Genomic DNA, 56,196 nt, shown 5'->3' with positions numbered 1-56,196 from the left:
ACGACCGCGACGAGCGGATAGCCGAGGCCCGGGAACGTGCCGAGGAGATTCGCACGGAAGCGGAACAGGAGGCCAGGGAGCTCAAAGAGCGCCGCCTGGAGGAGGCTCGCGAGGAGATCGATGCGGAGTGCGAGCAGGTCCTCGAAGCAGGCGAACAGGAGCGTGAGCAACTCGCCGAGCGCGCCCGGAAACGGGTCGGCGACGTGACCGACCACGTCGTCGACCTGTTCCAGGAGGACGTCCATGCTCAGACCTGAGCGTATGAGCAAGGTCTCGGTGACCGGTTCCAGGCGCGTCATGCCTACGGTCATCGAGGCGGTCCACGAGCTGAGTCTCGTCCACCTCTCGGACTACGACGGCTCTTGGGACGGATTCGACAACGGCAACCCGATGACGGGTGCCGACGACGCATCCGAGAAGCTGGTGACCGTCCGCGCCCTCGAGAGTACCCTCGAGCTATCGGCCGACGAGGCCGATCCGGGGACGCTCGAGGAGGGCTGGGAAGACCGGCTCGAGGAGATCCGAACGCGGATCAACGACCTCGACGACCGCCGCGTGGAGATCAACGACGAACTGCGGCAGGTCGACGAGAAGATCGACCGCGTGGCACCCTTTGCGGAACTCGGTATCGACCTCGACCTGCTGTCGGGGTACGAGACGGTCGATGTGCTCGTCGGTGAGGGCCCCCTCGAGGAAGTCGAGGCGGCCGTCGACGCGTCCGACGACGTTCGGGCGTTCGAGACGTTCACCGGTGGCGACGTCGTGGCTATCGTGGCCGCGCCCGCCCAGGGAGCCGACGAGGAGCCGATCGACGACGCCCTGGTCGGCGTCGAGTTCACCCGCTATGAAGTGCCCGACACCGAACAGAGTCCCGAGGACTACGTCGCGGACCTCGAGAGCCGAAAGCGGGACCTCGAGTCCCAACTCGAGGAGATCGACGCGGAGCTCGCGGAGATCAAACAGGAGGAAGCGGCCTTCCTCCTGCGAGTCGAGGAGGAGCTGACGATCGAGGTCCAGCAGGCGGAAGCGCCGCTGCAGTTCGCGACGACCGACCACGCGTTCGTCGCGGAGGGCTGGCTCCCGACCGAGGAGTACGACCGGCTCGTCGCGACGCTGAACGATGCAGTCGGCGACAGCGTCGAGGTCGAAGAACTCGTCCGCGCCGACTACAACGACGAAGGGTATCCGACGCGGACGGAAGACGTCGACCACGGCGGCTCCGGCGGTGCCGAGGAAACGACCGAGGCGGAAGAACGGGAGGCCGCGACGCAAGAGGCGATCGCCGACGGCGGTACGACCGCTGCCAGCGGCGACGTCGTGACGATGGTCGACGAACCGCCGGTCATCCAGGACAACACCGGCCCTGCGAAGCCGTTCGAGTTCCTGCTCCGGTTGATCGATCGACCCAAGTACAGCGAACTCGACCCGACGATCGTCCTGCTGTTGACGTTCCCGGCGTTCTACGGCTTCATGTTGGGCGACCTCGGCTACGGGATGATCTACACGGCCGTCGGCTTCCTCATGTACAGCCGATTTGACGAGGACATCATCCGAAGTCTGGGTGCGATCGGCATGTGGGCCGGTGGGTTCACGATGCTGTTCGGCGTCCTCTACGGCGAGTTCTTCGGGATGCACTTCCTGGGAGAAGTCGTCTTCGGTGGCAGCCCGCCGTTGCACAAGGGTCTCCAGCCCGTGTACGCGAACTACGGACAGACGTGGCTGATGGTGAGCGTCCTGATCGGACTGGCCCACCTTACCCTCGGGTACGCCTTCGGCTTCTTCAACGATCTCGATCACGGCGTCACCGACGCGTTCCTCGAGAACGGCTCGTGGGCGCTGCTCATGGTCGGCGTCTGGGTCTGGATCTTCAGTCGCCACGGTGAGGGCGTCAAGCCGGACTTCCTGTACACCTCGTTCGGGACCGGCTCCGAGGCGGCGTTCGAACTCGGCTTCACCGGCTTCGCGACGGAGGTCGGACTCTACGCCGGCCTCCCGATCGCCGCGATCGGATTCGTGACGATGGTCTACGGCGAAGTCAAACACTACGGCGTCCTTGGCATCATCATCGGCGGGCTCGAGAGCTTCAACGTCCTCGGAGACGTGCTCTCGTACCTGCGGATTGCGGCGGTCATCCTGGCGAAGGCGGGCATGGCGTTCGTCGTCAACATGCTCTTCTTCGGGGTGTACGTCGTCGAGACCGATCACGGCGCGGAGTGGCACTTCGGTACCAGCCACGCGCCCCAGTACATGCTCGAACAGGGGACCTACCACGGTCACGAAGTGTCCGAGGTCATGTTCGGCGGCCTGCTCCACGGCGGTCTCGTGATGGCCATCCTCGGCGTGGTCATCCTCGTCGTGGGTCACATCGTCGTCCTCCTGCTCGGCATTACGAGTGCCGGCCTGCAGGGGATCCGTCTCGAGTACGTCGAGTTCTTCAATCGGTTCTACGAGGGCGGTGGCCGGACGTTCGAACCCTTCGGTGGGATTCGATCCGACGACGACTGACGTCGTCGGCCACCATGCCCCGGACTCGTTGCGCGTGGTAATCAGGCACGCATTCCGGGACCTTCATCGAAAGGGTAATACCTCTGGATAGCGAGTATTAACGGCTACGCCGGTGAAATCGGCGGTTTAGTTTGGGAAGTTTTAAGAACACGCTGGGGAGTAGTACCACCTGTCCGGTTGCAAAACCACGAGGAAACTCAATCATGACAATCGAAACTCTACCCGAGGTCGCATTTGCACTGAACAGTTTCGCAGAGAACGTCGTACTGCAGCAGGGTGGCGGTGGCCCGATGCTCGAGCAGGGAGGGGCTGCGGCGATCGGTATCGGTCTCGCAGCTATCGGCGCGGGCTATGCGGAGCGAGCGATCGGTGCGTCGGTCGTCGGGGCACTCGCCGAGGACTCCATCTCGCCGGGTATCGGGATTCTCCTGACGGTCCTGCCCGAGACGCTCGTGATCTTCGCACTGGTCGCGCTCTTCGTCTAAAGCGTCCCCATCGAACTTTCTTACAATGAGTCTGGACACAGTCGTTGAGGACATTCGAGAAGAGGCTCACGCGCGTGCGGAGGATATCCGCAGTGAGGGCGAAACGCGCGCCGAAGAGATCGAGTCAGCCGCCCGAGAGGACGCCGACGAGATCATCGCCGACGCCGAAGCCGAGGTCGAGAGCGAGATCGAGCAGTTGCGCGAACAGCGACTCTCCAGCGCGAAGCTGGAGGCGAAACAGAAACGACTGGAGGCACGCCGCGACGCCCTCGCGGAGGTCCGTGACGCGGTCGAGGACGAACTCGCTGCCCTCGAGGGAGACACCCGCGAATCCCTCACTCGTGACCTGCTCGAGGCGGCGACGGTCGAGTTCGACGAGGGCGACGACGTCACCGTCTACGGCCGCAGCGACGACGCGGAGTTGCTCGAATCGATCCTCGAGGAGTACGACGGCTACGAGTACGCCGGCGAGTACGATTGTCTCGGCGGCGTCGTCGTCGAGAGCGACCAGTCCCGTGTCCGCGTCAACAACACGTTCGACTCGGTGCTCGAGGACGTATGGGAAGACAACCTCCAGGAAATCAGCAACAGACTCTTCGAGCAATGAGTACGGGTGCCTCGAATCCGGAGTACGTGAACGCTCGCGTTCGCTCGCGTCGAGCGGCGATGTTGTCCGACGAGGATTACCGAAAGCTGATCCGGATGGGGCCGAGCGAGATCGCGCGGTTCATGGAGGAGACGGAGTACGAGCGCGAGATCAACGAACTCGGGACGCGGTTCTCGGGCGTCGACCTGATCGAGTACGCGCTCAACCGCAACCTCGCGAAGCACTTCGACGACTTGCTCGAGTGGTCGGAGGGGAAACTCTACGACCGCATCGTTCGGTACCTCCGGAAGTTCGACGTCTGGAACCTGAAGACGATCATCCGTGGTATCTACACGGATACCGACCCCGAAGAGATCCGGACGGATCTCATTCGCGCCGGCGAACTCGACGACGGGACGATCGATCGGTTGGTCGAGGTCGACTCGATCGAGGACGTCATCGAACTGCTCGATGGGACGATCTTCGCCGAGCACCTCGAGGTCGCCTTCGAAGAGTACGAAGAGAGTGGCGCGCTCGTCCCCCTCGAGAACGCGCTCGATCGGGCGTTCTACGAGAACTTGCTCGCGGATCTCGGCCGGCCCCAGGAGGGGCCGGAAGCGAAGTACGTCGAGTTCCTCGAGGCCGAGATCGACTTCCGGAACGCCCGGAACGCGTTGCGTCTCGCGCGAAGCGGTTCGGATCTCGATCCCGCGGCCTACTACATCGAGGGCGGCGTGTTGTTCGACGAGTCGGATCTGAACCGGTTGGTCGGTGACTACGACGCCCTCGTCGATCACATCGCCGAGAACAAACGCTACGGCGACCGCCTCTCGGGGGCGCTCGACCGACTGCGGGATGCTGACAGCCTTATACAGTTCGAGCACGCACTTGACGCTGCGTTGCTCGAGTACGCGGATCTGCTTTCGAGCGTGTATCCGACCTCGATCTCACCCGTTCTGTCGTTCGTTCTCGGGAAGGAACGCGAGGTCGAGAACATCCGCGCCATCGCGCGGGGTCGCGAGGTCGGACTCGACGAAACCGAGATCGAAGAGGAGCTGGTGATCCTATGAGCCAGGAAATCGCGGTCGTTGGCAGTCCGGAGTTTACGACCGGCTTCCGCCTCGCTGGCGTCCGCCGGTTCGAGAACGTCCCGGACGACGAGAAGGACGAACGGCTGGACGACGCTGCAACGGCAGCCCTCGAAGACGAGGGCGTCGGGATCGTCGTCATGCACGACGACGACCTCGAGCACCTGTCGCGAAACGTTCGCCAGGAAGTCGAAACGAGCGTCGAGCCGGTCGTCGTCACGATCGGCAGCGGTACGGGAGGCGGCGGGCTGCGCGACCAGATCAAACGCGCGATCGGGATCGACCTGATGGACGAGGACGAAGACAGCTAAACTATGAGCCAGGCAGAAGACATCGAATCCGTCGACGAAGACGGTGTAATCGAAAGCGTGAGCGGTCCCGTCGTGACCGCCACGGACCTCGACGCCCGGATGAACGACGTCGTCTACGTCGGCGACGAAGGACTGATGGGCGAGGTCATCGAGATCGAAGGGAACCTGACCACGATTCAGGTCTACGAGGAAACCTCCGGCGTCGGCCCGGGCGAACCCGTCCAGAACACGGGCGAACCCTTGAGCGTCGACCTCGGACCGGGCATGATGGACTCCATCTACGACGGCGTCCAGCGGCCACTGGACGTCCTCGAGGACAAGATGGGGACGGCGTTCCTCGACCGCGGGGTCGACGCCCCCGGAATCGACCTCGAGAAGAAGTGGGAGTTCGAACCCACCGTCGAGGAAGGCGACGCGGTCGAACCCGGCGACGCCGTCGGTGTCGTCGAAGAGACCGTCACCATCGACCACAAGGTCATGGTGCCCCCGGACTACGAGGGCGGTGAAGTCACCGCGATCGAGAGCGGCGAGTTCACCGTCGAGGAGACGGTGGCCGAACTCTCGAGCGGCGAAGAGATCCAGATGCACCAGGAGTGGCCGGTCCGAGAGGCCCGCCCCGCCGGTGACAAGGAGACGCCGACCGAGCCGCTGGTAACGGGCCAGCGCGTCCAGGACGGCCTCTTCCCGCTCGCGAAAGGCGGAACGGCGGCGATTCCCGGTCCGTTCGGATCCGGGAAGACCGTCACCCAGCAGCAACTCGCCAAGTGGTCCGACGCGGACATCGTCGTCTACATCGGCTGTGGCGAGCGCGGCAACGAGATGACGGAAGTCATCGAGGACTTCCCGGAACTGCCGGACCCACAGACCGGGAACCCGCTGATGGCCCGGACCTGCCTCATCGCCAACACGTCGAACATGCCCGTCGCGGCCCGCGAATCCTGTATCTACACGGGCATCACGATCGCGGAGTACTACCGTGACATGGGCTACGACGTCGCGCTGATGGCCGACTCCACCTCGCGGTGGGCCGAGGCCATGCGGGAGATCTCGAGTCGACTCGAGGAGATGCCCGGCGAAGAGGGCTACCCCGCGTATCTGGCTGCCGCGCTCTCCGAGTTCTACGAGCGCGCCGGCAAGTTCCAGCTGATCAACGGCGGCGAAGGGTCGATTTCGGTCGTCGGAGCGGTCTCGCCGCCGGGCGGTGACTTCTCCGAGCCGGTTACCCAGAACACGCTGCGTATCGTCAAGACGTTCTGGGCGCTGGACGCCGACCTCGCGGAACGTCGGCACTTCCCCTCGATCAACTGGAACGAGTCCTACTCGCTGTACAAGGACCAGCTCGACCCGTGGTGGGAGAGCAACGTCGCCGGCGACTGGGCGGAGACCCGCCAGTGGGCGGTCGACGTACTCGACGAGGAGGACGAGCTCCAAGAGATCGTCCAACTCGTCGGCAAGGACGCGCTGCCGGAGGACCAGCAGCTGACCCTCGAGGTCGCACGCTACCTGCGTGAGGCGTGGCTCCAGCAAAACGCGCTCCACGACGTCGACACCTACTGCGAACCCGAGAAGACCTACCGGATGCTCGGCGCGATCCAGACGTTCAACGACGAGGCCTTCGAGGCACTCGACGCCGGTGTGCCACCCGAGGAGATCACGGACGTCGACGCTGCGCCACAGCTCAACCGGATGGGCACGGCCGAGGAGTGGGAGGAGTTCATCGACGAGATCGAGAACGACCTCAAAGAACAACTACGAGCACTGTACTAACGATGAAAGAGTACCAGACTATCACGGAAATCAGCGGTCCGCTGGTGTTCGCCGAGGTCGACGAGCCGGTCGGTTACGACGAAATCGTCGAGATCGAGACCGAGGACGGGCGAACGCTGCGCGGCCAGGTGCTGGAATCGAGCGAAGGAATCGTCTCGATCCAGGTGTTCGAAGGCACGGGCGGGATCGACCGCAACGCCTCCGTTCGCTTCCTGGGCGAGACGATGAAGATGCCCGTCACCGAGGATCTGCTCGGACGGGTGCTCGACGGCTCCGGCAACCCGATCGACGGCGGTCCGGAGATCGTCCCCGACAAACGACAGGATATCGTCGGCAAGGCGATCAACCCCTATTCGCGTGAGTACCCAGAGGAGTTCATCCAGACCGGCGTCTCCGCCATCGACGGCATGAACACGCTGGTTCGGGGGCAGAAGCTCCCGATCTTCTCCGGCTCGGGGCTTCCACACAACGAACTCGCACTCCAGATCGCCCGTCAGGCGACCGTCCCCGAAGAGGACGAGTCCGGCGAGGGCTCGGAGTTCGCAGTCATCTTCGGTGCGATGGGAATCACCGCCGAGGAGGCAAACGAGTTCATGGACGACTTCGAACGGACGGGCGCGCTCGAGCGCTCGGTCGTCTTCATGAACCTCGCGGACGACCCCGCAGTCGAGCGACAGGTCACGCCGCGACTCGCGCTCACCACGGCCGAGTATCTGGCCTTCGAGAAGGACTACCACGTGCTGGTCATCCTGACGGACATGACCAACTACTGTGAGGCACTGCGCGAGATCGGTGCCGCACGCGAGGAGGTCCCGGGCCGCCGTGGCTACCCCGGTTACATGTACACCGACCTGGCACAGCTCTACGAGCGCGCCGGTCGAATCGAGGGCAAGGAAGGCTCGGTCACGCAGATTCCGATCCTGACGATGCCCGGCGACGACGACACGCACCCGATTCCGGACCTGACCGGGTACATTACCGAGGGCCAGATCATGATGGATCGGGACCTCAACAGTCAGGGGATCGAGCCGCCGGTCAACGTCCTGCCCAGCCTCTCGCGGCTGATGGACGACGGGATCGGCGAGGGCCTGACCCGCGAGGACCACGGCGACGTCTCCGACCAGATGTACGCCGCCTACGCGGAGGGTGAGGACCTGCGTGACCTCGTGAACATCGTCGGTCGCGAAGCGCTGTCCGAGCGGGACAACAAGTTCCTCGACTTCGCCGACCGCTTCGAGGCGGAGTTCGTCCAGCAGGGGTACGACACCAACCGCTCGATCGACGACACGCTTGAGGTCGGCTGGGACCTGCTCTCGGACCTGCCCAAAGAGGCGCTCAACCGCATCGACGAGGACCTCATCGCGGAACACTACCGCGAAGACGAATCGGCCGAAGCCGTACAGGCCGACTGACGCTCACTCGCTTTTCACCGCCGCTCCGTTTCTTCGACTCGAGCCACTGGGAGTCGCCGGTACTCGAGTCTTGTTTTCGCGCACGCGAGCAATACGCTCGGCGTCGAACCGGCAGCGCCATCGTAGACGTGTCGATGAACGCTCCCCCGCAGCCGTGGCTGTCACAGGGGGCGGAAATAGCGCTGGTCGACCCCGACGGCGGGACCGACTCGAAGGTCGGCCTCAAGCGGTCGAGACCGTTTCGATACATCAGCTATCCTGACTATCACTGCGTGAAACAGGGGGAAAGGATCGTATGGATCGTCGATGAAGCGCGCTATGTATGCACAAACCACTGCTCGTGCCGGAGTTCCTCGACCGGGCGCGGACCCATTACGGCGACGAGGAGGCCGTCGTGGCGACGACGGGCGAACGGTTCACCTACGACGACCTCGGCGAGCGCGCCGATCGGTTCGCGGCGGCGTTGCAGGAACGGGGGATCGAGAAGGGCGACCGCGTGGCCGTCTTGGATCCGAACACCCACTACCACCTCGAGGCGGCCTACGGGATCATGCAACTCGGGGCGGTTCACACCCCGCTGAACTACCGGCTCACGCCCGACGACTTCGAGTACATCCTGTCGGACGCGGACGTCGACGCGATCTACGCCGATTACGAGTTCGCCGACAGGATCGAGGCGATCCGCGACGAGGTGCCGACGGAGACGTTCATCACGAACGACACCACCGAAGTGACGGGAGAGTGGGAGTCGTTCGACACCGTCCTCGAGGACGCCGGTCCCGACTACGACCGCCCCGAGATGGTCGAGGACGAGATCATCACGATCAACTACACCTCGGGAACGACGGGCGATCCGAAGGGAGTCTGCCGAACGCATCGCTGTGAGACGATCCACGCCTACTTGCTGGTCGGCCATCAGGAGATCACGGACGACGACGTCTACCTGTGGACGCTGCCGATGTTCCACGCGAACGGCTGGGGCCACATCTTCGCGGTAACGGGAATCGGCGCGAAACACGTCTGTACGCGCGGCATCGACGCGGGGGAAATCTTCGAGACCGTGCGATCCGAGGACGTCTCGTACATGTGCGGTGCGCCGACGGTGTTGAACATGCTGATCGACCACTACGAAGAGCACGAGCCGGAGACGACCGGCGAGCGGGACGTTCGACTCGCGACAGCGGGCAGTGCGCCGCCGGAGGCGACCATCCGGACCGTCGAGGACGAGTTCGGCTGGTATCTGAAACACGTCTACGGCGCGACCGAGACCGGGCCGCTGATCACGACCTCCGACGCGCGCCGACACTTCGCGGACGACAGCGGCGACCGATTCCGGATCAAGAAACGGCAGGGACTGGCCTATCTCGGAACCGAAATCCGCGTCGTCGACGAGGACGGGGAGGACGTTCCCCACGACGACGAAACCCTCGGCGAGGTCGTCGTCCGTGGCAACCAGATCATGGAGAAGTACTGGGAGAAACCCGAGGCGACCGAGGAAGCCTTTACCGACCGACTCGAGGGCTACTACCACACCGGCGACCTCGCGACGATCGACGAGAACGGCATGATCGCGATTCAGGATCGGAAGAAGGACATCATCATTTCGGGCGGGGAGAACATCTCGAGTATCGAACTCGAGGATACCCTGTTCGACCACCCCGAGGTATCGGACGTGGCGGTGATTCCAGCGCCCAGCGATGAGTGGGGCGAGACGCCGAAGGCGTTCGTCGTCCCGGACAGCGATGATCCGGCCGATCCGGATGTGACGGAACGCGACCTCGAGGCCTTCACGCGGGAGAACCTCGCGGGGTACAAGACCGTCCACCGGGTCGAGTTCGTCGAGGAACTGCCGACGACCGCGACGGGCAAAGTGCAGAAATACGAACTCCGTCAGGAGGAGTGGGAGGACGAAGAACGAATGGTCGGACAGGGGTGAGCCCCATCCGCGAAGCGAACCGTTCTCATACCGTTTGCCGGCCGCGGTTCGATCGAACCGTACGAACGCGTTCCCGAGCGATGTGTTTCGCTCTGGGACACTATATAGCGTCACATTTCTAACATAGCAACGGCTTAGTGTCTCTTGTCGGCTTGCGTATCTATGTCCGAGTCGACAGGGACGACACGGCGATCGGTGCTTGCGAGTGGCGTGACTGCGAGTACGCTCTCGGTTGCGGGATGTCTGGGCGATTTCGTCGGTGGGGGCGGCGGCCAGACCTACACGGTCGGCCACGGCGAGTACGAAACCGACGTCGACTCCGCGGCGTTTCCCGAGGAGCTACAGATCTACTGCGTCCAGACCGGGTGGTCGAACTGGGGGGCCGTCATGGAAGCCTTCGAAGAGGAGTATGGCATCCCACTCTACGACGCGCAGGGATCGTCGGGTGAGGCCCTCGAGGACATGCGGGCCAACGCGCAGAACCCGACCCACTCGGCGTACAACGGCGGCTACTCCTTTGGCCTCGAGGCGATGAACGACGAGTTGACGACCGAGTACAAGCCGGCGAACTGGGACGTGGTCCCCGACGATCTGAAGACCGACAACGGCCACGTGACCGCGACGCGGCAGATGACGACCGCGGTGACCTACCGGGCCGACGTCTACGAGGAGCGGGGGCTGGACGCCCCCGAAACGTGGGAGGACCTGAAACATCCCGACATCGCGAAGGACCTGGCCTTTACGCCGCCACACACCGCCAACGGGCAGGCCTCCGCACTGTCGGTCAACCGGGCCTACGGCGGCGATCTGGATAACCTCGATCCGGTCATCGAATACCACGAGACGATCGCCGAGCACGGCGCGGACTTCCGCCGCAACGTCGAGGGACCGATGACCGCCGGCGAGATCTCGACGGTCGTCGAGTACGACTACACCGGGCTGAACCTCAAGTACAACAACGAGGAGTTCGACGAGGGCCAGATCGAGGTCGCGATCCTCGAGGGGCCCGAGGGCGAACCGGGCGCGATGAACGTCCCCTACGGCTACGCCCTGTTGCGAAACGCGCCAAATCCCGAGGCGGCGAAGCTGTTCATGGACTACGTCCTGACCGAGGACTGCCAGAAGCTGTTCTTCGACGCCTACGTCCGTCCGATCCGGGCGAACGAGGTCGACCAGCCCGACGAGTTCCCCGAGCAGTCGTCCTACGAGGCGGCCGGGTTCACCGTCGACCAGCAGACCCTCGTCGAGAAGCAAGCCGACATTCAGGAGGAACTCGTCGACCGAACCCCGCTGCAGGGAGCCCAGTGATCGCGGATGTCGGTCCGGAAATCGGCGACGGCGTCGGTTCGTCGAGTCGCGACGCTCGCGTCGACGACCGCCCGTCCGACGACCGAACGCGAGCGGGAACGCCGGCGGATCGCGATCACGTGTCTGCCCTTCTTCGTCCTCGCGACGGTCGCAGGATTCGTCCCGCTCGCGATGCTGGCACGGATCAGCCTCGCCGAGGACACGGTCTGGATGACGGGCTGGTCGCTCGAGGCCTGGCGGACCCTCGCGACGACCGCCGAGTACCGGTGGGTCGCCTGGAACACGCTGTGGTTCGTCGGGCTGGCGACGCTGGTCAGCGTCGCGCTCGGCGTGGCCGTCACTCACGTCCTCGAGAAGTACGACCTCCCCGCCGAGCGGGTCGTCGTCGCGGCGGTCTCGTTCCCCATCGCGCTGCCGGGGATCATCGTCGCGTATCTGATCGTCGTCCTCCTGGGTCGACAGGGGCTGGTGACGAACGCGGTGGCGGTCGCGACGGGGCAGAGCGCGCTCGATCTGGCGAGTGCGACCGCGATCAGCGGCCTGCTCCTCGGCTACGTCTACTCGCTGCTGCCGCGAGCGACGATGGTGCTTCGTGGGACCTACGCCGAGGTCAACACGCAGGCCGAGGAAGCGGCCCGCGCACTCGGTGCGAGCCGCTGGGAGACGTTCTATCACGTGACGCTCCCCGAAATTCGACCGGGCATCGTCGCGGCGGCGATCCTCACGTTCCGTTCCGGACTCGCGATATTCGGGACCGTCCTGATCCTGCAGAGTCACCGCGTGGTCACGCTCCAGATACACGAGGAGACGAGCGTCGGCTCGTACCACCCCGACGTCGCGGCCGCGATCGGACTCGTCTACGTCGTCTTCATCGTCGCGTTCACGTTCGTCGGACTGCGGTTCGTCGAGAACGATACGGTGGGGATCTGAGATGACCGGTCCGTTCGAATCGACGACCGCGGCCGACGACTCGAGCGTGCGGTCCGGGGCTGACCGCACGGAGGCACGCTCCGATGGCGGTGCTGTCACCGCCGACGCGTCCGCGGAGTGGTCGCGGTCCGGACCCGCGCTGTCGACCGTGCTCGGTCGACCGATCCTCGTCGGCGTCGTCTCGATCGTCGTCGCGTTCCTGACCGTTCCCGTCGTCGTCACGTTCGTCTCCTCGTTCGCACAGTCGGCGACGGGCGTCGTCCCGCGGGGATTCGTCACCCTCGAGCACTGGCGACAGGTGCTTGGCTTCGGTGACTACGGCGTCCGGACGAACGCGATGCCGGGCCTCGCGTTCAGTCTCGCCATCGCGACCGGGGGGATGCTCTTGAACGTGGTGATCGGAGTCCCCATCGCGTACGCGCTCGCGCGATACGAGTTTTTCGCGCGTGACTGGGTGAACACGGTCGCGATCCTGCCGCTCGTTCCGGGGCTAATCCTCGGCATCGCCTTCGTCCAGACCTACCCCGAGTTCGGCCGTTCGGCGTTCGGGTTGATCGCGGGGTATTGCCTGCTCAAATCGCCGTACATGGTCCTGACAGTACAGAGCTCGTTCCAGTCGATGGATCTCGTCCGCCTCGAGGAGAGCGCCCGGTCGTTGGGCGCATCGTGGCCCCGAACCGTCCTGACGATCGTCGTTCCACACGCCAAGCGGGGGATCGTGGCGGGCTCGATCATTACCTGGACGCTCGCGGCCGCGGAGTTCAACTTCACGTACATGGTCGCGAGCGGGAGCCCGGACCCGTTCGCGATCTTCCTCTACCGGAACATCTCGAACGCGACCCATCTGCAGTCCGCGGCGGCCGTTTCGGTGTATTTCCTGATCGTCGTCACCGCGATTCTCGTCCTGCAGTGGCTTGGCAGTAGTGGATTCACGACCGCACGACAACGATGAAACTGAGACAGACACTCACAGACGGCTCGGAACCGGCGTCGATCGGTCGCGGACGGCACCGCGTTCGAACTGGCTCTACGGACCGAGGTGATCGTTCGTGAGCCGGATCTCCCTCGAGTCGCTGACCAAGGCCTACGGCGACGAGGTTGCCGTCGACGGGATCGATCTGACGATCCGGGACGGCGAGATCCTCGGGGTCGTCGGTCCGTCGGGCTGCGGGAAGACGACGACGTTGCGAACCATCGCCGGTTTCGAGACGCCGAGCGACGGGCGAGTGCTGTTCGACGGGGTCGACGTCACCCACGTCCCGCCGGAGGAACGCAACGTCGGCTTGGTCTTCCAGTCCTACGCCCTGTTCGACACCATGACCGTCCGCGAGAACGTCGCCTTCGGGCCGAAGATGCAAGGCGTTCCGAAAGCCGAGCGTCGCGACCGGGCCGACGACCTGCTCGCCATGCTCGACATCGCCGAACTGGCCGACCGGCGGCCGACGACGCTGTCGGGCGGCCAGCAACAGCGGGTCGGCCTCGCGCGGGCGCTCGCGATCGAACCCCACGTCCTCCTGCTCGACGAACCGATGACTGGGTTGGACGCCGAACTCAAGACCCGACTGCGCGAGGAGATCGGCGACCTGCTTGCCGACCTCGAGGTGACCGCCCTCTACGTCACGCACGATCAGGAGGAGGCGATGGCGATGTGCGACCGGATCGCCGTCCTCGCGGAGGGGACCGTCGAGCAGGTCGGGACGCCCGCGGAGATCTACCGCCGTCCCGCGAACACTTTCGTCGCGAACTTCGTCGGGCGATCGAACCTGCTCGAGGGGGTCGCCGAAAACGGCCACGTCGATCTCGGATTCGCCGAACTGCCCGTTGCAGTCCAAGCAGACGGCGAGGTCAGAGTCGCGGTCCGCCCCGAGGCGTTCGAGATCGGTTCGGGAGCGATTCGGGCCGACGTGGCGGACGTGACCTACCTCGGCGAGCGGACCCACCTCTCGGCGACGCTCCCGGACGAAACGACGGTAACGCTACACGCCGACGGTCTCGACGGCTACCGAATCGGCGACACCGTGTCGCTCTCGATCGACGAAGACCGGGTGCACGTCCTCGAGTCGGAATAGCGGCGTCGACGCGTAGCGACGGTCGCGGCGAGAACTCCCGGGCTACGTCCGTCGATCGCCCCACTCGTCGCGGTCATCGTCGTCAGGATGGTCCACACCGTCACTCGAGTGTGCCGTCTCGCGACCGCCGCGCTCTTTCGCGATCCGTTCCGCCTCCGCGCGGTCGACCACCGTCGGGTCCGACGTCTCCCGACTGATCGCCAGCCAGAGGACGAACGGAACCGCCAGGGACGCGAGGACGACGAGGAGACCGAGAGCGGCGGACATGGCGTGGCGTTCACTCGTGGAGCCGGGCACAAATATTTTGTGAACTGACACGAAACCGTCGACTATGAGAGACGACGATCGCGGCTGTCCGAAGTGCGACCACACGGAGACGGAGATCGACGAGATCGCGACGACCGGGGGCGGGCTCTCGAAGATGTTCGACATCCAGAACCGCCGTTTCCACGTCGTGAGCTGTACGAACTGCGGCTACTCGGAGCTCTACAAGGGACAGTCGTCGGGGGACATGATCGACCTGTTTCTCGGGTAGGTACCCGTCCTCGAGCGCGACCTGCGACGCCGATTTCCCCGCGTTGAGCGCGAGCAGTGCGCGGAAACTGTAAACAGTTATCCGACTGGGGCCGCTATCCCCCCACAAGATGGCCAACGACGTCAAGCCCACCCGCAAGAACTTGATGGCGATCGAGGATCGCATCGAGCTCTCCGAGCGGGGCCACGGCACGCTCGAGAAGAAACGCGACGGGCTGATCATGGAGTTCATGGACATCCTGGACAAGGCACAGGACGTCCGCGGCGACCTCGCACAGGACTACGAGGACGCCCAGAAGAAGATCAACATGGCCCGGGCGATGGAAGGCGATGTCGCGGTCCGCGGTGCCGCGGCGGCGCTGCAGGAACACCCCGAGATCACCACCGAATCGAAGAACATCATGGGCGTCGTCGTCCCACAGATCGAGTCCTCGCGGGTCTCCAAGAGCCTCGATCAACGCGGCTACGGGATCATGGGCACCTCCGCCCGCATCGACGAGGCCGCCGAAGCCTACGAGGACCTCTTAGAGAGCATCATCCTCGCCGCCGAGGTCGAGACGGCGATGAAGAAGATGCTCCGCGAGATCGAGACCACCAAGCGACGCGTCAACGCCCTCGAGTTCAAACTCCTGCCGGAACTCTACGACAACCAGGAGTACATCGAGCAAAAACTCGAGGAACAGGAACGCGAGGAGACGTTCCGCCTGAAGAAGATCAAGGAGAAGAAAGAAGCCGAAGAGAAGGCGGAACGAGAGGCCGAGGCGGCCGCCGCCGAAGAAGCGGAAGCGAACCAGGAAGAACTCGAAGACGTGCAGCCGGATACGGCCGCGCAGTCGCCCACGGCGAACCAGTAAGACGCGCCGACCGCCTCCCGCCTTCGATCCGATATTCACCCGCGTTCTCGAGCCCGATGACCTGTCCCGAATGCACCACCGCTGTCGTTTCGTTTTCCGTTCCGGAAGCGTACCGCACTGACGCGCCGTCGGGGGCCGCTGTCGTTTCGTTCTGTCCGCGCTGTCTGCGCCTCGAGCCGACGCCGGACGCGCCGCTCGACGCGGACGGGAACGGACCGGCGGGTGGCGAGCCCGACTTTTCACGCGTCAGCGATGCCTTCCCCACCACTCCCGAGCGTGCGATTCCGCTCGCGCTCGCGGTCGGCCTGTGTTCGTCGCTTGCGACGAACCGCGCCGCGATCGAAACCCTGCTCGAGGCGGTCGAACGAGCCGGGACGGATCCGTTGCTCGTCCTCGATCGGCTCAGTGCCGATCCGTCGGTCGAGCCGGCGATCGATCTCGAACGGCGGAGCCACCAGCTCGAACAGCTACTGTATTGATTACTTCCCGGTCGGCCGCACGTTGTTGCTGACGGCCTGTTTCACCTGCAAGGCGGCGCTCGCGGCCAGCCCGCGGGCGACTTCGTCGCGTTCGTCGGGGGTGATGACCTCCTCGGCGGCCGCCGCTTCCTCCAGGTCGGGCGTAAAGCCGGCACTGACGGCGTGGCCGACCGGCGGGCGGACCGCGACGGTGACCTGTGGCCCGGTCATCCCGCTCGAGACGTCTGCGTCGACGACGTACTCGCTGGGAAGGAACTCACGGGTACGGGCGGCGATCCGTGAGACGTCGCGATGGAGCAGTCGTTTTTGCGTACTCGAGAGGTCCGGAACGTCCGCCGCTGCACGCTGCCCAGCACCAGTCTCGCCCGGTAGCCCTGCGTACGGCGTATTTCCGTTCATGAGAAGTGTGTACCCGTAGCAATGCGCCGCCGGTTCAAAAGGGTTCGCCTTCAGTCAATCCGAGAGGATCGGCTCGCTCTCGCCGTAGACCGCGAGCACGACCGCCGTCGTGTGTGCTCCCGACTCGGCCTGTTGGCTCTCGACGGCGACCGCCGAATCGCCAAACTCCCACTCGCGCAGGTCCTGCCCCGCAGCCAGTCCCTCGCGGACCCGGCGTTCGACGGTCTCGTGATCCATCTCGCCCGCGGTCTCGTAGAACAGTCCCGGACCGTCGTCGACCGACTGGGTCCACGCCAGCGCGGCGCTCACGCGGCCGGGACCGGCAGTGGTGGCTCGAGCCTCGACGACGGTCAGGCGCTCGCCGGCGGGGCCGAGATCGGGCGCGGTGCCGACGGCTTCGACGGGGGTCTCAGCGGGGATCATCGAGGAAACCGAGACGAGGTTGTAGTTCTCGATGCCGGCCTCCGCGAGCGCGGCATCGTAGGAGGCCATCGCCGTGGGAGCCGATGCCGACCCCCAGACGACTCGAATCGTGCTCATATGCGTCCTCGGGGATGAACGGCGTAAGGCGTTGCGATCCGGAATCGATGAGACGCGTATCGTTCAGCGGCCGCGAGCGGAGTCCGAAGAACTGAGGGCTCCGCGAGTCGGGGGAGGGCAGGCGGGTACCCGATGCTGACCGCGAGCGAGGCCGAAGGCCGAGCGAGCGGGTCGACGACTGACTCGGAGAGCGGTTGCGCGGCGCGTAGCGCCGCGAATAGACGAGCGGTGAAACTGCGAGTCAGCGAACGGAGAGGAAGGAGGAGTGCGTTTGATCGAAACTTTACCGAGAGCGCGACTATGCCGTGCTCGCAGAGTGAAATTTCGGTGGTTACTGATAGAAGTAGCCGGCCGAGGAGATCACGTCGCTCGAGTCGTCTTTCTCGATCTTTTCTAAGGCCTCGGTGAAGTCCTGGTGGGTGACTTCGTTGCGGTCGTTGCGGATGGCGAACATGCCGGCTTCGGTGGCGAGGCTCTCGATTTCGGCCCCGGAGTAGCCGTCGGTGTCGTCGGCGAGGTCGGCGAAGTCGACGTCGTCGGTGACGTTCATCCCGCGGGTGTGGATCTGCAGGATCTGTTCGCGGCCGTCGCGGTCGGGTTCGGGGACTTCGATGAGGCGGTCGAACCGGCCGGGGCGGAGGATCGCGCGGTCGAGCATGTCGAAGCGGTTGGTTGCGGCGATGATGCGGACCTCGCCGCGGGCCTCGAAGCCGTCCATTTCGCTCAGGAGTTGCATCATGGTTCGCTGGACCTCGGCGTCGCCGGAGGTCTTGGATTCGGTGCGCCGCGAAGCGATCGCGTCGATCTCGTCGATGAAGATGATGGCGGGCTGGCGCTCGCGGGCCATCTCGAAGAGGTCGCGGACGAGCCGCGAGCCCTCGCCGATGAACTTGCGGACGAGTTCCGAGCCAGCCATCTTGATGAAGGTGGCGTCGGTCTCGTTGGCGACGGCTTTGGCGAGCATCGTCTTGCCCGTCCCCGGCGGCCCATAGAGGAGGACGCCGCTGGGTGGGTCGATACCGACTTCGTCGAACAGTTCGGGCTCGGCGAGGGGCTGCTCGACGGCTTCGCGGACTTCCCGGACCTGTTCGTCGATGCCGCCGATGTCGGCGTAGGTGACCGCCGGCTTCGCGGTGATCTCCATCGACTGGGCGCGTGCGTCGGTCTCGGTGTTGAGGATCGTCTGGATCGCAAAGGAGTCGTTGACCGCGACCCGATCGCCGGGTTCGATGCGGTCGCCGATACGCGAGGAGACGTCGGTGAGCACCTCCTGATTGTTCCCGTGTTGTTTGACGATGACCTGGTCGTCGAGGACGTCCTCGACCGTCGCGATGTACAGCGACGAACTCTTCAGCGTCTCGTTTTCGCGTTCGACGCGGTCGACCTTCTCCCGGAGGCGCTCGCGGCGGTCCTCGGCGTCGTCGAGCTGTTCGGACAGCTGGTCGTTGACGTCGACGAGATCCTCGTAGTGCCCGCGGAGCGCCTCGAGCCGCTCGTCGTCGGGGAGATCTGAGTCGATATCGCGGTGAGGTCGGTCTGGAATAGACGGGCTTCGAGACATCCTGATATACCCCGATAGGATTCCGACAGTAAATGTGCCTTTGGGTCCCGGAGGGATTTCGGCCGGGCCGGGACGCTCGAGCCGATCGCTCGAACGGACGGTCAGGCCAACAGCGACTCGAATTCCTCGAGTCGATCGCCGTAGGTCTCGAGTGCGCGATCGATCGGTCCCGAACTGCTCATGTCGACGCCGGCGATCCGGAGCAGTTCGAGGGGATACTCACGGGAGCCCCGGCGGAGGAACTCGAGGTAGTCGTCGGCGGCGGACTGGCCGTCCTCGAGGATGGTGTCGACGATCGCGAGCGCCGCCGAAATGCCGGTCGCGTACTGGTAGACGTAGAATGCCCGGTAGAAATGCGGGATCCGCATCCACTCGCGGGCGATGCGGTCGTCGATCACGGCGGGTTCGTAGTAGTCCGCCTTGAGCCCGCGGTAGAGCTCGTCGAGGCGGTCTGCAGTGAGGGGCTCGCCGTCTTCCTCGAGCCGGTGGGCTTCGTGTTCGAACTCCGCGAAGAGGGTCTGGCGGTAGAGCGTCGAGCGAACGCGCTCGAGGAACTCGTTCAGGACGTGCTTGCGGAACTCGGGGTCGTCGACGGTCTCCAGCAGGTGGGTGGTCAACAGCGCCTCGTTGACCGTGCTGGCGACCTCGGCGACGAAGATCTCGTAGCTCGAGTAGACGAACGGCTGTTCGTCCTTCGTGAGTTCGGAGTGCATCGAGTGGCCGAGTTCGTGGGCCAGCGTGTACATCGAGGAGATGTCCTGCTGGTAGTTCAGGAGGATGAACGGCTGGGTATCGTAGGTGCCGCCGGAGTACGCACCCGACTGTTTGCCCTCGTTCTCGTAGACGTCGACCCACTGGGAGTCCAGTCCCTCGGCGACGCGGGACTGGTAGTCCTCGCCCAGCGGTGCCAGCGCGTCGACGACGTACTCGGTCGCCTGATCGTACTCCAGGTCGGGTCCCTCGTCGCCGGTCAGGGGCATGTAGAGGTCCCACATCCGTAGCTCCTCGACCTCCAGGGCCCGCCGTTTGAGGTCGGCGTGGTGGTGGAGCTTGTCGAGGTTGTCGTGGACGGTTTCGACGAGCGTATCGTAGACGTCGACGGGGACGTTGGGGCCGTCGAGGGCGGCCTCGCGTGCGGTGTCGTAATTGCGCGCTCGAGCGGTCTTGACGTCGGCTTTGACGCTGTTCTTGTAGCTGGCCGCGACGGTGTTGCGCACCGACTCCCACTCGTCGAAGTAGCCCTCGTAGACGCGCCGTCGGAAGTCCCGATCGGGACGCTTGAGCAGGTTGGTGAAGTTGCTCTGGGTGATCTCGACGGCCTCGCCCTCGGGATCCTCGACGGTGGGAAACGCCATGTCCGCGTTCGAGAGCATGTTGTACACTTCACCCGTCGCACCGGTCACCTCGCTCAGGTCCGCCAGCAGCGCTTCGACCTCGGCCGAGCGCGTGTGGGGTTTCATCCGGAGCACGTCGTCGACGTAGTGGTCGTAGGTCTCGAGGCTCGACTCCTCGGCGATCATCGCGTCGAACTCCTCGCGGGTCAGCTCCTGGAGTTCGGGCTCGATAAAGGAGGCCGCGGATTGGGCGTCGGCCGCCAGCGACTGGGCGCGGGCGGTCAGCGCCTGGTACTCCTGGTTGGTCGTATCCTCGTCGCGACGCATCCGGGCGTAGGCGGCGACCGTCGACACCTCCCGCATGATCTCGTCGCGCAACTCGAGGGTCTCGAGGAGGGCCTCGGCGTCGTCGGTGACGGTCCCTTCGTAGGCCTCGAGTTCGTCGATGCGCTCGGCGACGGCCTCGTAGGCGGCTTCCCAGTCGTCGTCGGTCGCATAGATGCTCTCGAGGTCCCACGTGTACTGCTCGTCGACCTCGGAGCGTTCGGGTACGGAACTCATAGACACGCGTTCGAAGCGGTGGCGGTAAAGCGTGTCGGACCCCTTCAGAGTTCGGAACGACGAGACGTACCGAGCCGGTCGTACGAGGGTTCCGACGGGGACCGGCGACAAGAACGAACGGCTTTTCACTCCGATTTCCCGAATCGCCAGTATGAACCGGCTCCTCGAGTCGTTAGGCGACGCACCGATCATCGACAAGGACGGGTACGAGTACCTCGTCCACCCGATCAGCAACGGGGTTCCGCAGCTCGATCCCGCCCTGTTGCGGGAGGTCGTCGTCGAGGTGATGCGGACCGCGGACCTCGACGTGGACAAGATCGTCGCGCCGGAGGCGATGGGCATCCACCTCGCGACCGCGCTTTCCCTGCAGGCCGACGTTCCGCTGGTCGTCATTCGAAAACGGGCCTACGGGCTCGAGGGCGAGGTATCGCTCCACCAGGAGACGGGGTACTCGGAGTCGGAGATGTACATCAACGACGTCGAAGCGGGGGACCGGGTCGTGATCGTCGACGACATGCTCTCGACCGGCGGCACGTTGGCCGCGATCTGTGACGCGCTCGACGGCATCGGAGCCGAAATCGTCGACATCGTCGTCGTGTTGCGCAAGGTCGGCGAGTCGGCGCTCGACGACACGGAATACGAGGCGACGAGCCTCGTCGATATCACGGTCGAGGACGGCGAGGTGACCGTCCACTCGGCGAATCGATAGACGTGCCGAGGACCGACGGCAGCCAACGGCTCGTCTCGAGCCGATAGCTCGACGGGGGCGAGACGCTCCCGTGTATTCGGCACAGGGTGTGCATCTATGTGCATATATCGGACACCTAATTCGCCCATTTGAGCGTGTTTGCGAATCTTTTTGTACACCCATCTGCAACCTGGCGGCCATACAATGTCGACGGAACCGGACGGCGGCATCGAACTCGAGTACGGTCTGGACGACAAACCGCCGTTGCCGAAATCGATTCTGCTCGGCCTGCAACACGTCGCGGTGATGATCGTCCCGGCGACGGCGGTGGCCTACGCCGTCGGGACCAGCGTCGGTCTCGACGGCGACGCGGCCTACCTCGTCCAAATGGTCCTGCTGTTCTCGGGACTGGCGACGATGGTACAGGCGTACACCGTCGGGCCCGTCGGCGCGCGCCTGCCGATCGTCATGGGCTCGAGTTTCACGTTCGTGGGCGCGTCGATCTCGATCGGCGCGGACTACGGGATGGCCGCCGTCTTCGGCGCGATCCTCGTGACGGGGTTCGTCGTCGAGGGACTGATCGGCTGGCAGTTCAAACGCATCAAACCCTTCTTCCCGCCGCTGGTGACCGGACTCGTCGTCGTCATCATCGGCCTCTACCTCGTGCCCGTCGCGATGGACTACGCCGCCGGCGGGGTCGGCGCGTCGGACTTCGGTGCCTTGCACCACATCGGACTCGCCGCGGTCGTGCTGGCGATCGCCGTCGGCCTCAACATGTTCACGCGCGGCGTCACGCGACTGCTGTCCGTGCTCGTCGCGATCGGCGTCGGGTACGCGGCCGCCATCGCCCTCACGTTCACCACCGGCCTCGAACTCGTCGATTTCTCGACCGTCGGCGACGCCGCCTGGATCGCGCTGCCGTCGCCCACCCGCTTTGGATTCGAGTTCGAGCCGATCGCGATCGCCACCTTCGCCGTCCTCTTTCTCGTCTCTTCGATGGAAACCGTCGGCGACATGTCCGGCGTCACGGCCGCCGAGGGACGCAATCCGACGAACGAGGAGTTCCGCGGCGGGCTGTTCAACGACGGACTGTTGAGTTCGATCGGTGCCGTCTTCGGTGCGTTCCCGATCACCTCGTTCTCCCAGAACGTCGGCATCGTCAACTTCACCGGCGTGATGAGCCGTCACGTCGTCGGTATCGGCGGCGTCTTCCTCGCCGTCCTCGGACTGAGTCCCAAAGTCGGTGCCGTCGTCACGACGATCCCCAGCGCGGTCTTCGGCGGCGCGGTCCTGCTGATGGCCGGGATGGTCGCCGCCAGCGGGTTCCGACTGATCGTCACGCACGTGGACCTCGATCGTCGGAACACGGTCATCGTCGCCGTCTCGCTCGGCCTCGGGCTCGGCGTCGCGACGACGCCCGAAGCCCTCGCGGGACTCCCGAGCGGAGCGGAACTGTTCTTCGGACAGTCGGTCATCGTGACCGCGCTGTCGGCACTGGTCCTCAACACGTTCGTCCCCGGCGCGGAGAGCCCGCTGTTCGACGCCCGGTCGCCCGACTCGGGAGCGGCCGCGGAGTCCGCGGACGCCGAACCCGTCGGCACCGTCGACGACTGACTCATCGGTGGCCCGACCGCGTGCTTGCGGAGATCGGTGACGGATCGAACGCGGGCGGGCGACGAAGCCGACCGACGTCCGGACCGGTTCGATCTCGAGACAGTTCGGCCTGCGAACTGCTCTCGATGGATCGGCTCCGAAACGGTGCGGCCGATTTCACGGCGCGGGGTACTCGAGGCCGATAGTAGTTACTGAACGTCATTGCAGACCTGATCGCACGACGGCGTTGCGATCAGTGTGTAACTCGTTTCAGTGACTACTTAGCTCTCGGCGTCGACCGCCGTCCGAACGACGCGGGCGAGGCCGAGCGTGGCGAGGAACGTCCCGACGAGGACCAACAACACGAACAGGACGACGCCGAGTGCGGACGCGCCGACTTCGGGATGGGTCCGTAGCGGCGCTGTGAGGCGCGTCCCGAAGAAGATCACGAGCACGCCCGCAGCGACACGGATCGACGCGCGCCAGTAGGCACCGTACTCCTCGGGGGACAGTTCCATGCGCCGACGTGTGTCCGTGGCCGTAAAAAACGCTCCTACACGGACGCGGACTGTGGCCACGGTGGCGGCCTTGAGCCGAGTCGTCCCGTCGTCAGCGCATCCCGTCGGCCACCTCTCGGGCGACCCGCGCTCCCGTCCGGCGATCGATCCGACAGCGATCGAACACCGCTCGAGCGCTCGCGGCCGCGGCGTCGTCGATCTCGAACGCGAGTTCGGGGTAGCCCACGTCGGTCAGGACGAGCGGCTCCGGCGGGGCGGGTGCGATCCCCTCGTGGCCGGGCAGGGGATCGGGCTCGAGAACGCGGTCGACCTTCGCCAGCGTCGACTCGCCGGTTCCGATCTCGCGAGCCAGCGAGACGAGCCGCCGGACGAGTTCTCGAGCGAAGCCGCCCGCGCTGACGGTGACGACGAGGTAGTCGCCGTCCCGGTTCGCCGCGAGGGTCAGCGACCGCTCGGTGTTGTGGTCGTCGGGCGTCAGGTTGTGAACGTCGTGGCTCCCGGAAAGCGCCTCACAGGCCGCGTGGAAGCGGTCGTCGTCGACGGCGGGCGCGACCGGCTCGCGGTCCGCATCGGACACGCCCGCTCCAGCGGGCGGCGCGTACAGGTGGTACGTGTACTCTCTGTGGCTCGCGTGGTGGGTCGCGTGGAAGTCCGCCGGCACGTCGGCGGCCGCCCACGCCCGGATGTCGGCCGGGAGGTCGGCGTTCAACGCCCGCGGCGCGAGCCAGTCGGGTGCCTCGAGTGCGATCGTCTGTGCGAGCGCGGAGACGCCGGCGTCGGTGCGGCCGGCGGCGGCGTAGCCGGTGGGTTTGTCGGCGGGGGGTTCGAGCACGTCGAGTGCGCGGAGCGCGTCGAAGATCGCATCCTCGACGGTGGCGACGTCGGGCTGGCGCTGGTAGCCGTGGTACTCCGTCCCGTCGTAGGCGATCCTGAACGCGCGGGGAGTCATCGGTTCTCGAGTCGATCCAGCGGGGCCAGGCTGTTATACCGTTCGCTGTTCAGTGGACGATTTCGCTATCGCGGAGGAGCGCTCGTTCCGTTCGGTCCGCTTCCGGGCCCGCATCGACGAGGGTCGGCTCGTCGACCGATTCCGAAAACCGATCGGGGTCGGGTTCGACGCGCTCGAGCATCGCAGAGAACACCGACCCGCGCCGGCCGCTGGCCGAGACGATGCCGCCGTATTTGCGGTCTTCGAACGCTGTTTCCTCGGGATCGGGGAACTCCTCGCGGATGATCTCCGCCGTCTCTCGGATGTAGTCTGCCGCCTGTTGCTGTGAGTACAGACTCTCCTCGTAGTAGGTCTCGACGTACTCCTCGTCCAGGTCGTCCGAGCAGTGTGCCGGCGACTCGTATTGGACGGACTTCCTCGTCGTGTAGCCGCTGGCAAATCGGATGTTCATGGTGAAACTGTCGGGATACCGCAGGATGAGCGGGGCGAACAGCATGTCCGTAATAGTGGCCCGCTGTTGGGCCCGCCAGGCCCCCTCGAAGTAGTACGCGGCGAGCGCACCGATCCGATCGTCACGCTCTCCCCGGTTGTACGCCATCGCGACCTCCTCGTAGTCGTCACCCGCGATCCGTCGAAGACGCCGCTCGAAGGTCTCGGCGATCCGATCGAGTTCGGCTTCGTAAGCGTCCAGAACCGACACTGTGGGGTCGGCGAGGAGCTCCGCCTTCCGCTCTCGAGCGGCCGCCACGGTCATCATGTTCTCGTGGAACACCCGCTCGGCGTCCATATCGGGAAGCGGAATTCGGACCGCTCGCTGGTGCAGAACCCTCGTGTCGCCGTTGAATCGGGTCTGCGTCCCGTCCATGGGATGGGTTTCGTGAAACAGTGGTATAATCGATTAGGCCGCTCGGGCTGAATGTTCGGATTTGTTATGGTAATCTCGGCGTCGTGGGCCGGTCCGTCCGATTCGGGGCGATCGGCGGCGGACCGAGGAATTTAGGGTCCCGTGGCTCGCTCCTACTCGGTATGATCCTCTCCGATGCGGACATCCTCGAGCGTCTCGAGGCCGGCGACCTCGTCGTCGACCCCCTCGACGACCCGGAACTACAGATCCAGCCCGCGAGCGTCGACCTCCGACTGGGTCGGGAGTTCCTCGAGTTTCAGCGGACGAATATCTCCTGTATTCATCCCGACTCGGAGCAGGAGATCGACGAGTACATCACCGAAACCGTCGTCGACGAGGGGGACGACTTCATCCTCCATCCCGGCGACTTCGTGCTCGGAACGACCTACGAGCGCGTCGAAATCCCGGCGGACCTGATCGCCCACGTCGAGGGCCGTTCGTCGCTGGGCCGGCTCGCCGTGGTCGTGCATGCGACCGCGGGGCTGTGCGATCCCGGCTACCGGGGACAGATCACCCTCGAGCTATCGAACCTCGGCTCCGCCCCGGTCGCGCTCACGCCCGGTATGCGCATCTCCCAGCTCACCTTTACCGAGCTCAAGACGCCGTCTGAGCGGCCCTACGGTAGCGATCGGGGCTCGAAGTACCAGGACCAAGACGGCCCGCAGGCCTCCCGCATCGGCAGCGACGACGAGTTCGGTGGCGACCAACTCGAGCGCGACGGCTGAACCCCTGGCAGGCGGTTCGATTCGTGCAGATCGTCTCGGCTTCCGTCCGAAGCCGTTCGAGGTCCGCTCGTGAGGCGATCATCGTCAATACTGCTATCCGCTGAGCCCCATCGGGACCTCCGTGTGCTGTGCGTCGTCGTGTGTCGGCGGGTGGTATAAGGCCGCCCTCGTGGTACTGCCAGTGACTATGACTGCCACAGGTGAGAGCGGCGTCGACGTCGCCGGTCCGTCCGACGCACAGTCGATCGTGTTCGTCCACGGCGCGATATTCACGCGGAAGATGTGGCTCCCCCAACAGCGCGAGTTCTCCGACGAGTATCACACCGTCGCCCCCGATTTACCGGGACACGGCACCCGCGCCGGCAAGCCGTTTCGGATGGAGCCCGCGATCGACGTCCTCGAGGAGACGGTCTCGAGACGGACCGACGGATCGGCGGTGTTCGTCGGGCTCTCGCTGGGTGGCTACGTGGCGACGGAGTACGCCTACCGCCACCCCGATCAGGTCGACGCGCTGGTGTTGTCGGGGAGTAGTGTGAATCCGACGGGGAAGATGGAACTCGGGACGCGGCTCACCGGTGGCGTCGCGCGGTTGCTGACGAAACCCGATCTCGGGAAACGCGCGGTCGAGAAACTGGCAACGCGCTGGGTTCGGAAGCGCGAGCTGCCGCCGGACGTCGAACGGGAGATCATCGAGGCCGGCTTCTACCCGAAACAGTTCGGCGACGCGGGACCCGACATCGCCGGCGAGGATTTTCGGGCGAAGCTCTCGACCTATCCCGGCTCGACGCTGCTCCTCAACGGCGAGAACGACAAATTCATGCGCCGCGGGGAAGCGGCTCACGCCGCTGTCGCACAGGACGGTCGCGTCGAGGTCCTCGCCGGCGTCGGTCACATTTGTAATCTCCATCGACCGGCGACGTACACGGACCGAGTACGACGGTTCGTCCACCAAACCGTTCCCACACGACAGTAAGGCGACGAACACGTAAGACGACAGCAGGGCGACGCACACGCGAGACGACGGGAGGACGACTCGAGTACGGCGAGGATCGTCGGTCCGGGAGCAACGAGTAGGGGTCACCGGGGAGTGATTCCGAGCGGGAGCCGAGAACGGGAACGAGAGGTGGAGAACGGTCGGGTGCGGATGGGGGTCGGACGCTTCTTCAGGAGCGTCGGTCGCCGATCAGGTTCCGGAGGCGGCCGGGGATCCCGAGCAGGGAGATGCCGAATCCGAACAGGACCATCAGCACGTAGACGCCGAGCGTCGAGGTCCAGACGACCAGCATCGAGAGGACCGCCCAGGGACCCTCGAGGAAGTAGAACGCGGCGATCGACATCGCCGTTCCATACAGCAAGACGAGGTATGGGCCCCAGTCCTGTGCGTGGCCGCGCCGAACCCGTCGCCGGACGTAGCGTTTGAGTTCGCCCTCGAGGGATTCTTTTCGAACGGTCCTGTCCTCGACGTCGTCTTCGAAGGCGTCCACGCGGTCGCGCAGCCGCTCGATCTCCTCGCGGAGGACTGCCGCGTCGCCGGCGCGATCCCGGGTCCGGGCGCTGGCCCGCCGCCTCCCTCCAGCGTCGCTCGTGCGGTCCTCCGTGGCTCCCTCGTCGGCACCCGTAGCGTCGTCGGTCATCGCTTCTGTGGAAATCTGTCGGTGTCCGGGACTTTGTAGCTGCCGATCCACTTCACGGTCGACGAGGACGGCGTTGAGGACTGCGCCGAAGACCAGGATTATCGAACCGACGTACAGCCAGACCAGGACGAGGAACACGGCACCGAGCGCACCGTAGATCGCGTAGCTGGTCGCCAGGCTGGTATACAGCGAGAACCCCTGGCTCAGCGCGTACCAGCCGACGGCGGCGACGATCGTTCCGGGAGCTGCCTCGCGAAGCCCGACGTTCGCGTCGGGAAAGACGACGTACAGCGGCAGGAACGTCGCAACCAGGCCGAGGACGACGAACAGCTGGCCGACGACCGACAGGCCGAACCCGGGAACGAACCGGAGTACGAGCTCGAGGACGCCGACGACGACGAGTCCCAGCGTGATGCCGATGGAGACGATCGTCGCGTCCCAGACGGTATCGAGCAGCGACTTCTCCCCCGCAGTGCCGTACACTTGCGAGAAGGCTCGATCGAGGCCCCGAAGGACGCGACTCGACCCCCACAACAGCCCGAGGATGCCGGCGATGGTCGCTCCCTGCCGACCGGTATCGTCGACGAGCGTCTCGGCGAGTAGCTCCTGGGCCGTCGGCGTCAGGATGTCGCTGGCTGCTGCCGTGAGCCGCGCCGCGAGCGCCTCCCCACCGATCGACGCGGCGATTCCCAGCGCGAGCAGCATGAGCGGTACGAGCGAGATGAACCCGTAGAACGCGACGCCGGCCGCCAGCAGCGTCAGCTGTTCGGTCCGTGCGAGGCCGATCGCTGCGCGGGTCAGCTCGAGTCCCCGTCTGTGATCGATCACGGACGGCCCTTCCACGCCGGTCGGTATATCTAATCTCGTCGGACGGTCCTACAATCGACGCTTACGCTGTAACGACCACCGCTCGCATCGATTCGGAACCCGTCCCAGCGCCGTATCCACCGGTTTCGATCGGCGAGCCGTTGATCCGGCTCGGCCCGGTCGACGGCCGCAGTTCGGTCCGCTCGTGGCCGTTCCTCTCCCGGACAGTATTCTTTTCCAACGTTCCGTCGATGGTCTCGTATGGACCAGCGACGTTGTCCGGACTGTGGCGTGACGATGGAATCGGTCCCCGTTCGCGACACTGAGGGGATGAGCCTGTCCATCCCGACCGGGAAACGCGACGGACTGCTGGGGAAGATCGGCCTGAAGAACACGACGAAACTGCAGGGCGTCTGCTGTCCCGAGTGCGGGCTCGTCCGCCTCTACGCCGATATCGAGTAACTCGATTAGCCGAGATTCGACGCAGTCGCCGCGCGGATCTCGCCGACGCTCGCGTCCGTCTTGAACGTCGTCCCGCCGTAGTGGGCTCGCGAGGCCGCGTGCCCCGCCTCGCGGAGATCGGCCAGGAACTCGTCCATCGCGTTCGCGGGCAGCCCCCAGTTGCGACAGAGCTTGTGCTGGTCGTAGTGGGTCGGTTCGTCGAGTTCCGCCGCGAGCGTGTCACAGAGTTCCCTCGCCTCCGGTGCAGTGTCGAACGTATAGGGGATTTCGTCCCGGACAGCGCCGACGAACGTCGGGTCCTGCACGGGGCCGAGCCAGACGGGACCGGCGGTGAGCATCCGATTGCCGTCGCAGTGGGGACACGTCTCGAGGGGAGCGGCGATCAGCCCGGAATCGGCCTCGCGGTAGAGACAGTCTTCGCAGTGGTAGAGATAGCCTAGCTCGTCGATCGCGGCGTCGGCCGACGTGGGCTTGTGGGTCAGTTCGAGGTAGGTCCGAACGTAGTGGCTGGTCGCGTGGGTCAGGATCGGTTCGACGCCGACGTCGAAGCGAGCGGCGCTTCGGGCGAGCGCAGAGACGAGGATCCGAACGCCCATCTCGGCGTGGTAGTCGGTATTCTGGGGGATCGCGGAATACGAGCGGACGCCGCTGTTGAAGTGTGCCCCACACATGGGTGCGGTGTCCGTCGCGGTCACACAGACGAGGTCGCGACAGTTCGCGAATGCGGCGTCGGCGAACGGCATCGGCGTCCCGTAGGGGTCGAGATCGATCACGTCGAAGGGCTCGTCGTGCATGAGGGCGCTGACATTGCGGTGCTCGACCGTCGCCTCGCAGTCGTTTCGCGCGAGGTTCGACCGTGCGAGTTCGACCGCCTCCTCGTCGACGTCACAGCAGGTGACGTCCCAGCCGTCGGCGGCGGCCCGAACGCCGCGGACGCCGCTTGCAGTCATCGCGTCCAGATACGATGTGGCCCGCTCCTCGCGCTCGCGATAGGCCCGCAGCGTCGCGATCGTCAGATCCCGATTCAGCTCCTGTCGCGGGTTGTAGAAGACCGACTCCTCGATCCCCTCCGTCTGTTCGCCGGGGACCTCGAGTTCGACCCCGCCCTCGGTGACGCGCATACGCCCTCTCGTCGGTAGCGGGCGAAAAACCGTGTGGTCTCGTGTGGCCGACCGTCGCGTCCGAACTCGATCGCCGGGATCGGACGCGGCGGACAACCAAACCGATTTTACAGTTCGGCGCACAGTCACGGACGTGTCGGAGGCCAACCCCGTCGAGCGATGGCAAGCAGCCCTCGAGGAAGCCGGCGAACTCACGCCCGAGATCGTCGGCGACATTTCCGAGATTCACGGCGATCGCGGCGTTCGGGCCATCGAAGCGGTTGGCGAAAACCGCGTGAAATCCTACCGGGATTTCACGATCGTCGTCGGCTACGACGACGAGTACATCGTCGAGGACGGCGGCTGTACCTGCAAGGACAGCGAGTACAACCTCGATGCCGACGATCCGACCGAGCGCTGCTGGCACTCGCTTGCCGTCGCGATCGCTCGTCGGGTTGGTCACGTCGACTACCACGACATGTGGTACTCCGAAGTCCGCGAACTGCTGTGATCCGATTCCGCTCGTCGCCCGCGGACTCGATGACTGGCGTTACGCTATTCGGATCGAGCGACCGCTATTCGGACTCGTTACAGGCAGCGATGATGACCTCCGGCTCGTCGATCAGCCGGTTTTCCATGTAGTTGCCCTTCCCCTTGCCGGCCCACTTGCGCTCCTGTTCGATGATCGAGAGGAACTCGAGTTCCGAGAGGATGTCCCGAACCCGGCGCAGTTTCAGGTGTTCGGAGCCATCACGGTCACAGAGCCGCTTGTAGAGGTCGTAAGCCTCGTTGGTCGTTACCGGCGCGTCGTCGCCTTTCTTCTGTTGGGTCGACAGCGCCATCGCCTCGAGGACGAGTTTCGCGTGACTGGGACTCTTGGAGATCAGTTCGGCCAATCGGCTGGTCTCCTCGCGCTCGTGGGCCTGGTCGACACAGGACTCGGTGACCGTCTCGAGGTCGTTCTCCTCGGCGATCTCGCCGGCGAATCGGAGGATGTCGATCGCCTTCCGCGCGTCGCCGTGCTCGCGGGCCGCGAGTGCGGCCACGCGTGGGACGACGCCGTCCTCGAGGACGCCCTCGTGGAACGCGTCCGACCGCGAGCGCAGGATCTCCCGGATCTGGGTCGCGTCGTACGGCGAGAAGACGTACTCCCGCTCACAGAGGCTGGATTTGATTCGCTCGTCCAGCGAGTCCTTGTAGCGGACCTTATTCGAGATGCCGATTACGCCGACCGTGCTCTCGGTGAGTTTGCCGGATTCGACGGCCCGAGAGAGCTGCATCAGGATGTCGTCGTCCTCGATCTTGTCGACTTCGTCGAGGATGATCAACGCGACGTCGTGACGGGTGTCGACGATGTGCCACAGGCGGCGGTAGTATTCGGCCGTGCTCAGCCCCGAGTGGGGGATCGAGACGTCCGTCTCGGACTGCTCGTTGAGCTGGTGCCCGGCCGACTGGACGGCCTGCGTTTCGGTCGATTCCTGCAGGCAGTCGATGTAGGCGACGCCGATCGAGACGTCGTTGCCCTTCGCCCGTTCGATGGCCTGATTCGTGATGAACTTCGAACACAGCGATTTTCCAGTTCCCGTCTTCCCGTAGACGAGGACGTTGTTCGGCGTGTTCCCCCGCGTCGCGGGTTTGATCGCGTTCGCGAGATTCGTCAGTTCGGCCTCGCGGCCGATAATCCGATCGCCGTCCGGAAGGTGTGAAACCTGCAGCAGCTCCTTGTTCCGAAAGATCTCGTTCTCGCTGCCGAAGTAATCCATCGAATCCGACATTCGGATAGCGGGGACAAGTCGCGACGACTACTTAACCGTTCCGAACCGGAGTGCCGCTGTATACTCGGAACTCGTCGGGTTGCGTTCCTGAGATGGGCGAAAAACACCCCGGGGTGCCGCTGTATAGGTGAATATTCACCCCTCGATTCCGCTGTATAGGCGTCCCGGTTGCCCGCAATCACTCATCGGGGTGGTGCAAGCGCGCCGGGGATTCCCGGTGTTCCCCGGAAACCCCGGAGTGCCGCTGTATAGGCGGAACTGCACTCCGCAGTGCCGCTGTATAGTCGCCTCGATTCCCCGTTTCACTCGTCGACGGACCCCGGAGTGCCGCTGTATGGTGGGGGGTCACACGAAGGACGGACGCCACCCGGCCGGCGGGATCCGTGGGGTAGCTGCCGTCCCGGCCGGAGGGAGCCGAGTTCGGGTAGCGGGACGATGCCGTAGTTCCGCTGTATCGAATAAAAAGCGTTTCTATCGACCGTGAATCGGCCGGTTTCCACCCCTCGGTGCCGCTGTATGTGGGGACACACACCCCACAGTGCCGCTGTAACGACTTGGCCGTGTGTCGACTCGAAACGGTGCTCGAGAGGGAGGACTCGCGGCCCGATGATGGGATCTGCTGGCGCGGCCCGATGATGGGTTCTGCTGGCGCGACTCGAGCGATCGTCTCGGATGGGAGCAACACCGGAACGGACCGAATCAACACTACAACCGACCAGAGCACATTCGAGAGCCAAACGCGAGCACATTCAAGAGCTAACCGTGTCGTTCTTCTCGAGCGGGAAACGTCGTCCAATACCGCTTGAACGAGTCGTCCAATACTATCAATGGACGATAACACAGAACGAGTATATAGGAGTGGTGTTTCCGTTTGGCATCACCATCGTGACCGGCACCGTCTCAGCAGTCGCTATCGACGATTCCGCCGATTCACCGATGGACAAGCCATCTACCGGCTGCATACAGCGGCATCGAGGGGTGTGTCTCCACGGATTCGTCTCCCGAACCCGTGTCTTCAGGAGGTCGTGTCCAATCGTTGAGAGGAATCAACAGCAGGGCACTCCAGTCAAAACCTAGACGGTCGAAACCCGTGTTCTCGAGCCCCGACTACTCCTCGGCGCAGATCCCGACGAAGTTCCGCAGGATTTGCAATCCGGTCTCGCCGCTCTTCTCGGGGTGGAACTGCGTTCCGAAGACGGTCCCCTCGTCGTTGGCCACGATCGACGGGAACTCGCGCTCGTAGTCGGTCGTCGCGACCGTCGCGGCCTCGTCGTCCGGGGCCGCGTAGTAGGAGTGGACGAAGTAGGCGTAGTTTCCGTCGACACCCTCTACAAGCGGGTGCTCGCGCTGGACCTCGAGTTCGTTCCAGCCCATGTGTGGCACCTTCTGCCCCTCGGCGAACCGGACGTTGGTTCCGGGGATCAGATCCAGTCCCTGAACGGCCGACTCGCCGTCGGTTTCCCCTTCCTCGCTGGTCGTCAGCAGCATCTGCATGCCGAGACAGATGCCAAAGAGGGGCGTGCCGCTGTCGGCGACCGCGAGGAGGTCCTCGCGGAGCGGGTCGGCGTTCTCGACGCCCTCGCGGAACGCGCCGACGCCCGGCAGGACCACGCCGTCGGCCGCGGCGAACGCGTCAGGATCGTCGGTGATCTCGACGTCGGCACCCGCACGCTCGAGGCCACGGGTGACGCTGCGGAGGTTCCCGAGTCCGTAGTCGACGACGACGACGGAGGCGAGAGCTTCCTCCTGTGGAGACGAAACGGTGCTCATACGCGTACTCGGTGAGCCGCGTTGAAGTGAATTACCATTCGGGCAACCGCCTATTACTCTCACGTCGAGTACTCGCCACCCGACGAGTCGACCGATCCGTGTTCGTCGCCGTGACCGCCGTTGCCATCCCCGCCGACGGACTGCCGACGGCGATACACGTAGTAGCTGATTCCCGGCACCGAGAGGAGATACGGAACCGCCAGGAACGCGCCGCCGAAGTGAACGACGCCGAGTACGGCCGCGAGCCACGGATTCGGATTCCAGGCCGGATGATCGCGGAGCGCGAGCGCGTCCATGGCCAGCGCCACCGTTACCACCGCCGCGATCAGGTACGCGACCCAGCCGGTGAGGACCGTCGCGGCGAACGCTCCGATCGCTAGCAGCGGGGATTCGGCCTGTGCTGCCACGGTAAACAGGCTCACTGTCGCGTACGTGACGACCAACAACAGCGGCGGAATCGGGAACAGGTAGACGCCGTACCGCCACGACGGATTCGAGGCTGGAGGGGAGTCCGAAGCGGGGGACATACCCGAAATGACAGCCTGTGTGAAAATAACAGTTTTGCCGGTACACCCTCCATCGAGAGCCGGATCGGACTCGAGAGGTGCGCTCAGAAGCCGTCGAGCCGCGATTGGCCCCCCTCGCTGTCCGCGACACCCGCGAGCTCGGCCGCCCGCTGGAGCGCGTTCTCGAACGTCTCCTCCTGACTGCGGTCGTACAGCGTCGCCGCCGGGTGGACACAGATCAGGAGTCGCCGCGGCGTGCCGTCGATTCGTACCTCTTCGAGGCTGCCCGCCTCTTTGGTCACCGCGACCGAGCGCTCGAGGAGATGCTCGCTCGGAACCTTGCCCAGCGTCACGATCACCTCCGGCTCGAGGCGGGCGATCTCCCGCTCGAGGTAGCCCCGACAGTTCGCGAGTTCCTCTTTGTTCGGATCGCGGTTCTCCGGAGGGCGACAGCGCACGCAGTTGGTGATGCGGATGTCGCCGCGCTCGAGGCCGACGTCTCGGAGCCCGTCGTCCAGAACGGTGCCGCTGCGGCCGACGAACGGCTCGCCCTGCTCGTCTTCGTTGGCTCCGGGCCCTTCGCCGACGAACAACAGGTCGGCGTCGTCCGGTCCGGCACCGTTGACGATCCGGCTGCGAGAGTCGACGAGCGCCGGACAGCGCGTACACTCCGTAACACAGAGATCCTCCATTTCTCCCATACAGGTGGCTCAATCGGTCGCCTCCTACGTCTTTCGGGACGCAGCCGCCGGGGGTCGAGTTTCGCAGTCGGTTTCGCGATACGGATCGCTCTCGCGCCCGTTCACTCGAACGAACGAGCGTACGAATCGGCCGCTCGAGCCGCCATCTTCGCGACCCGGATCGGCTCCGGACGGCCGCCGACGGGCGTGAACGCCCGGACGACGTCGTCGGCCTCGGCGGGCTCGAGGCCGACCTGCCTGACGTAGACGGTCTCGCCGTCGACCGACAGTTCGCGCCGGTCGGGCAGCGCTCGGTAGGTCGCGAGCCGTGCCTCGAGTTCGGGGCCGGAAAACGCGTCTCGGAGGCCGGCCTCGAGGCCGTCGCTGGCTTCGAAGGTGACGGCGATGACCGGCCACTCGATCGCTGCCTGAATGCGCGAAAGCGCGAGGAGGTTGTACCACGCGGGGGCGACGGCGCCGAGCAGGACGTACCGGGCGTCCGGACGGTCGAGTCCGTCGATCAGATCGATGACGGCGTCGGTTCCGTCGGCCCCACCGACGCGACAGGAGCCGTACGCGAGGCCGTCGCAGACGCGGTCGGCGCGAACGACGGCCCCGGCCAGCGTGCTCTGCCGGCCGCGATCGGCATCGCCCCGATACGATTCGGCGACGCCCAGCGCCCGCACCCCGTCTTTCATCCGCTAGTCGCTCTCGTCTTTGATCTCCTTGAGCCGATCGAGCAGTTCGTCGCTGGACGCACCGTTTTCGAACTCGATGGTCCCGTTGTGGCTGTTCTCTCCCGACTGAACCGCGTCGTCGTCGTCAAAATCAGCGTCGACTTCCTGTTGCTCGGATTCGTCGTAGCTCCCGAATCCCATACGGTGTCCTATACGAGATTCCGATTGAAAAATTCCGCGGTTACCAGTTTATTGGGGTTCCCTAACCAGCCATCCCGTTCGGGAGCGCCTCTGGAACGGATCGTTCGCCGATCGAATATATCCGCCAATACCGTCGCTGCCAGACAGTGGCGGACGGTATCGCCGTTCCGTCGTCGAGGATACCGTCCCGTCGTCGAGGATACCCTTTTTCTCAGCGGTCCTCGAGGGGACCGTTTTTGCCGTCCGCCGTCCACTGTCAGCGTATGGAAGTCCACCACGTCACCGAGGACGCGGAGACGTTCACCTGCAACGCCTACCTCGCCGTCGGCGAGGACGGAACGGCGACGCTGGTCGACGCCGGCGCGGTCGAGGGCGTCGTCGACGAAATCCGCGAGCACACCGACGAGCTCGAGGCCGTCGTCATGACCCACCAACACGGCGACCACGTCGCCCGGCTCGAGGCGGTGGTCGAGGCGTTCGATCCCGCAGTCTACGCCTACGCCGAGCATCCGACGCGGACCCACGCGATCGACGACGGCGACACCGTCACGATCGGCGACGAGGGGTTCGAGGTCGTCTACACCCCGGGTCACGCCGACGATCACGTCTCGCTCGTCTCCGACTCGTCGCTGTTCTCCGGCGACGTCGTCGTCCACGACGACGGGGCCTTCGACTACGGCAGTTTCGGTCGCACGGACATGGCCGGTCAGTCCCGCGAGCGACTCATCGAGAGCGTTCGGGACCTCCTCGAGCGCATGCCCGAGGAGCGAAGCGAGGCTGCCGGCGTCGAGCACATGTACGCGGGTCACGGGGACGTCTTCCACGGCGACGTTCGCGACGTGGTGGAGACGGCACTCCAGCGCGCGGAGAAACGAGAGCCCAAGTATCCCGACGAGTAGTCGGGTGCCGAGTCCCATCGCACCGATCCCGACCATACTGACGTTTATCCGTCGTGGCGCGGCCAGCATCGTGTATGCTCACCCGCTGGCGTCTCGGCGACGCACGGCCACGACGAACCGTTTTTGTAGGATCGGGATCCCGACATACGGCGTGTAGAGGCGCTGTCGATCCCGAACGCGCCACAGCAGCGGGACACCGAATGGATAACGCTTATGCGCGGGCTACCCATGCACGAGCATAGAATGAGCGACATCGAGGGCGTATATGAGGACCTCGAGGCCGACGTTTCTCTCGAGGAGTTTCGCGAGGCCGTCGAGGCGAAAGTCGAGCAGATGGGTGGACTCGCCGACGAGGAGACGGCGGCGATGCTCGTCGCTCACGAAGTCGGCGAGAGCGAGGTCGGCGGGATCGCCGACATCGAGCCCGGAATGGAAGAGGCTAAGTTCGTCGCCAAGGTGATCTCGATCGGCGAGAAACGGACCTTCGAACGCGACGGCGAGGACGAGGACGGACAGGTCGTCAACGTCGAAGTGGCAGACGAGACCGGGTCGGTGCGGGCGGCGTTCTGGGACGATCACGCCGAGGCCGCCATCGAGGAACTCGAGGAGGGGCAGGTGCTGCGGATCAAGGGCCGACCCAAGGAGGGATTCAGTGGCGTCGAGATCAGCGTCGACAACGTCGAACCCGATCCGGACACCGAGATCGAGGTACAGGTTTCGGATACGTACACCGTCGAGGACCTCTCGCTTGGCCTCTCGAACGTCAATCTCGTGGGCTTGCTTCTCGACACCGACAGCGTCCGCACCTTCGACCGCGACGACGGCTCCGAAGGGAAGGTTTCGAACCTCGTGCTCGGCGATTCGACCGGCCGTATCCGGGTCACGCTCTGGGACGAGCAGGCCGATCTGGCCACGGACCTCGAGGCGGGCACGACCGTCGAGGTGATCGACGGCTACGTCAAGGATCGCGACGGCAGCCTCGAACTCCACGTCGGCAATCGCGGTGCGGTCGAGGAAGTCGACGAGGACGTCGAGTACGTCCCCGAGAGCACCCCCATCGAGGACCTCGAGATCGATCAGGTCGTCGACATCGCGGGCGTCGTCCGCTCGGCGGATCCCAAGCGCACCTTCGACCGCGACGACGGCTCGGAGGGACAGGTCCGCAACATCCGCGTCCAGGACGCGACCGACGACATCCGCGTCGCCCTCTGGGGCGAGAAAGCCGACATCGACGTGGGGCCGGGCGACGAGGTGGCGCTCGGCGACGTCGAAATTCAGGACGGCTGGCAGGACGACCTCGAGGCCTCCGCGGGGTGGCAGTCGACGATTACGGTACTGGAATCCGAGTCCGCCGGCTCCGGGAGCAGCCAGGCGGATGCGGACGGCTCGAGCGACCAAAACGCGGGGCTGTCGGCGTTTGCCGGCGACGACGAGTCCGACGGGGGATCGACGGCGGACGGTCCGGGTTCGACCGACTCGACGGCGTCGGCCAGCGACCCCACGGCCGAGACCGGCGACACCCCCAGCGGTGAGACCGGTGGGGACGAGCCAGCCGACGGCGACGAACTCGAGTTCACCGGCGTCGTCGTCCAGGCGGGAGATCCGGTCGTCCTCGACGACGGCGAAACGACGATGAGCGTCGTGACCGACGTCGACGTCGGCCTCGGCGAGGAGGTAACCGCCCGAGGGATCGTCCACGATGGCCGTCTCGAGGCAAACGACGTGTTTTGACGCCGCGAGCAACCTCATCGCAGTCTAGGAAAAGCGTTAAGGGAGTTAGCTTCGCCTATCATGATATGAACGTCGAACTCCCGTTCGCCCCGGTGGATACGATCATCCGGCGGAACGCGGGCGATCTTCGGGTGAGTGCCGACGCGTCGAAGGAACTCGCAACACGGATTCAGGAACACGGGAGCGAACTCGCGATCGACGCCGCCGAAACGGCGACGACGGACGGACGCAAGACGTTGATGGCTGGTGATTTCGGCGTCGATCGGGTCGTCGACAAGGACGAGCTCGAGCTCCCGGTTGCACCGGTCGACCGCATCGCCAGGTTGGAGATCGACGACCGATATCGCGTCTCGATGGACGCACGCATCGCGCTAGCCGATATCCTCGAGGACTACGCGGACAACGTCGCCCGAGCGGCCGCGATCCTCGCACACCACGCCGATCGGCGGACGATCACCGACGACGACATCGAGACGTACTTCTCGTTGTTCGAGTGAGCAAATGCAGTTCGGCTACAGCGAGCTCTGTCTCGCACACGATCCCGGTTCGCGCCATCCCGAGTCGCCGGACCGGCTACGGGCGATTCGGGAACGGCTGAAGAAAAAACACGGCGTCGAGTACGTCGAATCCGACTCCTGCGAACTCGACACGATGGCGGCCGTCCACGAGCGGGCGTACCTCGAGTCCGTCCGGGAGTTCTGTGACGATGGCGGTGGCAGCTGGGATCCCGACACCACCGCCGTCGAAGAAACGTGGGACGCGGCCCGTCAAAGCGCCGGGCTCGCCTGCTGGGCCGCCGAACAGGCCCTCGAGGGAGCAACGGGACGAGAGACGCCGTTCTCGATCGGCCGTCCGCCGGGCCATCACGCGGTGTACGACAACGCCATGGGGTTTTGTTTCGTCAACAACGTCGCCGTCGCCGCCCAGCACGCGCTCGATCACGACGAGTACGACGTCGACAGCGTTGCGATCATCGACTGGGACGTCCACCACGGCAACGGGACGCAGGACATCTTCTACGATCGGGGCGACGTCTTCTTCGTCTCGCTCCACGAAAAGGAGCTCTATCCCGGCACTGGAGCGATCGACGAAATCGGGGACGGCGACGGTGAGGGGACGACGATGAACGTCCCGATGCCGGCAGGAACCGACGACGCCGAATACCTGGCCGCCCTCGAGGGGCCGATCACCGCCGCACTGACCGACTTCGATCCCGACTTGCTGTTGATCAGCGCCGGCTTCGACGCCCACCGCCACGATCCGATCTCCCGGATTCGCCTCTCGACGGAGGCCTACGCCCTCATGAGCGACCGCGTCCGATCCCTCGCCGACGACACCGACGCCGCGCTCGCGTTCGTCCTCGAGGGCGGCTACGGGCTGGACGTGCTCGCCGACAGCGTGGCCATCGTCCACGAAACGTTCGACGGTCGCGAGCCGATCGAACCCGACGACGACGAACTCGGCGACAACGCGGAATCCGTCCTCGAAGACGTCCTCGAGGCCCACGACCTCGAGCCGGAGCTGGGCGACTGAGACGGTCTGCTGTAACGATCGGTGTAACCGCTGTCATGGGTTACACCGTCGCTGACGTACAGCAGACCGTATGGACGGGTAGAACTGGTCGACTGGACCGCGTGGCCGGCCGGACTCAGGGACGCGGATCGAAGTAGGCCGCGAGCTCCGTTCCGAACGCTTCTAAGAGGGCGGTGACCTCCTCGTCGAGCAGGACTTCGTAGCCGTCCTCGAGTGCGGTCTCGACGTGTGCGCCGAGCCCCACGTCGAACAGGCGATCGCTCTCGAGAAACGCGCGAGCGGTAGTGAACGCCCGCTCGCGCTCGGTCACGTATCGGCCGTCCTCGATGAAGGGACCGTAGGCGTCGGCATCGTCGGCGTAGGTGTCGTAGAACCCCTCGGCGTGGTCACGAACGTGAACGGGCGGCCCCGCGTGGCGTTCGACTGCGGGGCGCTCACTGACCGCGAGTTCGGCGAAGACGACGGCGGTCTCGTCCGCGATCGCCGTCGATCGGAAGACGTCGAACCCGCGATCGTTCAGCCCCTGTGTGATTCCCGTCACTGATTTCTGTAGCTGCGGGTAGAGCTGATCCTCGACGAGGTCGGGCGCGTCGAACCGGATCGCAACGGCGGTGGTGCCCCGGCGAGCGAGGTGTCCGAGCAGTTCGGATTCGGACAGGGGGGCGGGCTCGTCGGGTTCGAAGAGGTCGAACCGGGGCGTCTCGAGGAACTCGCGGGCGTAGTGTTGGAACCGGGCGACGTTCTCGGACGAGCAGACGGCCGCGACGTTGCGCTCGGGGTCCGTCGGATCGATGACCACGAGCGGATCGTCGAACGTCGTGTGGCCGTGGGCTTCGGGATCGAGTTCGACCGGCGGCTGCCAGTCGGCCGCGGCCTCGAGTAGCGCTCGAACGCCGCCGTACTCGCAGACGAGCAGTTCGGTCAGATAGCCGCTGAAGCCACGCGTTCGGAGATCGCTGCCGTAGACGCCGATTCCGGTGAGGAACTGCTTGGCAACGCGGACGTCGCCCGCGAGGTCGTCGTCGAGTCGCTGTTGCAGGTACCGGGTGTGAAACGGCGTCCGGTCGACGGCCGATCGGATCTCGGTGGCCGACTCGAGTCGGAAACAGGGGACGACGTCGATGTCGAACCCCTCGACCGCTCCCTTGACGTACGGATGTTCGGCGTACTCCTCGTGACCCTCCGGAAGGGTCGCGTGGCCGACCTCGAGGCCGTACTCCTCGAGCGTTTCGCGGTCGAGTTCCGGCGGGAATCGGACGAAGATGTCGATGTCGCGATCGCCGCTGATCCAGGTGTCGCGTGCGGTCGAGCCGACCTGCAACACGTCGGCGTCGGAACACAGCGCCGTCGCCGCGGTTTCGGCCCGATCCATGAGCCGGTCGGCGACCTCGCGGAGGCGTCGCCGTTCGTCCTCGTCGGGCGTGACCCGTGCTCGAACCTCGGCGACGACGTGTTCGACGTCTCGATGCCCGTCTCTCTCGGCGGGTTCGTCGCCGTCTGCGTCCTCCTCGCTCATCGGGTAGGGGTACTCGAGCAGTGCGTGAAAGGGTGTCGAACCCGATGCAGGCAAAACGAAAGCCCTATCAAATGCACCCGGCTATCACAGGATGAGCCGAAGTAGCTCAGATGGTAGAGCACCTCGCTGTTAACGAGGTTGTCCCAGGTTCGAGTCCTGGCTTCGGCGCTTCTTCGAAACTTACGGTCACGGGAGAGCCGTCTCCTTCCTGGAAACGCGATCCAACGCGATACCCGTCGCGATAACTGGGCTGTCGCTCGCTCGGACCGACCGGCAGCCGATCTGCTGCCGTTCGGGGGAGGGATTAATCGTCTTCCGGCAGTGACGTGCGTACATGTCCAGTGATAGCGACGACCGACGGAGTACCGACGCTCACGGCCACGACGTCATCGACCCGCTCTACGTCGGCATCGTCACCGTCTCGAGCTCGCGCGCGGGCGAGGACGATCCCGACGATCCCGGTGGCGATACCATTCAGGCGTGTTTCGAAGCCGAGGGCCACGAGATTCAGGAACGACTGCTGGTCCGGGACGACTACTCGGCGATCCGGACCGCGGTCCGGGGGCTGGTCGCGCGCCGGGATATCGACGTCGTCTGTACCACCGGCGGTACCGGCGTCACCGCCGACGACGTTTCACCGGAGGCGACGTCCGCACTGTTCGAGCGCGAGTTGCCCGGGTTCGGCGAGTTGTTCCGATCGCTCTCGTGGGAGGAAGTCGGTACGCGGGCGATGGCCTCGCGCGCGACGGCGGGAATCGCCGTCGATACGCCGGTCTTCTGTCTCCCCGGAAGCAAAAGCGCCTGTGAGACCGCCTGCACGGAACTGATCGTCCCCGAGACCCCACATCTCGCCGGACTGGCGACGCGTCACCGTTCGAACGGAACCGATCGGTCACTTGACGAGTACGGAACCGGGGACTGAGCGGTCCTACTGCCCGATATTTTGTTTCTGGATCGCTCCGGTCGCCCGTGAGTGTCGCCTTCGATCGATGCCAAGCGACAGCTCCGATCGATTCGAACCGTTAATAAAATAAAGTTTCACTTGTACAATTTCACTTGTGAAGAACACGAGTCACGTAGACGGATCCGTTCGTCGCGAGACGATCGGCAACGAGTCAGGAGACGGATCGGACGGGGAATCACCGGCAGCCGCGTGTCGAGAGCGGCGATAGTATGCGTGGGAGTCATTCGAGACGGCGCGTTCTCGGGAGCATCGGTGTCGGTATCGGTTCGATGGCGGGGTGTCTCACCGGTTCGTCCGACGGAGCCGAAGTAACGGTTGCTCGCCCTGAGACGTCACAGGACGGCAACTGGGGCGTCTACGGCGGCGTCATCCCATACTACACCGAGGTGTTCGAGCCGCTCGTCCGAGCGAACGCCGAGATGAAACCGGAACCGCTGCTCGCGACCGACTGGAAACGGATGGACGAGTACACGTGGCGGTTCGACCTCCGCGAGGACGTGAGGTTTCACAACGGTGCGGAGTTGACGGCCGAGACCGTCGTCTCGTCGTTCGAAACGCTGATCGACCACCACGAGGCGACTGGCTGGATCAACGTCGAACCCGACGGTGTGCGGGCACTCGCCGACCATGCCGTCGCGTTCGAGACGACCGAACCGTTTCCGACGTTTCCGGGATCGATCTCACACAGCTACTTCGGGATCGTCCATCCCGACACTGACGTGGACGAGAGCGCCGCGATCGGGACGGGACCGTTTCGACTCGCGGACCGCGACGGCGACGACGTGACGCTCGTCCCCTACGACGATCACTGGCGCACCACCCCAACCGTCGACCGACTCCGGTTCGAGGTCGTCAGCGACGCGACCACCCGCACCGAGGCGCTCGAGGGAGCGGCTGCCGATATCGCTCTCGGCCCGCCACGCAGCGCCGTTTCCCAACTCGAGGCGGCAGCAGGGACGACCGTGGCGACCCAGCGAGCGCCCCACGCCTGCTTCGGGGCAGTGAACATCTACGCGGAACCGACCGACGACAGGACGTTCCGGCGGGGGCTCGCCCACGCCATCGACCAGGAACGGCTCGTCGACACTGTCCTCGAGGGGATCGGCGATCCCGCCCGTGGTCCCATCTCGCCGGAGATCCCGTGGGCCGTCCACGACGACCTTCCGACACATGGGCCCGACCGCGACCGGGCCCGCGACCTCGTCGCGGACTCGGCGTATACCGGCGAGACGCTCGAACTCTTGATCGATGGCGACGAGCCGGACGATCGGACCGTCGCCGAGCGGCTCCAGCACGTGTTCGACGAGATCGGCGTCGACAGCGAGATTACCAGCGCCGAATCGGCGGCGTTCAGGGAGCGGTTCGTCGGCGGCGAGGCCCACGTCACGATCGTCTCGTTTGGATCGAACAGCGCCGCGTCGGACTACCTCATCCGGGCGATGTTCCACTCGCTGGGCAGTGACAACCGCGATCTGTACGAACAAGAGGGAACCGGCGTGATGAATCCCGGTCCGGAGGTCGATCGGCTCATCGAGGACGGCTACCAGGCGGACTCGTCCGAAGCGAAACGCGAGGCCTACGGTGCGGTCCAGCGACGCGTCGTCGACGACGCGGTCGTGCTCCCGCTGTACTATCGCGAGTACGTGCTTGCCCACGAGACCGACATCGTCGCACCGCAACTCCACCCGATCGACAAACTGATCGACTTCACCGAGAGCGAACGGAGGCAGTAACGATGGAACGACTGGTTTTCGACACCACAACCGCGACGGCGACCGAGCGCGAGTGCCGTTGCGCAATCACCGATCCAACCGTACCATGAGCTACCTGCTACGGCGAATCGCGAGTTCCGCCGTCGTCTTACTCGGCGTTACGGTCCTCACGTTCGGACTAACCCATCTGACCCCTGGCGACCCGGCACGGACGATACTCGCCGAACGACACGGCCGTCAGCCCTCCGAACAGTCGGTCGCGGAGTTTCGTGCCGAACAGGGACTGGACGAACCGATCCCGCTCCAGTACATCGACTGGCTCGGGAACGTCGTGCGCGGTGATCTCGGTCGATCGTACTACGGCGACGGTACTGTCCTCAAGTTGCTGGTCGAGCACCTCCCGAACACGGTCGAACTCGCCGGCGTGTCGATTCTCGTCGCCGTCGTCATCGCGGTCCCGGTCGGCACCCTCAGTGCCATCTATCGAGGGACCTGGATCGATTATCTCGGCCAGATCGCCGCCCTGATCGGTGTCTCGATGCCGAACTTCTGGCTCGGCTACCTCCTCATTATCGGCGTCGCGCTCCGACTCGAGTTCGTCCCCGTTTACGGGGCCGGGACGCTCGCCCATCTCGTGTTGCCGGCGCTGACGCTCGGGAGCGGGATGGCCGCGCTCCTCACACGACTCGTCCGCTCGTCACTGCTCGAGACACTCGCGGAACCGTACGTCGACGCGGCCCGCAGCCGGGGACTTGCCGAACGCGGTGTCGTGGTCGCCCATGCGCTTCGGACCGCCCTCTTGCCAGTCGTGACGATGGTCGGACTCCAGTTGGGCTCCGTCTTGGGCGGTGCCGTCGTCGTCGAAGTGGTGTTCCAGCGACCCGGTCTCGGCACGCTAGTGGTCGACGCCGTCTTCGCTCGCGACTATCCGATCGTTCAGGGGGCCACGCTCGTGGTCGGCGTCACCTTCGTCATTGTCAACCTGCTGACCGATCTCGCGTATCGCCGTCTCGATCCCCGCGTCTCGTTGCGAGGTGATCGCGCGTGAGCGCACTCGAGACCTACCGCTCGAGCGTCTCGGCGTGGCTCGAGCGTCCGACAGTTCGTGCGCTCCGGCGGAACCCGTCGGCGGTCGTCGGCGCGGTCGTCGTCGGCACGCTCGCCCTCCTCGCGACCGTCGGGCCGGTTCTCGTTCCGTCCGATCCGAACGCACAGCAACTCGCCGCTCGGCTGCAGGGGCCGTCGCTTGCCCATCCCCTCGGCACCGATCAGCTCGGCCGCGACGTCGCCACCAGGCTCCTCTATGGTGCCCGCGTCACGCTCGGTATCGCCCTCCTCGTTACGGCGGTCCGGCTCTCGATCGGCGTCACCGTCGGTCTCGTCGCGGGCTACTGTGGCGGCCGGCTCGACGAGGCGTTGATGCGGCTGGTCGATATCCTGCTCGCTTTCCCCGGCATCGTCCTCGCGCTCGTCGTCGCCGGCGTGCTCGGGCCGAGTCTCACGAACCTCACCCTCGCGCTCGCCACCGTCGGCTGGACGCGCTACGCTCGCATCGTCCGTTCGAGCGTCCTCGAGTTACGGGAGCGACCGTTCGTCGCGGCCTCGCGGCTGACCGGTGCGCCACGGCGTCGCGTGCTCCGCCGCCACGTCCTGCCGAACGTCGCCGGTCCGGTCGTGGTGCTGGCGACGCTCGATCTCGGCGGCGTCATCCTCTCGGCCGCCGGCCTGTCTTTCCTCGGGCTCGGAGCACAGCCGCCAACGCCCGAGTGGGGGACCATGCTCTCGACCGGTCGCCACCACTTGCAGGAGGCGTCGTGGCTGGTCAACGCGCCCGGACTGGCGATCGTCCTCGCAGTGCTTGGCACGAACCTGTTGGGTGATGGCCTGCGGGACGCGCTCGATCCAGCCGATCGGACCGACTCCCGGGACGTTCGAACGGAAGTGAACCGCCGTGAGTGAGCCGTTGCTCGATGTCTCGGACCTGCGCGTGCGGTTCGATACCGATACCGGGACGGTCCGCGCCGTCGACGGGCTCTCACTGTCGGTCGCGCCCGGCGAGATCGTCGGGCTCGTTGGCGAGAGCGGCTGTGGCAAATCAGCTGCCGTGCGCGCGATCGCCGGCCTCCACGGCGACGCGGCGCGCGTCGACGGTACCGTCACGTTCGACGGCACCGATCTGCGCGCGCTCCCGGCCGAGCGTCGCCGCCGCATCCGCGCGACCAGGCTCTCGACGGTCTTTCAGGATCCCTCGGCGACGTTGACGCCAACGCGGAGCGTCCGATTCCACCTCGAGGAAGCGTTGCGGCTCGCCGACCGTCCCGAGGACCGCTCGCTCCGCGGGGCGCTGGGGCTCGATCCACGCAACTGGGGTAGGGCGGGTCGTGCCCGTCGCGAACGCGCGCTCGAACTCCTCGAACAAGTGGACCTCGACGATCCCGCCTACCTCGAGCGCTATCCACACGAATTGAGCGGCGGTGAGGCCCAGCGCGTCTCCATTGCCGTCGCGCTCGCGTCCGATCCCGACCTATTGCTCGCCGACGAACCGACGACGGCACTGGACGCAACGACGCGGACGGCCGTTCTCGAGTTGCTCGCGGAACTCGTTGCCCAGCGAGACCTGGCGACGCTGCTCGTCAGTCACGACCTGCAACTCGTCGGCGAGTACTGTGACCGGGTCGTGGTTGCGTACGCCGGCACGGCGATGGAAGCCGGCTCCGCAGACCGCGTGCTCACGGCCCCACGCCACCCGTACACGCGGTTACTGCTCTCCTGTAAGATAGACGGAACGCCCCCAGGTGAGCGGCTTCCGACCATCGACGGGACGGTACCGGACCCGACTGCCGAGTCGGCCGGGTGTCCGTTCGCGCCCCGCTGTCCTCATGCGACCGAGACGTGCCAAACGACGGCCCTTCCGACGGTCGATATCGAGACCGACGGTCGGGTCCACTGTAGCGAACGCACGGCGATCGAGGCCGCAACTGGAGGCCCACTCACTGGGTCGCCCTCGACTGCTGACGCCGGCCGAGACCGCTCTCGGCCGACCGAACCGTCCGCTGGGACGGCAGCCGCTGCCGCTGGGGACCGCTCTCAGCTATCGAATCCGGGCTCCTCCGCGTCGAGTTCGTCGACCTTCGGCAACGAGACGACCGAGCACGAGGGGCCACTCCTCGAGCTTCGGGACGTCTCCAAGCGGTATCCGGCCGACGACTCGTGGCTCTCGCGCCTGCGCGGCCGCGAACGACACGTCCGGGCCGTCGACGACGTTTCACTCACCGTCCGTCGCGGCGAAACCCTCGGCCTCGTCGGCGAAAGCGGTGCAGGGAAGTCGACCGTCATCGATCTGATCACCGGCCTCGAGTCCCCGACGGCCGGGACGATCAGGTTCGATGGCGACCCCATCGGGACAGTCGACAATCGGTCACAGGAGCACCTCGCCGCCGTCGGCCGACTCTTCCAGCACCCACGCTCGAGTCTCGATCCCCGGCAGCGTGTCCGGACGGCGATCGAAGAACCGCTTCGCGAGGCTGACTGGAGTCGGGAGCGCCGACGCCAACGGATTGCCTCGTTGCTCTCCCTCGTCGGACTCGACGATCGCCATGCCGACCGCCGACCCCGCCAACTGTCCGGCGGCCAGTGCCAGCGCGTCGCCCTCGCGCGTGCGATCTCGCTCGAGCCGTCCGTGGTCGTCCTCGACGAGCCGACGGCCGCACTGGACGTCTCCGTTCGCGCGCAGGTATGCAATCTGCTACTCGACCTGCAGGCACGGCTCGACTGTGCGTTCGTACTCGTCAGCCACGATCTCGGCGTCGTCCGCCACCTCGCCGATCGAATCGCCGTGATGTGCGATGGCCGCATCGTCGAGTCGAACTCAGCAGAGCGACTCTGTACCGATCCCGAGCATGCCGCGACCAAGCGACTCCTCTCGGCAGCGAGCGGACTCACCTACTCCGAACCCGACTCGTCCGACGATTCCCGTGGGCTCCCCGAGGTCTGATGCAATCGACCCACTCGCTGCCCCGGTTTCGCTCGTGAGCCCGACCACGCCATCGCAGTCCTCCGACGCCATCGTCGCCGACTTCCAGGCCCACTGCGTCGGGAACGTCGACTCCAGTAGCCACTGCAACGAGTGGCGCACTGAGCACACCGCTGTCGTGCGATCAGATGGACACTACCGCTCGGGCACGACTGTACGACCCCCCCCCGAATGACCAGCCGAGCGCGGAGTGACTGCTCGAGTCGGTCGACTCGAGCGCAACGGAGAGTAAGGGTTAACTATATTCCATGGTTTCCCCCAAGTGCAGGGGCCCTTAGCTCAGTCTGGTAAGAGCGCTCGGCTCATAACACGATCTGACCGAGTGAGATCGTGTGAGACACCGAGTGGTCGATGGTTCGAATCCGTCAGGGCCCATCCGCAAAAAGCCCGAAGCGTGGCCGAATCCTATTCGGCTACAAAAGCTCGTCTAAACGGGTCGAAACGGTCATTCTATACTTCGGACGTACCGACCTCTGAACTGGAACCGAACCAGCGACTGGTTCCGGGTCGTCGCAGTCATGCGAAATTAGTAGCCGAAACGGGGTGGTCGGCGTGACGGTCGCTCCCTGGCCGTCGGTCGACAACTCGACGTGCGAACACTGTGGGGCTCATGTCACCGATCGGTTCCGCCGTGTCTTCGGTGACGACGACGATCGCGCTCATCGGTGCGGTGACTGCGATACGTACGCACGACTGACCCGCGGCTCTGCAGCTGGCGTCGACGTTTCGGTTCCGGACCCGGAGACATCGCCCGGCCGTCACGGAGGTGAGGCCGATGCGTAGCGGGTTCGTCCAAGCGAGCGAACTGTACGATGTCGAGAGTCGGTCGCCCATCGCCCATCCGGCCCACCAAGCGACCGACGCGGAGATTCGCCGTACTCTCGAGAAGCGAGGTGAGTCGGCGTGAATCGACTCGTCGAAGCCGACGAGTGTGAGCGGTGCGGTGATCGCGTCGACGCACTTCGTCGTCTCTGCCCGGAGTGTACGCGCGTGGTTCGTGACGCGCGGGAGGGTCCGTTATGAGTTCTCGAGCGTCGGAGTTGGAGAGTCCGAAGGCCAGCGGTGACGCTCTCGAGGGAGAAATCGTCCAGGCCGTCGACGAACTCGAGTACGTCAGCGATCACACCGCCACCTGGCACGACGCTCGGACGACCGCCGTCCTCGAGGCGAGTCACTCGCTGCCGTTCTACGGGATCGTCCTCGTTGAACCGGCCGTTCCCGTCGAGATCAAAGGCTGTCAGATAGAGACGAGCAACGGCAGTCGATCGACCCGCGGTCGGTTCTACGTCAAGCGAGCCGCTCACGAGCAACTACTCGAGGCAGCGGGGATGTACCTGTTCGCGGTCTACCTTCCTCGGCCAGGGCTCCCTCAGGTGGCCCGCGCGATCGTGCCGGCGACGCTCGTCGACGAGCTGTTATCCGGCCGGTGGTACGATGTCGGTGGCTCGCGCTCGGAATCCGAGGTCGCAAAACTGGCGTGGTCGCACGTGATCGATCCGGCTGGTGTCGATCCGTCGGTAACGGTAGGTGAGCCGCGGTGAGCGTCGACACCGAATCCGACGATCGCGACCTCGAGGCCGAGTTGGCGAGCGCGGCAGCCGGTCAGGTCGGTGTTCCCGTCGACGCTGTTTGCGTGGGCTGTGGGCGGACCCGCGTCAAGCGTGCCACTCTCGAGGCGATGGACCAGCAGCCCGACGCCGACCCCACGACACTCGAGGCGAGCGACTGTACGTCGTTCAAGCACGTCTGCTATCCCTGCCAGGGAGCGACGTGGTGGAACCCAGTCGCAGTGCTCACCGGCTTGCTCGAGAGCGAGCGAGAGCGGGAGCGCGATCGAGGTGAGTAGCGGTGTCCCAAGTCGAGACGACACCCCACGAGATCGAGGGCCGATGGAAGTGGCCCGACTGGGGCCGCGGTCCGTACGACGCGCTGTCGTCGGTCATGCTCGGCCCGCCCTTCGAGGGCTACCTCGAGATCACGACCGAGATTGACGGCGAGCCCTGGCACCTCGAAGTGAGCTATAGCAAGTCGGGGTTCGCGCCCCGGCTGTCCGACGGGATCAACGCCGAGCGACTGTACGAGTGGGACATCAAGGGACGCGGTCGTGGCGAGCGGAAAGCGTCGTACAATATCTCACCGCGGTTTCCGAACATGCGCCACTGGGAGAGTGGCGAGCGGTTGCAACTCCCCTGGGAGAATCAGGTCGGCGAAGTCGATGGGGTCGACGTCGAGTTCCACACGAGTAACATCGAACCCGACCGCGGTCTCGAGTTGCTGCCGGAGTTCTTCGCGGCGATCTTCGAGCACGCCGGCGAGCGCATTCACTCCGAATACTTCAGAACGACCCCGCATTCGGCGAGTCGAATGTGGGCGTACGAGCGGTACGTTCGGATTCGCCGTGAATGGGCTGAAAAGCTCTCGTCGGCCGGTGTCTTACAGAAAGTCGCGCACTATCTCTCCGACCTCGAGGGAGTGAAAGCCGAGCTCCACATCGACAACGAGGAAGTCGTCAACCACCAGAACCGGCTGTTCTTGAACCCCACGTCGGCCGGCGAACTGCTACCCGGGCACACCTACGGGCGGAAGTTCGAGATCTACCAGCTCGCCGATCCCGACGCGGTCTCGAAGGATCACCCGTCGTACCACCCGAAGGTGGAGGTACTGGTGAACAAGTCGATGAACGACGGCGAGGCATGGGCGTGGGCCGATCGACACGAAGTGACCGAGCAAATCGAGGAGACGCTGTTGAACGCGCTGCACTGGGAAGACATTCCGCTCGGACCCGACGGCAGCGGTGTCTACGTCGCCGACGATCACTTCGACGCCGTCGCTCGAGACGACCTGGTCGAACTGTACGAGGATCCTACACCGCGCCTCGAGGCGAAGTCGGATCACCTGTTGATGACGACGCTGCGAGATATGGGCGAGACTGCCCGCGACGTTTCGGAGACGATCGCGACCGATGGCGGCGCGACGGTCGACGACCTCGCCGACCAGTTGGGAAAACACCCCGCGACGATCTACCGAGCGATCAACGACCTTGGCGACATCCTCGAGTTGGACCAGGGCGACGTGTCGTTTCGAGCCCGGAAGTATCGTGAGGAACTCCGCGCGCTCGTCGAGTCCGCCGAGTACGCGATCGAGAGCTACGCCGATCGGATGCAACACATCATGGGCTTGGCCGATCACGTCGCCGAGTCCTCTCCCTTCCAGGAGTGGCTCGCGAAGAACGGTGCCGACCTCGAGTTCGACGACCAGGGCGAGCCTCGACAGATGCGGATCGATACGATCCTCTCCCGACTGAAGTACGATAGCTTCGAGAACGTCGCCACGATCACCAGTGAAGCCCTCGAGAAATGGTCGAAGTCGGGCAACGATCCGACCACGCTTCGCGGCGTTGAGCTGACCTGGAAGACTCCCGGAGGCGGGACTGAAACCGGATTCGTCGGTGCGGTCGCCGATCGCTGAATCAGCCCGGATAGTGGCAACACTCTCGGTATCGCTGTTTTCTGCAACTCAAGTTGACTACCACCGTTTCCTATGCAAATCTGATTGTAGTTCGTCCCTCGAGGGCCGGGGTCGGCACCGCGATCGCACCGCAGCGCCTGCGGGGTCGTTTCGCGCTTCGCGCGAAAGCCCCCTTGGCGGGTGTCGCCAAGGCGACAGCGCCAAAAAATTACAGCGCCCCACCCCCACCTTCGCACGAAAATCTCCAGTTGATCCACTCGAAATAGCCCCTCTGTGCAACACATCTAATTTGATGAATTACGTTGTCTGTTATATGTCTGATATTGCCAAGGTAGTTGCTCCGATCATAGGATTCGTATCGACGGTGATTATTGTGCTAACGGGTTTTGCTATCCTTTCTCCCTTTGCAGAAAGATGTCCTACAGAAACGTTTCCTGACGCATGCAATTCATTGATTTTCGGTAGTGGGACGGCTCTTTCCAGCTTCATTGGTCCTCTTTCGATTATTGCCTTTATTATCGCGGTATTAGCCTTTGTAGCCGCTAATTCACGGTAATGATGATAAGTTGCCCCTAAGGGAGCAGGGTAATTGCGCGGCGCGCAGAGCGTGAACCGCGCTAGCGCAAAGATTAGCCAACTGATTCGAGGCGATAGAGCGGCGTTGCCACTGGTAGGATGGGGCGGAACTTTGATAACATGGATTGTCGGACATGCCTACGAGGATTTATTAACCAAGACGGGGCCAGAGTCAGCGTCATGCGACACCCGCAAGATGACCTATTGATCATCTACGCGCTCGTACAGCTTGCTCACGACAATAAAACAACTCCGCGAGAAGAGGAAGCGCTGAACCTCGCAGCTGACATTGCAGATCAACACGGACTCACTGTCACTGACGCGATCCTCCAGGTCGAACTATAGTGGCTAAGGCAAAGGTCCAGATCAACTGTCTCGCCCCCGCACTGTCGCCAAGTTGTAGCGCAAAAAATAACAGCACCCACAGTTGACCAAGTCACTATTATTCGTTAGCGACGTGTCCTTCTCATTGGTAAAAATACATCCTCAAAGCTATGATAGCCACGATATCCATTTTCATCAAATTCAGGAATTTTAGTCTGTCGCAATCGAGACTTGGTTTTTTCTTCAAGTTCCCTAAAGTGGCTTTCACAAAATAGCCAATAGTCAGCTATATATTTGTGGCTCTGTGGATTCGGTTGGGGTGGTGTATCATATCGTTTTGTTCGCCATGTTCCATATTCTGCTCCGCGATCACATAATCCGCACTGGTAGGGTACTTTGTCATCAATTACGCTTTCAAAACAATCGTTGCAGAGTTTAATCCGGCCATTCTTTTTAAATTCTAAATGGATGACATCGTGATTTGATCCTTCTCCACATATCGCACAGAGGCTAGGAGCCACTAATAACTTTGAATTTGGTAAAGGGGGCATCTCAAAACTCACTTAGAGCAGTTTGTGATTCACTTGCGAGTTGAACTGTATCTGTGTTGGAATTATAATGTACCCCACCAGCATCATCAAGAGATTGTAGCCGGTATCGAATATTTTGTTCGGATATGTTTGTCAGACTGTTTAATTCCTCGACCGTTATACCATCATACTCCTGTATAAATCCATATATTTCTTTGGTCTGTTCTATTCTTTTCCTCCATTTTTCATTTTTATCATTGTTTTGTTGATATCGCCTCATTTTTCGTATATCCCTTTGCATCTTCCTCATATGTCCTGAGATTTCCTCTAATGGTTCTTCATTCCATATTTCATCTGACTCCGATCTAGTGACTATTACTCCAAAATCCACAGAACTGGAGAATTCTTTTTCTTCTTCAAATCTATCTTCACATGTTAATCTATAGTCAATTACTGACGAGGCATTGTTCTCTTCTAAATAGTTTTTTATTTCATCAATTGATAGTAGCCAACTGTCTCCATCAACAATTATCGGAAAACCATGTTTTTCTCCGGGTGGCAGATTTGGGACTTCCCACGTTTTCTTTTCTCCTGCTACTTCCCACTCTGCGCTGACATCAAATGCAGCACCGTTTCCAGTATTTTGAATTACAAATTGTACAGAAGTAAGACTAAGGAAATTTACACCAGCTGTTAGATGTGGGGTGAATTGTTGTTCCATTAGTGACTCTTGATTCTCTTGTATTGTAGTTTGTTCAGACTGAATTCTGGCTTGCTTATTATATAGCAATAGTAACCCAAATGTAAGAACGATTGTGCCAGCAGCACTAGCAATCATTGCGAAGTCAGAAGGAGAAAGCGGTAAATCTACTTCAACCCAGTTCGTATATCCAATTATCTCAAAAACAGACCACAGGACAAGTGCGATTATTAAACCATAAGCAATCCAAAGTGCTGCTCTTTCTTTGATTTTGTTCAGTGAAATATTCGGCACCATCTTCTATTGTTTCCCATACCATAGTATATTTATAATTCCTGTGGCTCAGATTTCTGAGCGGTCCCTTTCTTAATTTGTGAAGGACTCTCCAATCCATGCGTTCTTAGTCTCTATGCCCTCGGGGTTGCATGCCGCGAAGATCAATTTCCCCAATATGAACACGAACCGAGTACCGGCCGTGTTCATATGACGTGGGCTGCCGCCGCGATCCACCTGGTCCCCACGTCGATCACGTCGTGCTCTGACCTCTTTTTATAAACTGAACCGGCTCGAGTGAACCGAAAAAACTAGAAATAGCGGGTTGTGTTCACGACCATGTCTCACGACGAGATACCCGGTTCCGTTCGGATCCGGACCGACGACGGGAACGAATGGCGATTCGATGCGATTCAGAAAGCCGCCCGATTCTACGATTGTAATCGGAGCAACGCGGTCGCGTTCGCTTGCGAAGATATTGACTCACTCGTCTCCGCAGCTCGGACCGTCCTCGAGCGCGACGACCTCTCCCGTGAGCAGCGCCGGGAGATCGCCGAGACGCTGAGTACTCGCGCAGTTCGCTTCGATGTTGACACTTCTATCTCAGTAACACCAAAAGGAAAAATGTAACCCGTCGACGGGGGTCAGCCGTATCAGTAATTCACCGATATTATAGAGAGTTAAGCACTGACACCCCTTGTTTCGGTATGCCTAAAAACTTGGAGTGCCGTGGTTCCGATAGAGGTATGCAACCAGCAGTAACCCGCGGGATAGCGTTGAACCGTCCGGCAAGCCCACCAATACGTCTCTCGTTCGGTTTGTTCTGGTTGGTTGATCTCGTCGCTACAGTATTCCTCTTTCTCGTTCCGTACGCCACCGAACTCAATCCGATCACGACCCACTTCTATAATCTAATCGGACTGCCCGGTGTCGTTCTTGCAGGAAGTATCTACGCCGTCGCGGTCGTTATGATCGGGCACTATCTCCCGAAACCATACGATGCACTGTTCGCTGTCGGTGCTGTTCTCGTGTATGCCGTCTGTGCAAGCAACAATGTCATCCTCCTAATGAGCGGAGAACCAGTCGTCGAAACACTCATTCTCTCCTTATAACATATTCAGAAAATGGAGTCGATCGAGATCTTCGCTTGCTCGGTCCCGCGGTGATCGCCACCGCCGTGCCACCGAAATAGAGGCAGATCGCTCGAGCGGACCATCTTGTCATTGAGGATCGTACAGCCGCTTTGTCCGTGGGGTCGATAGACGACGAAACAGTACCAGCCGTCGTGCCGCCGGAGTTTCTCGTGATACTGGCGATAGACCTTCCAGTTCCCCGGCTGCCCATCACTGTGCTCGAGCATCGTACTCTTGATTTCGACCGGCGTTCCGTTCCCGAATCTCGCATCGTGCCAGCTCGAGCGCTCGAGATCGAAGCGGCGCTTCCGCGCCATGCGCTTTTCGCAGATCGTCCCGAAGTGGTTGGCCCGCTGGGATCGATTCACGCGGACCACGCGCATCGCGCGCCGATATATATACTTCTCCGCTGGTGTCTCGCCGCGATCGCGAGCGATGGGCGAGGATTGTGAGTAATTGAGGGTGTGTGAGCGCTGGGCGTTGGGCCTGCGATCCCCCTAAACGGGGGTCGATTCCGGTTTACAGCTTTCCACCCCGACGCTCTCATGCGATCACCTGTTCGACCGTGTTAACCCAATCGGCCTTTTCCCCGCCCTCATCGATGTCGTTCCACCAGTTTGAGACGGTAGCGTGGCTGTAGGGAACGTATTCGGCGGTTTCGCGAGCAGACATGCCTTGCTGCCGGCAGGTTTCCATCGTCCACGCAGCGACCCTCTTGACCTCGCTTTCGGCAATCTCGGGGCCACCATCGTCGCTCGCGGGAGCGGACCAGGACCAGTCCGCTTCGTCGTTCGTGTGAGGTTCGAAATCGGCTGGCGGAATACCTTTCAGTGGCCGCGGATCGACGTCTTTCAGCTTCCCGCCAGCGATCCGCTCGGCGATGAGAGCCTTCCCCTTGTTGTTCCGGTCGGGCTTCTTGAGAATCGTACCGACGCGCCACAGGAGCGGATGGATCGAACTCTCGTCGTGACCGATATAGACGAGTGCGCCGTTGTACTTGCGGATTTTGAACACGAGCGGCCCCATCAACTTCCGGACCTTCTGGCCGTCTTTTCCGGTGCCGCTTCCGTTCGTACTGAACTCGTCGCCGATGAACAGTTTCGGCTGTTGGGGATTCGTGACCGGGTCGCCGTCCTGGCCGACCCATTCCTCGAGG

Annotated in this window: 59 protein-coding genes and 2 tRNA genes (2 of these 61 running past the window's edge); 41 read left to right on the top strand and 20 right to left on the bottom strand. The window is 63.9% G+C overall.

All coding sequences use genetic code 11. From position 1 onward, the window contains the following. The 13 genes from ahaH to J0X27_RS06395 all read left to right on the top strand — a co-directional run. A protein-coding gene (gene ahaH / locus J0X27_RS06455) for an ATP synthase archaeal subunit H (protein ID WP_207271568.1) crosses the window boundary here: on the top strand, positions 1-257 show its 3' portion. It extends 76 nt beyond the left edge of the window; the window shows 257 of its 333 coding nt (coding positions 77-333); its start codon lies beyond the left edge, outside the window; it ends in the stop codon at positions 255-257. Positions 258-297: 40 nt separating this feature from the next. Then, positions 298-2,505: a V-type ATP synthase subunit I gene (locus J0X27_RS06450; RefSeq protein ID WP_207272043.1), complete on the top strand. Its 2,208-nt coding sequence runs from the start codon at positions 298-300 to the stop codon at positions 2,503-2,505. A gap of 203 nt (positions 2,506-2,708) precedes the next feature. Further along, positions 2,709-2,990, top strand: a complete 282-nt coding sequence (locus tag J0X27_RS06445) for a hypothetical protein (RefSeq protein ID WP_097381425.1) — start codon at positions 2,709-2,711, stop codon at positions 2,988-2,990. 25 nt (positions 2,991-3,015) lie between these two features. Then, entirely contained in the window at positions 3,016-3,597 is a 582-nt protein-coding gene (locus J0X27_RS06440; protein ID WP_207271567.1) for a V-type ATP synthase subunit E, read from the top strand. Further along, complete coding sequence (locus J0X27_RS06435) at positions 3,594-4,646, top strand: V-type ATP synthase subunit C (RefSeq protein WP_207271566.1); 1,053 nt, start codon at positions 3,594-3,596, stop codon at positions 4,644-4,646. The genes J0X27_RS06440 and J0X27_RS06435 overlap by 4 nt, the downstream gene beginning before the upstream one ends. Continuing rightward, on the top strand, positions 4,643-4,975 hold the full coding sequence (locus tag J0X27_RS06430; protein ID WP_207271565.1) for a V-type ATP synthase subunit F: 333 nt from the start codon (positions 4,643-4,645) through the stop codon (positions 4,973-4,975). Before J0X27_RS06435 ends, J0X27_RS06430 begins: the two co-directional genes overlap by 4 nt. A 3-nt stretch (positions 4,976-4,978) precedes the next feature. Then, entirely contained in the window at positions 4,979-6,742 is a 1,764-nt protein-coding gene (locus J0X27_RS06425; RefSeq protein ID WP_207271564.1) for an ATP synthase subunit A, read from the top strand. A gap of 2 nt (positions 6,743-6,744) precedes the next feature. Continuing rightward, entirely contained in the window at positions 6,745-8,154 is a 1,410-nt protein-coding gene (locus J0X27_RS06420) for an ATP synthase subunit B (protein WP_207271563.1), read from the top strand. A 322-nt stretch (positions 8,155-8,476) separates the two neighbouring features. Next, the gene (locus tag J0X27_RS06415; RefSeq protein ID WP_207271562.1) at positions 8,477-10,090 is read left to right on the top strand and encodes a long-chain-fatty-acid--CoA ligase; all 1,614 of its coding nucleotides are present in this window, start codon (positions 8,477-8,479) and stop codon (positions 10,088-10,090) included. A gap of 162 nt (positions 10,091-10,252) precedes the next feature. Beyond that, on the top strand, positions 10,253-11,398 hold the full coding sequence (locus J0X27_RS06410; RefSeq protein ID WP_207271561.1) for an extracellular solute-binding protein: 1,146 nt from the start codon (positions 10,253-10,255) through the stop codon (positions 11,396-11,398). Positions 11,399-11,404: 6 nt separating this feature from the next. Beyond that, entirely contained in the window at positions 11,405-12,328 is a 924-nt protein-coding gene (locus J0X27_RS06405) for an ABC transporter permease (protein ID WP_207271560.1), read from the top strand. A gap of 1 nt (position 12,329) precedes the next feature. Then, positions 12,330-13,280, top strand: a complete 951-nt coding sequence (locus J0X27_RS06400; RefSeq protein WP_207271559.1) for an ABC transporter permease — start codon at positions 12,330-12,332, stop codon at positions 13,278-13,280. A 97-nt stretch (positions 13,281-13,377) separates the two neighbouring features. Then, a complete protein-coding gene (locus tag J0X27_RS06395) occupies positions 13,378-14,397 on the top strand; it encodes an ABC transporter ATP-binding protein (RefSeq protein WP_207271558.1) in 1,020 nt (339 codons plus the stop codon). Positions 14,398-14,439: 42 nt separating this feature from the next. Here the strand turns inward: J0X27_RS06395 and J0X27_RS06390 are convergent, their stop codons facing one another. Next, positions 14,440-14,664 carry a DUF8143 family protein gene (locus tag J0X27_RS06390; protein WP_207271557.1) on the bottom strand — a complete coding sequence of 75 codons (225 nt, stop codon included), beginning with the start codon at positions 14,662-14,664 and terminating at the stop codon, positions 14,440-14,442. A gap of 64 nt (positions 14,665-14,728) precedes the next feature. Here J0X27_RS06390 and J0X27_RS06385 point away from each other — a divergent pair, with 64 nt between their 5' ends. From J0X27_RS06385 to J0X27_RS06375, 3 genes are all read left to right on the top strand, one after another. After that, positions 14,729-14,932, top strand: a complete 204-nt coding sequence (locus tag J0X27_RS06385; RefSeq protein ID WP_097381438.1) for a zinc ribbon domain-containing protein — start codon at positions 14,729-14,731, stop codon at positions 14,930-14,932. Positions 14,933-15,041: 109 nt separating this feature from the next. Then, positions 15,042-15,785: a V-type ATP synthase subunit D gene (locus J0X27_RS06380; RefSeq protein ID WP_207271556.1), complete on the top strand. Its 744-nt coding sequence runs from the start codon at positions 15,042-15,044 to the stop codon at positions 15,783-15,785. 56 nt (positions 15,786-15,841) lie between these two features. Then, positions 15,842-16,264, top strand: a complete 423-nt coding sequence (locus J0X27_RS06375; protein WP_207271555.1) for a DUF6276 family protein — start codon at positions 15,842-15,844, stop codon at positions 16,262-16,264. Here the strand turns inward: J0X27_RS06375 and J0X27_RS06370 are convergent, their stop codons facing one another. From J0X27_RS06370 to pepF, 4 genes are all read right to left on the bottom strand, one after another. Further along, on the bottom strand, positions 16,265-16,663 hold the full coding sequence (locus J0X27_RS06370) for a DUF5811 family protein (RefSeq protein ID WP_207271554.1): 399 nt from the start codon (positions 16,661-16,663) through the stop codon (positions 16,265-16,267). A gap of 54 nt (positions 16,664-16,717) precedes the next feature. Then, positions 16,718-17,203, bottom strand: a complete 486-nt coding sequence (locus J0X27_RS06365) for a pyruvoyl-dependent arginine decarboxylase (protein WP_097381442.1) — start codon at positions 17,201-17,203, stop codon at positions 16,718-16,720. Between the two features lie 331 nt (positions 17,204-17,534). Continuing rightward, positions 17,535-18,764, bottom strand: a complete 1,230-nt coding sequence (gene pan2 / locus J0X27_RS06360; RefSeq protein ID WP_207271553.1) for a proteasome-activating nucleotidase Pan2 — start codon at positions 18,762-18,764, stop codon at positions 17,535-17,537. A gap of 101 nt (positions 18,765-18,865) precedes the next feature. After that, entirely contained in the window at positions 18,866-20,659 is a 1,794-nt protein-coding gene (gene pepF / locus J0X27_RS06355; protein ID WP_207271552.1) for an oligoendopeptidase F, read from the bottom strand. A 151-nt stretch (positions 20,660-20,810) separates the two neighbouring features. Here pepF and hpt point away from each other — a divergent pair, with 151 nt between their 5' ends. Together hpt and J0X27_RS06345 are read left to right on the top strand one after the other, a co-directional pair. After that, entirely contained in the window at positions 20,811-21,368 is a 558-nt protein-coding gene (gene hpt / locus J0X27_RS06350) for a hypoxanthine/guanine phosphoribosyltransferase (RefSeq protein WP_207271551.1), read from the top strand. 183 nt (positions 21,369-21,551) lie between these two features. Beyond that, positions 21,552-22,961: a uracil-xanthine permease family protein gene (locus J0X27_RS06345; RefSeq protein WP_207271550.1), complete on the top strand. Its 1,410-nt coding sequence runs from the start codon at positions 21,552-21,554 to the stop codon at positions 22,959-22,961. Positions 22,962-23,221: 260 nt separating this feature from the next. Here J0X27_RS06345 and J0X27_RS06340 read toward each other — a convergent pair whose 3' ends face one another. The 3 genes from J0X27_RS06340 to J0X27_RS06330 form a co-directional block, all read right to left on the bottom strand. Continuing rightward, positions 23,222-23,458, bottom strand: coding sequence for a hypothetical protein (locus tag J0X27_RS06340; protein WP_207271549.1), 237 nt, complete (start codon positions 23,456-23,458; stop codon positions 23,222-23,224). A 91-nt stretch (positions 23,459-23,549) separates the two neighbouring features. Beyond that, positions 23,550-24,407, bottom strand: a complete 858-nt coding sequence (gene truA, locus J0X27_RS06335; RefSeq protein ID WP_207271548.1) for a tRNA pseudouridine(38-40) synthase TruA — start codon at positions 24,405-24,407, stop codon at positions 23,550-23,552. A gap of 49 nt (positions 24,408-24,456) precedes the next feature. Next, entirely contained in the window at positions 24,457-25,272 is an 816-nt protein-coding gene (locus J0X27_RS06330) for a hypothetical protein (RefSeq protein WP_207271547.1), read from the bottom strand. A gap of 161 nt (positions 25,273-25,433) precedes the next feature. On the opposite strand from J0X27_RS06330, the gene dcd reads away from it, so the two are divergent. Next, entirely contained in the window at positions 25,434-26,036 is a 603-nt protein-coding gene (gene dcd / locus J0X27_RS06325) for a dCTP deaminase (protein WP_207271546.1), read from the top strand. Positions 26,037-26,223: 187 nt separating this feature from the next. Further along, on the top strand, positions 26,224-27,009 hold the full coding sequence (locus J0X27_RS06320; RefSeq protein WP_207271545.1) for an alpha/beta fold hydrolase: 786 nt from the start codon (positions 26,224-26,226) through the stop codon (positions 27,007-27,009). A 190-nt stretch (positions 27,010-27,199) separates the two neighbouring features. Here the strand turns inward: J0X27_RS06320 and J0X27_RS06315 are convergent, their stop codons facing one another. Further along, positions 27,200-28,498: a YihY/virulence factor BrkB family protein gene (locus tag J0X27_RS06315; protein WP_224214629.1), complete on the bottom strand. Its 1,299-nt coding sequence runs from the start codon at positions 28,496-28,498 to the stop codon at positions 27,200-27,202. Between the two features lie 240 nt (positions 28,499-28,738). Here J0X27_RS06315 and J0X27_RS06310 point away from each other — a divergent pair, with 240 nt between their 5' ends. After that, positions 28,739-28,939, top strand: a complete 201-nt coding sequence (locus J0X27_RS06310) for a hypothetical protein (protein WP_207271543.1) — start codon at positions 28,739-28,741, stop codon at positions 28,937-28,939. A gap of 5 nt (positions 28,940-28,944) precedes the next feature. Here the strand turns inward: J0X27_RS06310 and J0X27_RS06305 are convergent, their stop codons facing one another. Next, a complete protein-coding gene (locus tag J0X27_RS06305) occupies positions 28,945-30,060 on the bottom strand; it encodes a tRNA (guanine(26)-N(2))-dimethyltransferase (RefSeq protein WP_207271542.1) in 1,116 nt (371 codons plus the stop codon). A 133-nt stretch (positions 30,061-30,193) separates the two neighbouring features. Here J0X27_RS06305 and J0X27_RS06300 point away from each other — a divergent pair, with 133 nt between their 5' ends. Next, a complete protein-coding gene (locus J0X27_RS06300; RefSeq protein ID WP_097381457.1) occupies positions 30,194-30,550 on the top strand; it encodes a hypothetical protein in 357 nt (118 codons plus the stop codon). A gap of 64 nt (positions 30,551-30,614) precedes the next feature. Here the strand turns inward: J0X27_RS06300 and J0X27_RS06295 are convergent, their stop codons facing one another. From J0X27_RS06295 to J0X27_RS06270, 6 genes are all read right to left on the bottom strand, one after another. Further along, positions 30,615-31,814, bottom strand: a complete 1,200-nt coding sequence (locus tag J0X27_RS06295; protein WP_207271541.1) for a Cdc6/Cdc18 family protein — start codon at positions 31,812-31,814, stop codon at positions 30,615-30,617. Positions 31,815-32,921: 1,107 nt separating this feature from the next. Beyond that, entirely contained in the window at positions 32,922-33,584 is a 663-nt protein-coding gene (gene hisH / locus J0X27_RS06290; protein WP_207271540.1) for an imidazole glycerol phosphate synthase subunit HisH, read from the bottom strand. Positions 33,585-33,643: 59 nt separating this feature from the next. Continuing rightward, the gene (locus J0X27_RS06285; protein WP_207271539.1) at positions 33,644-34,111 is read right to left on the bottom strand and encodes a hypothetical protein; all 468 of its coding nucleotides are present in this window, start codon (positions 34,109-34,111) and stop codon (positions 33,644-33,646) included. 83 nt (positions 34,112-34,194) lie between these two features. Continuing rightward, positions 34,195-34,791 (bottom strand): uracil-DNA glycosylase, encoded by a 597-nt coding sequence (locus J0X27_RS06280; protein ID WP_207271538.1) that lies wholly within the window; start codon positions 34,789-34,791, stop codon positions 34,195-34,197. A 101-nt stretch (positions 34,792-34,892) separates the two neighbouring features. Beyond that, complete coding sequence (locus J0X27_RS06275; RefSeq protein WP_207271537.1) at positions 34,893-35,468, bottom strand: endonuclease dU; 576 nt, start codon at positions 35,466-35,468, stop codon at positions 34,893-34,895. Positions 35,469-35,471: 3 nt separating this feature from the next. Beyond that, entirely contained in the window at positions 35,472-35,648 is a 177-nt protein-coding gene (locus J0X27_RS06270) for a DUF5786 family protein (protein WP_207271536.1), read from the bottom strand. A gap of 263 nt (positions 35,649-35,911) precedes the next feature. Between J0X27_RS06270 and J0X27_RS06265 the strand changes: the two genes are divergently transcribed. From J0X27_RS06265 to J0X27_RS06250, 4 genes are all read left to right on the top strand, one after another. After that, a complete protein-coding gene (locus J0X27_RS06265) occupies positions 35,912-36,547 on the top strand; it encodes an MBL fold metallo-hydrolase (protein WP_207271535.1) in 636 nt (211 codons plus the stop codon). A gap of 243 nt (positions 36,548-36,790) precedes the next feature. Next, positions 36,791-38,278, top strand: coding sequence for a single-stranded DNA binding protein (locus tag J0X27_RS06260; protein ID WP_207271534.1), 1,488 nt, complete (start codon positions 36,791-36,793; stop codon positions 38,276-38,278). 65 nt (positions 38,279-38,343) lie between these two features. Then, on the top strand, positions 38,344-38,775 hold the full coding sequence (locus tag J0X27_RS06255; protein ID WP_207271533.1) for a histone: 432 nt from the start codon (positions 38,344-38,346) through the stop codon (positions 38,773-38,775). A 4-nt stretch (positions 38,776-38,779) separates the two neighbouring features. Next, a complete protein-coding gene (locus J0X27_RS06250) occupies positions 38,780-39,811 on the top strand; it encodes a histone deacetylase family protein (RefSeq protein WP_207271532.1) in 1,032 nt (343 codons plus the stop codon). A 115-nt stretch (positions 39,812-39,926) separates the two neighbouring features. Here J0X27_RS06250 and cca read toward each other — a convergent pair whose 3' ends face one another. Next, positions 39,927-41,327 (bottom strand): CCA tRNA nucleotidyltransferase, encoded by a 1,401-nt coding sequence (gene cca, locus J0X27_RS06245; RefSeq protein WP_207271531.1) that lies wholly within the window; start codon positions 41,325-41,327, stop codon positions 39,927-39,929. A gap of 95 nt (positions 41,328-41,422) precedes the next feature. Between cca and J0X27_RS06240 the strand changes: the two genes are divergently transcribed. The 13 genes from J0X27_RS06240 to J0X27_RS06190 all read left to right on the top strand — a co-directional run bounded on the left by J0X27_RS06240 (position 41,423) and on the right by J0X27_RS06190 (position 52,060). Continuing rightward, positions 41,423-41,495: transfer RNA gene (locus J0X27_RS06240), tRNA-Asn, on the top strand. 166 nt (positions 41,496-41,661) lie between these two features. Further along, positions 41,662-42,249 (top strand): MogA/MoaB family molybdenum cofactor biosynthesis protein, encoded by a 588-nt coding sequence (locus J0X27_RS06235; protein ID WP_207271530.1) that lies wholly within the window; start codon positions 41,662-41,664, stop codon positions 42,247-42,249. 251 nt (positions 42,250-42,500) lie between these two features. Further along, entirely contained in the window at positions 42,501-44,024 is a 1,524-nt protein-coding gene (locus J0X27_RS06230; RefSeq protein WP_207271529.1) for an ABC transporter substrate-binding protein, read from the top strand. A gap of 85 nt (positions 44,025-44,109) precedes the next feature. Next, a complete protein-coding gene (nikB, locus tag J0X27_RS06225; protein WP_207271528.1) occupies positions 44,110-45,051 on the top strand; it encodes a nickel ABC transporter permease in 942 nt (313 codons plus the stop codon). Next, entirely contained in the window at positions 45,048-45,962 is a 915-nt protein-coding gene (gene nikC / locus J0X27_RS06220; protein ID WP_207271527.1) for a nickel transporter permease, read from the top strand. The genes nikB and nikC overlap by 4 nt, the downstream gene beginning before the upstream one ends. Then, entirely contained in the window at positions 45,955-47,997 is a 2,043-nt protein-coding gene (locus J0X27_RS06215; protein ID WP_207271526.1) for a dipeptide ABC transporter ATP-binding protein, read from the top strand. Before nikC ends, J0X27_RS06215 begins: the two co-directional genes overlap by 8 nt. Before the next feature lie 307 nt (positions 47,998-48,304). Then, a tRNA-Ile gene (locus J0X27_RS06210) sits at positions 48,305-48,411 on the top strand. 168 nt (positions 48,412-48,579) lie between these two features. Further along, entirely contained in the window at positions 48,580-48,819 is a 240-nt protein-coding gene (locus tag J0X27_RS17885) for a DUF7563 family protein (RefSeq protein ID WP_224214630.1), read from the top strand. Then, on the top strand, positions 48,812-48,943 hold the full coding sequence (locus tag J0X27_RS18070; RefSeq protein WP_277410066.1) for a hypothetical protein: 132 nt from the start codon (positions 48,812-48,814) through the stop codon (positions 48,941-48,943). Before J0X27_RS17885 ends, J0X27_RS18070 begins: the two co-directional genes overlap by 8 nt. Positions 48,944-49,055: 112 nt before the next feature. Then, a complete protein-coding gene (locus tag J0X27_RS06205; RefSeq protein ID WP_207271525.1) occupies positions 49,056-49,577 on the top strand; it encodes a PD-(D/E)XK family putative nuclease in 522 nt (173 codons plus the stop codon). Then, positions 49,574-49,882 (top strand): hypothetical protein, encoded by a 309-nt coding sequence (locus tag J0X27_RS06200; protein ID WP_207271524.1) that lies wholly within the window; start codon positions 49,574-49,576, stop codon positions 49,880-49,882. Before J0X27_RS06205 ends, J0X27_RS06200 begins: the two co-directional genes overlap by 4 nt. 2 nt (positions 49,883-49,884) lie before the next feature. After that, a complete protein-coding gene (locus tag J0X27_RS06195) occupies positions 49,885-51,504 on the top strand; it encodes a DUF7845 domain-containing protein (protein ID WP_207271523.1) in 1,620 nt (539 codons plus the stop codon). A gap of 313 nt (positions 51,505-51,817) precedes the next feature. Beyond that, on the top strand, positions 51,818-52,060 hold the full coding sequence (locus tag J0X27_RS06190) for a hypothetical protein (protein WP_207271522.1): 243 nt from the start codon (positions 51,818-51,820) through the stop codon (positions 52,058-52,060). Positions 52,061-52,956: 896 nt separating this feature from the next. Here J0X27_RS06190 and J0X27_RS06185 read toward each other — a convergent pair. Continuing rightward, positions 52,957-53,931 carry an LETM1/MDM38 family protein gene (locus J0X27_RS06185; protein WP_207271521.1) on the bottom strand — a complete coding sequence of 325 codons (975 nt, stop codon included), beginning with the start codon at positions 53,929-53,931 and terminating at the stop codon, positions 52,957-52,959. A gap of 315 nt (positions 53,932-54,246) precedes the next feature. On the opposite strand from J0X27_RS06185, the gene J0X27_RS17880 reads away from it, so the two are divergent. Both J0X27_RS17880 and J0X27_RS06180 read left to right on the top strand, forming a co-directional pair. Beyond that, positions 54,247-54,537, top strand: coding sequence for a DUF7692 domain-containing protein (locus tag J0X27_RS17880; protein WP_224214631.1), 291 nt, complete (start codon positions 54,247-54,249; stop codon positions 54,535-54,537). Between the two features lie 116 nt (positions 54,538-54,653). Then, positions 54,654-55,019: a hypothetical protein gene (locus J0X27_RS06180; RefSeq protein WP_207269573.1), complete on the top strand. Its 366-nt coding sequence runs from the start codon at positions 54,654-54,656 to the stop codon at positions 55,017-55,019. Between the two features lie 5 nt (positions 55,020-55,024). On the opposite strand, the gene J0X27_RS06175 is transcribed toward J0X27_RS06180, so the two are convergent. Beyond that, a complete protein-coding gene (locus J0X27_RS06175) occupies positions 55,025-55,408 on the bottom strand; it encodes a PD-(D/E)XK family putative nuclease (RefSeq protein ID WP_207269572.1) in 384 nt (127 codons plus the stop codon). Positions 55,409-55,583: 175 nt separating this feature from the next. Then, positions 55,584-56,196, bottom strand: the 3' portion of a protein-coding gene (locus J0X27_RS06170) for a hypothetical protein (RefSeq protein WP_207271520.1). Its footprint extends 563 nt past the window's final position; only the last 613 of its 1,176 coding nucleotides appear in the window; its start codon lies off the right edge, out of view — the gene reads right to left on this strand; it ends in the stop codon at positions 55,584-55,586.

The sequence above is a fragment of the Natrinema longum genome, from assembly GCF_017352095.1.
Lineage (GTDB): Archaea > Halobacteriota > Halobacteria > Halobacteriales > Natrialbaceae > Natrinema > Natrinema longum.
Note: the sequence above shows the minus strand (reverse complement) of the source record. Positions and strands in the feature narration are given on the sequence as shown.

Excerpts from the sequence above, each read along its gene's own strand:
- J0X27_RS06320 (WP_207271545.1), top strand. The coding sequence starts at position 26,224 with ATGACTGCCACAGGTGAGAGCGGCGTCGACGTCGCCGGTCCGTCCGAC.
- J0X27_RS06410 (WP_207271561.1), top strand. The coding sequence starts at position 10,253 with ATGTCCGAGTCGACAGGGACGACACGGCGATCGGTGCTTGCGAGTGGC.
- J0X27_RS06280 (WP_207271538.1), bottom strand. The coding sequence starts at position 34,791 with ATGGGAGAAATGGAGGATCTCTGTGTTACGGAGTGTACGCGCTGTCCG.
- J0X27_RS06265 (WP_207271535.1), top strand. The coding sequence starts at position 35,912 with ATGGAAGTCCACCACGTCACCGAGGACGCGGAGACGTTCACCTGCAAC.
- J0X27_RS06255 (WP_207271533.1), top strand. The coding sequence starts at position 38,344 with ATGAACGTCGAACTCCCGTTCGCCCCGGTGGATACGATCATCCGGCGG.
- J0X27_RS06295 (WP_207271541.1), bottom strand. The coding sequence starts at position 31,814 with ATGTCGGATTCGATGGATTACTTCGGCAGCGAGAACGAGATCTTTCGG.
- J0X27_RS06235 (WP_207271530.1), top strand. The coding sequence starts at position 41,662 with ATGTCCAGTGATAGCGACGACCGACGGAGTACCGACGCTCACGGCCAC.
- hisH (WP_207271540.1), bottom strand. The coding sequence starts at position 33,584 with ATGAGCACCGTTTCGTCTCCACAGGAGGAAGCTCTCGCCTCCGTCGTC.
- pan2 (WP_207271553.1), bottom strand. The coding sequence starts at position 18,764 with ATGTCTCGAAGCCCGTCTATTCCAGACCGACCTCACCGCGATATCGAC.
- J0X27_RS06305 (WP_207271542.1), bottom strand. The coding sequence starts at position 30,060 with ATGCGCGTCACCGAGGGCGGGGTCGAACTCGAGGTCCCCGGCGAACAG.
- J0X27_RS06365 (WP_097381442.1), bottom strand. The coding sequence starts at position 17,203 with ATGAGCACGATTCGAGTCGTCTGGGGGTCGGCATCGGCTCCCACGGCG.
- J0X27_RS06230 (WP_207271529.1), top strand. The coding sequence starts at position 42,501 with ATGCGTGGGAGTCATTCGAGACGGCGCGTTCTCGGGAGCATCGGTGTC.
- J0X27_RS06380 (WP_207271556.1), top strand. The coding sequence starts at position 15,042 with ATGGCCAACGACGTCAAGCCCACCCGCAAGAACTTGATGGCGATCGAG.
- J0X27_RS06180 (WP_207269573.1), top strand. The coding sequence starts at position 54,654 with ATGCAACCAGCAGTAACCCGCGGGATAGCGTTGAACCGTCCGGCAAGC.
- J0X27_RS06400 (WP_207271559.1), top strand. The coding sequence starts at position 12,330 with ATGACCGGTCCGTTCGAATCGACGACCGCGGCCGACGACTCGAGCGTG.
- J0X27_RS06370 (WP_207271554.1), bottom strand. The coding sequence starts at position 16,663 with ATGAACGGAAATACGCCGTACGCAGGGCTACCGGGCGAGACTGGTGCT.
- pepF (WP_207271552.1), bottom strand. The coding sequence starts at position 20,659 with ATGAGTTCCGTACCCGAACGCTCCGAGGTCGACGAGCAGTACACGTGG.
- J0X27_RS06275 (WP_207271537.1), bottom strand. The coding sequence starts at position 35,468 with ATGAAAGACGGGGTGCGGGCGCTGGGCGTCGCCGAATCGTATCGGGGC.
- J0X27_RS06345 (WP_207271550.1), top strand. The coding sequence starts at position 21,552 with ATGTCGACGGAACCGGACGGCGGCATCGAACTCGAGTACGGTCTGGAC.
- J0X27_RS06260 (WP_207271534.1), top strand. The coding sequence starts at position 36,791 with ATGAGCGACATCGAGGGCGTATATGAGGACCTCGAGGCCGACGTTTCT.
- J0X27_RS06385 (WP_097381438.1), top strand. The coding sequence starts at position 14,729 with ATGAGAGACGACGATCGCGGCTGTCCGAAGTGCGACCACACGGAGACG.
- J0X27_RS06430 (WP_207271565.1), top strand. The coding sequence starts at position 4,643 with ATGAGCCAGGAAATCGCGGTCGTTGGCAGTCCGGAGTTTACGACCGGC.
- J0X27_RS06390 (WP_207271557.1), bottom strand. The coding sequence starts at position 14,664 with ATGTCCGCCGCTCTCGGTCTCCTCGTCGTCCTCGCGTCCCTGGCGGTT.
- J0X27_RS06340 (WP_207271549.1), bottom strand. The coding sequence starts at position 23,458 with ATGGAACTGTCCCCCGAGGAGTACGGTGCCTACTGGCGCGCGTCGATC.
- J0X27_RS06190 (WP_207271522.1), top strand. The coding sequence starts at position 51,818 with ATGTCTGATATTGCCAAGGTAGTTGCTCCGATCATAGGATTCGTATCG.
- J0X27_RS06205 (WP_207271525.1), top strand. The coding sequence starts at position 49,056 with ATGAGTTCTCGAGCGTCGGAGTTGGAGAGTCCGAAGGCCAGCGGTGAC.
- J0X27_RS06250 (WP_207271532.1), top strand. The coding sequence starts at position 38,780 with ATGCAGTTCGGCTACAGCGAGCTCTGTCTCGCACACGATCCCGGTTCG.
- J0X27_RS06425 (WP_207271564.1), top strand. The coding sequence starts at position 4,979 with ATGAGCCAGGCAGAAGACATCGAATCCGTCGACGAAGACGGTGTAATC.
- cca (WP_207271531.1), bottom strand. The coding sequence starts at position 41,327 with ATGAGCGAGGAGGACGCAGACGGCGACGAACCCGCCGAGAGAGACGGG.
- J0X27_RS06445 (WP_097381425.1), top strand. The coding sequence starts at position 2,709 with ATGACAATCGAAACTCTACCCGAGGTCGCATTTGCACTGAACAGTTTC.
- truA (WP_207271548.1), bottom strand. The coding sequence starts at position 24,407 with ATGACTCCCCGCGCGTTCAGGATCGCCTACGACGGGACGGAGTACCAC.
- hpt (WP_207271551.1), top strand. The coding sequence starts at position 20,811 with ATGAACCGGCTCCTCGAGTCGTTAGGCGACGCACCGATCATCGACAAG.
- J0X27_RS06375 (WP_207271555.1), top strand. The coding sequence starts at position 15,842 with ATGACCTGTCCCGAATGCACCACCGCTGTCGTTTCGTTTTCCGTTCCG.
- J0X27_RS06185 (WP_207271521.1), bottom strand. The coding sequence starts at position 53,931 with ATGGTGCCGAATATTTCACTGAACAAAATCAAAGAAAGAGCAGCACTT.
- J0X27_RS06310 (WP_207271543.1), top strand. The coding sequence starts at position 28,739 with ATGGACCAGCGACGTTGTCCGGACTGTGGCGTGACGATGGAATCGGTC.
- J0X27_RS06285 (WP_207271539.1), bottom strand. The coding sequence starts at position 34,111 with ATGTCCCCCGCTTCGGACTCCCCTCCAGCCTCGAATCCGTCGTGGCGG.
- J0X27_RS06405 (WP_207271560.1), top strand. The coding sequence starts at position 11,405 with ATGTCGGTCCGGAAATCGGCGACGGCGTCGGTTCGTCGAGTCGCGACG.
- J0X27_RS18070 (WP_277410066.1), top strand. The coding sequence starts at position 48,812 with ATGCGTAGCGGGTTCGTCCAAGCGAGCGAACTGTACGATGTCGAGAGT.
- J0X27_RS06440 (WP_207271567.1), top strand. The coding sequence starts at position 3,016 with ATGAGTCTGGACACAGTCGTTGAGGACATTCGAGAAGAGGCTCACGCG.
- J0X27_RS06270 (WP_207271536.1), bottom strand. The coding sequence starts at position 35,648 with ATGGGATTCGGGAGCTACGACGAATCCGAGCAACAGGAAGTCGACGCT.
- J0X27_RS06420 (WP_207271563.1), top strand. The coding sequence starts at position 6,745 with ATGAAAGAGTACCAGACTATCACGGAAATCAGCGGTCCGCTGGTGTTC.
- J0X27_RS17880 (WP_224214631.1), top strand. The coding sequence starts at position 54,247 with ATGTCTCACGACGAGATACCCGGTTCCGTTCGGATCCGGACCGACGAC.
- J0X27_RS06415 (WP_207271562.1), top strand. The coding sequence starts at position 8,477 with ATGCACAAACCACTGCTCGTGCCGGAGTTCCTCGACCGGGCGCGGACC.
- J0X27_RS06435 (WP_207271566.1), top strand. The coding sequence starts at position 3,594 with ATGAGTACGGGTGCCTCGAATCCGGAGTACGTGAACGCTCGCGTTCGC.
- J0X27_RS06330 (WP_207271547.1), bottom strand. The coding sequence starts at position 25,272 with ATGGACGGGACGCAGACCCGATTCAACGGCGACACGAGGGTTCTGCAC.
- J0X27_RS06450 (WP_207272043.1), top strand. The coding sequence starts at position 298 with ATGCCTACGGTCATCGAGGCGGTCCACGAGCTGAGTCTCGTCCACCTC.
- dcd (WP_207271546.1), top strand. The coding sequence starts at position 25,434 with ATGATCCTCTCCGATGCGGACATCCTCGAGCGTCTCGAGGCCGGCGAC.
- nikB (WP_207271528.1), top strand. The coding sequence starts at position 44,110 with ATGAGCTACCTGCTACGGCGAATCGCGAGTTCCGCCGTCGTCTTACTC.